Source organism: Variovorax sp. YR634 (genome assembly GCF_900106655.1).
Taxonomy (GTDB): domain Bacteria; phylum Pseudomonadota; class Gammaproteobacteria; order Burkholderiales; family Burkholderiaceae_C; genus Variovorax.
The window spans coordinates 113,179-168,901 of sequence record NZ_FNOL01000004.1 but is presented as its reverse complement, the minus strand read 5'-3'; the positions used below and the strand labels follow the sequence as shown (position 1 = coordinate 168,901).

The 55,723-nt window shown below is 67.3% G+C and carries 52 protein-coding genes and 1 pseudogene (2 of these 53 running past the window's edge); 35 read left to right on the top strand and 18 right to left on the bottom strand.

The window, feature by feature from the left end:
- From BLV60_RS09780 to BLV60_RS09750, 7 genes are all read left to right on the top strand, one after another.
- Positions 1 to 155: the end of a helix-turn-helix domain-containing protein gene (locus BLV60_RS09780; RefSeq protein ID WP_093053726.1), read on the top strand. 736 nt of this gene lie to the left of the window's left edge; the window shows 155 of its 891 coding nt (coding positions 737-891); its start codon lies off the left edge, out of view; the stop codon is at positions 153 to 155.
- 110 nt (positions 156 to 265) lie between these two features.
- Positions 266 to 1,186 carry an ABC transporter substrate-binding protein gene (locus BLV60_RS09775; RefSeq protein ID WP_093053723.1) on the top strand — a complete coding sequence of 307 codons (921 nt, stop codon included), beginning with the start codon at positions 266 to 268 and terminating at the stop codon, positions 1,184 to 1,186.
- Positions 1,187 to 1,211: 25 nt separating this feature from the next.
- The gene (locus BLV60_RS09770; protein WP_093053720.1) at positions 1,212 to 2,723 is read left to right on the top strand and encodes a sugar ABC transporter ATP-binding protein; all 1,512 of its coding nucleotides are present in this window, start codon (positions 1,212 to 1,214) and stop codon (positions 2,721 to 2,723) included.
- 96 nt (positions 2,724 to 2,819) lie between these two features.
- Positions 2,820 to 3,800: an ABC transporter permease gene (locus BLV60_RS09765; protein ID WP_093053717.1), complete on the top strand. Its 981-nt coding sequence runs from the start codon at positions 2,820 to 2,822 to the stop codon at positions 3,798 to 3,800.
- A gap of 37 nt (positions 3,801 to 3,837) precedes the next feature.
- Positions 3,838 to 4,968, top strand: coding sequence for an alcohol dehydrogenase catalytic domain-containing protein (locus BLV60_RS09760; RefSeq protein WP_093053714.1), 1,131 nt, complete (start codon positions 3,838 to 3,840; stop codon positions 4,966 to 4,968).
- A gap of 15 nt (positions 4,969 to 4,983) precedes the next feature.
- Complete coding sequence (locus tag BLV60_RS09755; RefSeq protein ID WP_093053712.1) at positions 4,984 to 6,510, top strand: FGGY-family carbohydrate kinase; 1,527 nt, start codon at positions 4,984 to 4,986, stop codon at positions 6,508 to 6,510.
- Between the two features lie 117 nt (positions 6,511 to 6,627).
- The gene (locus BLV60_RS09750; protein WP_093053710.1) at positions 6,628 to 7,365 is read left to right on the top strand and encodes an SDR family oxidoreductase; all 738 of its coding nucleotides are present in this window, start codon (positions 6,628 to 6,630) and stop codon (positions 7,363 to 7,365) included.
- A 12-nt stretch (positions 7,366 to 7,377) separates the two neighbouring features.
- Here the strand turns inward: BLV60_RS09750 and BLV60_RS09745 are convergent, their stop codons facing one another.
- The 3 genes from BLV60_RS09745 to BLV60_RS09735 are packed head-to-tail and all read right to left on the bottom strand — an operon-like array spanning position 7,378 to position 10,872.
- Positions 7,378 to 7,695, bottom strand: a complete 318-nt coding sequence (locus tag BLV60_RS09745; protein ID WP_093053707.1) for a polyhydroxyalkanoic acid system family protein — start codon at positions 7,693 to 7,695, stop codon at positions 7,378 to 7,380.
- The gene (locus BLV60_RS09740; RefSeq protein WP_093053704.1) at positions 7,688 to 8,812 is read right to left on the bottom strand and encodes an aminopeptidase; all 1,125 of its coding nucleotides are present in this window, start codon (positions 8,810 to 8,812) and stop codon (positions 7,688 to 7,690) included. The genes BLV60_RS09745 and BLV60_RS09740 overlap by 8 nt, the downstream gene beginning before the upstream one ends.
- Positions 8,809 to 10,872, bottom strand: coding sequence for a molybdopterin-containing oxidoreductase family protein (locus BLV60_RS09735; RefSeq protein WP_093053701.1), 2,064 nt, complete (start codon positions 10,870 to 10,872; stop codon positions 8,809 to 8,811). The genes BLV60_RS09740 and BLV60_RS09735 overlap by 4 nt, the downstream gene beginning before the upstream one ends.
- 51 nt (positions 10,873 to 10,923) lie before the next feature.
- Here BLV60_RS09735 and BLV60_RS09730 point away from each other — a divergent pair, with 51 nt between their 5' ends.
- Positions 10,924 to 12,051 carry an ABC transporter substrate-binding protein gene (locus BLV60_RS09730; RefSeq protein WP_093053698.1) on the top strand — a complete coding sequence of 376 codons (1,128 nt, stop codon included), beginning with the start codon at positions 10,924 to 10,926 and terminating at the stop codon, positions 12,049 to 12,051.
- Between the two features lie 22 nt (positions 12,052 to 12,073).
- On the opposite strand, the gene BLV60_RS09725 is transcribed toward BLV60_RS09730, so the two are convergent.
- From BLV60_RS09725 to BLV60_RS09710, 4 genes are all read right to left on the bottom strand, one after another.
- Positions 12,074 to 13,168 (bottom strand): M14 family metallopeptidase, encoded by a 1,095-nt coding sequence (locus BLV60_RS09725; protein WP_093053696.1) that lies wholly within the window; start codon positions 13,166 to 13,168, stop codon positions 12,074 to 12,076.
- Entirely contained in the window at positions 13,165 to 14,367 is a 1,203-nt protein-coding gene (locus BLV60_RS09720) for a M20 aminoacylase family protein (protein WP_093053693.1), read from the bottom strand. The genes BLV60_RS09725 and BLV60_RS09720 overlap by 4 nt, the downstream gene beginning before the upstream one ends.
- An 87-nt stretch (positions 14,368 to 14,454) precedes the next feature.
- On the bottom strand, positions 14,455 to 14,952 hold the full coding sequence (locus BLV60_RS09715; RefSeq protein WP_093053690.1) for a nucleoside deaminase: 498 nt from the start codon (positions 14,950 to 14,952) through the stop codon (positions 14,455 to 14,457).
- A gap of 19 nt (positions 14,953 to 14,971) precedes the next feature.
- Positions 14,972 to 16,162, bottom strand: a complete 1,191-nt coding sequence (locus tag BLV60_RS09710; protein ID WP_093054247.1) for a glycerophosphodiester phosphodiesterase — start codon at positions 16,160 to 16,162, stop codon at positions 14,972 to 14,974.
- Positions 16,163 to 16,267: 105 nt separating this feature from the next.
- Between BLV60_RS09710 and argE the strand changes: the two genes are divergently transcribed.
- From argE to BLV60_RS09655, 11 genes are all read left to right on the top strand, one after another.
- The gene (gene argE, locus BLV60_RS09705; RefSeq protein WP_093053687.1) at positions 16,268 to 17,434 is read left to right on the top strand and encodes an acetylornithine deacetylase; all 1,167 of its coding nucleotides are present in this window, start codon (positions 16,268 to 16,270) and stop codon (positions 17,432 to 17,434) included.
- The gene (locus BLV60_RS09700; protein ID WP_256328933.1) at positions 17,427 to 18,692 is read left to right on the top strand and encodes a DUF445 domain-containing protein; all 1,266 of its coding nucleotides are present in this window, start codon (positions 17,427 to 17,429) and stop codon (positions 18,690 to 18,692) included. Before argE ends, BLV60_RS09700 begins: the two co-directional genes overlap by 8 nt.
- A 117-nt stretch (positions 18,693 to 18,809) precedes the next feature.
- Positions 18,810 to 20,462: a PQQ-binding-like beta-propeller repeat protein gene (locus BLV60_RS09695; protein WP_093053684.1), complete on the top strand. Its 1,653-nt coding sequence runs from the start codon at positions 18,810 to 18,812 to the stop codon at positions 20,460 to 20,462.
- Positions 20,463 to 20,602: 140 nt separating this feature from the next.
- The gene (locus BLV60_RS09690) at positions 20,603 to 21,376 is read left to right on the top strand and encodes an MHYT domain-containing protein (RefSeq protein ID WP_093053681.1); all 774 of its coding nucleotides are present in this window, start codon (positions 20,603 to 20,605) and stop codon (positions 21,374 to 21,376) included.
- A gap of 99 nt (positions 21,377 to 21,475) precedes the next feature.
- Positions 21,476 to 23,086 (top strand): acyl-CoA carboxylase subunit beta, encoded by a 1,611-nt coding sequence (locus BLV60_RS09685; protein WP_093053678.1) that lies wholly within the window; start codon positions 21,476 to 21,478, stop codon positions 23,084 to 23,086.
- The gene (locus BLV60_RS09680; protein WP_093053676.1) at positions 23,083 to 25,032 is read left to right on the top strand and encodes an acetyl/propionyl/methylcrotonyl-CoA carboxylase subunit alpha; all 1,950 of its coding nucleotides are present in this window, start codon (positions 23,083 to 23,085) and stop codon (positions 25,030 to 25,032) included. The genes BLV60_RS09685 and BLV60_RS09680 overlap by 4 nt, the downstream gene beginning before the upstream one ends.
- Before the next feature lie 34 nt (positions 25,033 to 25,066).
- Positions 25,067 to 25,966, top strand: coding sequence for an SDR family oxidoreductase (locus BLV60_RS09675; RefSeq protein WP_093054243.1), 900 nt, complete (start codon positions 25,067 to 25,069; stop codon positions 25,964 to 25,966).
- Positions 25,967 to 25,989: 23 nt separating this feature from the next.
- Positions 25,990 to 27,150, top strand: a complete 1,161-nt coding sequence (locus BLV60_RS09670; RefSeq protein ID WP_093053672.1) for an acyl-CoA dehydrogenase family protein — start codon at positions 25,990 to 25,992, stop codon at positions 27,148 to 27,150.
- A gap of 7 nt (positions 27,151 to 27,157) precedes the next feature.
- Positions 27,158 to 28,333, top strand: a complete 1,176-nt coding sequence (locus tag BLV60_RS09665) for an acyl-CoA dehydrogenase family protein (protein ID WP_093053669.1) — start codon at positions 27,158 to 27,160, stop codon at positions 28,331 to 28,333.
- 89 nt (positions 28,334 to 28,422) lie between these two features.
- Positions 28,423 to 29,184, top strand: coding sequence for a slipin family protein (locus BLV60_RS09660; protein WP_093054241.1), 762 nt, complete (start codon positions 28,423 to 28,425; stop codon positions 29,182 to 29,184).
- 94 nt (positions 29,185 to 29,278) lie between these two features.
- Entirely contained in the window at positions 29,279 to 29,581 is a 303-nt protein-coding gene (locus BLV60_RS09655; protein ID WP_093053666.1) for a Dabb family protein, read from the top strand.
- A gap of 10 nt (positions 29,582 to 29,591) precedes the next feature.
- Here the strand turns inward: BLV60_RS09655 and BLV60_RS09650 are convergent, their stop codons facing one another.
- On the bottom strand, positions 29,592 to 30,872 hold the full coding sequence (locus BLV60_RS09650; protein ID WP_093053664.1) for a DEAD/DEAH box helicase: 1,281 nt from the start codon (positions 30,870 to 30,872) through the stop codon (positions 29,592 to 29,594).
- A 41-nt stretch (positions 30,873 to 30,913) separates the two neighbouring features.
- Here BLV60_RS09650 and BLV60_RS09645 point away from each other — a divergent pair, with 41 nt between their 5' ends.
- The 5 genes from BLV60_RS09645 (at position 30,914) to BLV60_RS09625 (ending at position 34,337) form a co-directional block, all read left to right on the top strand.
- Complete coding sequence (locus BLV60_RS09645) at positions 30,914 to 31,288, top strand: translation initiation factor Sui1 (RefSeq protein WP_371127361.1); 375 nt, start codon at positions 30,914 to 30,916, stop codon at positions 31,286 to 31,288.
- Between the two features lie 7 nt (positions 31,289 to 31,295).
- Entirely contained in the window at positions 31,296 to 31,532 is a 237-nt protein-coding gene (locus tag BLV60_RS09640) for a DUF3820 family protein (RefSeq protein WP_093053658.1), read from the top strand.
- Positions 31,533 to 31,713: 181 nt separating this feature from the next.
- The gene (locus tag BLV60_RS09635; RefSeq protein WP_093053653.1) at positions 31,714 to 32,124 is read left to right on the top strand and encodes an RNA recognition motif domain-containing protein; all 411 of its coding nucleotides are present in this window, start codon (positions 31,714 to 31,716) and stop codon (positions 32,122 to 32,124) included.
- Positions 32,125 to 32,324: 200 nt separating this feature from the next.
- Positions 32,325 to 32,813, top strand: a complete 489-nt coding sequence (locus tag BLV60_RS09630; protein ID WP_093053650.1) for a tripartite tricarboxylate transporter TctB family protein — start codon at positions 32,325 to 32,327, stop codon at positions 32,811 to 32,813.
- 12 nt (positions 32,814 to 32,825) lie between these two features.
- Complete coding sequence (locus BLV60_RS09625; RefSeq protein WP_093053647.1) at positions 32,826 to 34,337, top strand: tripartite tricarboxylate transporter permease; 1,512 nt, start codon at positions 32,826 to 32,828, stop codon at positions 34,335 to 34,337.
- A gap of 64 nt (positions 34,338 to 34,401) precedes the next feature.
- On the opposite strand, the pseudogene BLV60_RS34845 reads toward BLV60_RS09625, so the two are convergent.
- A pseudogene (locus tag BLV60_RS34845) lies at positions 34,402 to 34,506 on the bottom strand (sulfite exporter TauE/SafE family protein); the annotation flags it as partial.
- 375 nt (positions 34,507 to 34,881) lie between these two features.
- Between BLV60_RS34845 and BLV60_RS09620 the strand changes: the two are divergent.
- Both BLV60_RS09620 and BLV60_RS09615 read left to right on the top strand, forming a co-directional pair.
- On the top strand, positions 34,882 to 36,120 hold the full coding sequence (locus tag BLV60_RS09620; RefSeq protein ID WP_093053644.1) for an ammonium transporter: 1,239 nt from the start codon (positions 34,882 to 34,884) through the stop codon (positions 36,118 to 36,120).
- A gap of 18 nt (positions 36,121 to 36,138) precedes the next feature.
- Positions 36,139 to 36,441 carry a hypothetical protein gene (locus tag BLV60_RS09615; RefSeq protein WP_093053641.1) on the top strand — a complete coding sequence of 101 codons (303 nt, stop codon included), beginning with the start codon at positions 36,139 to 36,141 and terminating at the stop codon, positions 36,439 to 36,441.
- Between the two features lie 35 nt (positions 36,442 to 36,476).
- On the opposite strand, the gene BLV60_RS09610 is transcribed toward BLV60_RS09615, so the two are convergent.
- The 5 genes from BLV60_RS09610 to BLV60_RS09590 all read right to left on the bottom strand — a co-directional run bounded on the left by BLV60_RS09610 (position 36,477) and on the right by BLV60_RS09590 (position 42,489).
- Positions 36,477 to 38,150 (bottom strand): thiamine pyrophosphate-binding protein, encoded by a 1,674-nt coding sequence (locus BLV60_RS09610; RefSeq protein WP_093053638.1) that lies wholly within the window; start codon positions 38,148 to 38,150, stop codon positions 36,477 to 36,479.
- A gap of 25 nt (positions 38,151 to 38,175) precedes the next feature.
- Positions 38,176 to 39,405, bottom strand: a complete 1,230-nt coding sequence (locus tag BLV60_RS09605) for a pyridoxal phosphate-dependent aminotransferase (protein ID WP_093053635.1) — start codon at positions 39,403 to 39,405, stop codon at positions 38,176 to 38,178.
- The gene (locus BLV60_RS09600; RefSeq protein WP_093053632.1) at positions 39,402 to 40,301 is read right to left on the bottom strand and encodes an amino acid ABC transporter substrate-binding protein; all 900 of its coding nucleotides are present in this window, start codon (positions 40,299 to 40,301) and stop codon (positions 39,402 to 39,404) included. The genes BLV60_RS09605 and BLV60_RS09600 overlap by 4 nt, the downstream gene beginning before the upstream one ends.
- Before the next feature lie 102 nt (positions 40,302 to 40,403).
- Entirely contained in the window at positions 40,404 to 41,942 is a 1,539-nt protein-coding gene (locus BLV60_RS09595; protein ID WP_093053629.1) for an L-piperidine-6-carboxylate dehydrogenase, read from the bottom strand.
- A 127-nt stretch (positions 41,943 to 42,069) separates the two neighbouring features.
- A complete protein-coding gene (locus BLV60_RS09590; protein WP_093053626.1) occupies positions 42,070 to 42,489 on the bottom strand; it encodes an MAPEG family protein in 420 nt (139 codons plus the stop codon).
- 95 nt (positions 42,490 to 42,584) lie between these two features.
- Here BLV60_RS09590 and BLV60_RS09585 point away from each other — a divergent pair, with 95 nt between their 5' ends.
- Positions 42,585 to 43,244, top strand: a complete 660-nt coding sequence (locus tag BLV60_RS09585; protein ID WP_093053623.1) for a DNA topoisomerase IV subunit B family protein — start codon at positions 42,585 to 42,587, stop codon at positions 43,242 to 43,244.
- A 10-nt stretch (positions 43,245 to 43,254) separates the two neighbouring features.
- Here the strand turns inward: BLV60_RS09585 and BLV60_RS09580 are convergent, their stop codons facing one another.
- The gene (locus BLV60_RS09580) at positions 43,255 to 44,121 is read right to left on the bottom strand and encodes an IclR family transcriptional regulator (RefSeq protein WP_093053620.1); all 867 of its coding nucleotides are present in this window, start codon (positions 44,119 to 44,121) and stop codon (positions 43,255 to 43,257) included.
- A 217-nt stretch (positions 44,122 to 44,338) separates the two neighbouring features.
- Between BLV60_RS09580 and BLV60_RS09575 the strand changes: the two genes are divergently transcribed.
- From BLV60_RS09575 to BLV60_RS09545, 7 genes are read left to right on the top strand one after another with little or no spacing between them, the layout of a single operon-like run.
- Complete coding sequence (locus BLV60_RS09575; protein WP_093053617.1) at positions 44,339 to 45,412, top strand: ABC transporter ATP-binding protein; 1,074 nt, start codon at positions 44,339 to 44,341, stop codon at positions 45,410 to 45,412.
- Entirely contained in the window at positions 45,409 to 46,272 is an 864-nt protein-coding gene (locus BLV60_RS09570; protein WP_093053615.1) for an ABC transporter permease, read from the top strand. Before BLV60_RS09575 ends, BLV60_RS09570 begins: the two co-directional genes overlap by 4 nt.
- 4 nt (positions 46,273 to 46,276) lie before the next feature.
- The gene (locus BLV60_RS09565) at positions 46,277 to 47,071 is read left to right on the top strand and encodes an ABC transporter permease (RefSeq protein ID WP_093053612.1); all 795 of its coding nucleotides are present in this window, start codon (positions 46,277 to 46,279) and stop codon (positions 47,069 to 47,071) included.
- 3 nt (positions 47,072 to 47,074) lie between these two features.
- Entirely contained in the window at positions 47,075 to 47,386 is a 312-nt protein-coding gene (locus BLV60_RS09560; protein ID WP_093053609.1) for a (2Fe-2S)-binding protein, read from the top strand.
- The gene (locus BLV60_RS09555; RefSeq protein ID WP_093053606.1) at positions 47,383 to 48,786 is read left to right on the top strand and encodes an NAD(P)/FAD-dependent oxidoreductase; all 1,404 of its coding nucleotides are present in this window, start codon (positions 47,383 to 47,385) and stop codon (positions 48,784 to 48,786) included. The genes BLV60_RS09560 and BLV60_RS09555 overlap by 4 nt, the downstream gene beginning before the upstream one ends.
- Complete coding sequence (locus tag BLV60_RS09550) at positions 48,783 to 49,925, top strand: NAD(P)/FAD-dependent oxidoreductase (protein ID WP_093053602.1); 1,143 nt, start codon at positions 48,783 to 48,785, stop codon at positions 49,923 to 49,925. The genes BLV60_RS09555 and BLV60_RS09550 overlap by 4 nt, the downstream gene beginning before the upstream one ends.
- Positions 49,926 to 49,946: 21 nt before the next feature.
- Complete coding sequence (locus BLV60_RS09545; RefSeq protein WP_093054239.1) at positions 49,947 to 50,996, top strand: ABC transporter substrate-binding protein; 1,050 nt, start codon at positions 49,947 to 49,949, stop codon at positions 50,994 to 50,996.
- Between the two features lie 4 nt (positions 50,997 to 51,000).
- On the opposite strand, the gene tet is transcribed toward BLV60_RS09545, so the two are convergent.
- Positions 51,001 to 52,233, bottom strand: a complete 1,233-nt coding sequence (tet, locus tag BLV60_RS09540; protein WP_093053599.1) for a Tet(A)/Tet(B)/Tet(C) family tetracycline efflux MFS transporter — start codon at positions 52,231 to 52,233, stop codon at positions 51,001 to 51,003.
- 68 nt (positions 52,234 to 52,301) lie between these two features.
- On the opposite strand from tet, the gene tetR reads away from it, so the two are divergent.
- On the top strand, positions 52,302 to 52,991 hold the full coding sequence (tetR, locus tag BLV60_RS09535) for a tetracycline resistance transcriptional repressor TetR (RefSeq protein ID WP_093053596.1): 690 nt from the start codon (positions 52,302 to 52,304) through the stop codon (positions 52,989 to 52,991).
- Here the strand turns inward: tetR and BLV60_RS09530 are convergent.
- Together BLV60_RS09530 and BLV60_RS09525 are read right to left on the bottom strand one after the other, a co-directional pair.
- On the bottom strand, positions 52,933 to 54,570 hold the full coding sequence (locus BLV60_RS09530; protein ID WP_093053593.1) for a GMC family oxidoreductase: 1,638 nt from the start codon (positions 54,568 to 54,570) through the stop codon (positions 52,933 to 52,935). The two genes, tetR and BLV60_RS09530, sit on opposite strands and share 59 nt — an antisense overlap.
- A gap of 8 nt (positions 54,571 to 54,578) precedes the next feature.
- On the bottom strand, positions 54,579 to 55,723 hold the end of the coding sequence (locus BLV60_RS09525; protein ID WP_093053590.1) for an alpha-2-macroglobulin family protein. Its footprint extends 4,558 nt past the window's final position; 1,145 of the gene's 5,703 nt are visible here — the last part of the coding sequence; its start codon lies beyond the right edge, outside the window; the stop codon is at positions 54,579 to 54,581.

Sequence of the window (55,723 nt, the reverse complement as noted above, 5' to 3'; positions counted from 1 at the left end):
AGAAGCCGGTGCTCGACGTCTGCATGGACGTGGGCTTCAACAACGTGTCGAACTTCAACCGGCAGTTCCTGCTGCACAAGCGCATGCCGCCGACCAAGTTCCGCAATTTCCATCGCATGCAGGCCGCGGCCTCGCGTGCCGCCAGCCCGCCGTAGCCGGGCTTGCGTGTTCCCCGTGTCGTCACCGGCGCGGCCCTTCGGGCACCGCGTGGGGCGAGCCTTTGTCCGCGTTTTTCGACAGTCACAAACCCAAGGAGACAGCCACCATGAAGAACATCCTCAAAGCCACCGCCCTTACTGCCGCACTGGTCTGCGGCGCATCCGCCGCGCAGGCGCAGGCCCCGAAGCAGCCGCTGCGCATCGGCATGACCTTCCAGGAGCTCAACAACCCTTACTTCGTGACGATGAAGCAGGCGCTCGAAGAGGCAGCTGCCAGCATCGGCGCGACCGTGGTCACCACGGACGCGCGGCACGACGTGGCCAAGCAGATCGGCGACGTGGAAGACATGATCCAGAAAAAGGTCGACATCCTGCTGTTGAACCCGACCGACTCCACCGGCGTGCAGTCGGCCGTGCGCTCGGCCAAGAAGGCGGGCCTCGTGGTGGTGGCGGTGGACGCCAACGCGCAGGGCCCGGTCGATTCCTTCGTCGGCTCGAAGAACACCGACGCCGGACGCCTTGCCTGCGAATACCTGGCAAAGAGCATCGGCGAAAAAGGCGACGTGGCCATCCTCGACGGCATTCCCGTGGTGCCGATTCTGGAGCGCGTGAAGGGCTGCCGCGAAGCACTCGCCAAGTACCCCGGCATCAAGGTGGTGAGCACGCAGAACGGCAAGCAGGAACGCGCCACCGCGCTCACCGTGACCGAGAACATCCTGCAGGCCAACAAGGACCTGAAGGGCGTTTTCAGCGTGAACGACGGCGGCTCGATGGGCGCGCTCGCGGCCATCGAAGCCAGCGGCAAGGACGTGAAGCTCACCAGCGTGGACGGCGCACCCGAGGCCATCAAGGCCATGCAGAAGCCGGGCTCGAAGTTCATCGCCACCACCGCGCAGTACCCGCGCGACCAGATCCGCCTGGCCATCGGCATCGCGCTGGCGAAGAAGTGGGGTGCCAACGTGCCCGCCGCGGTGCCGGTCGACGTGAAGCTGATCGACGCCGAAGGCGCGAAGACCTTCACCTGGTAACCGACACCAGAAGCAGCGCACGGCCATGAACGACACCGCCGAAATGCTGAGGCTCGAAGGCGTCTCGAAGAGCTTTCCGGGCGTGAAGGCGCTCGCGGGCATCGACCTCTCGATCCGCAAGGGCGAGGTGCATGCGCTGCTCGGCGAGAACGGCGCGGGCAAGTCGACGCTGATGAAGATCCTCGGCGGCATCTACCAGGCCGACGAGGGGCGCATCTTCATCGAAGGCAGCGAGCGAAAGTTCGCGGGCTACAACGATGCCATCGCAGCGGGCATCGGCATCATCTTCCAGGAGTTCAGCCTCATCCCGTACCTGAACGCGGTGGAGAACATCTTTCTCGGCCGCTACCTGAAGAACCGTTTCGGTCTGATGGACAAGGCGGCGATGAAGCGATCTGCGCAGGCCTTGTTCGACGAGCTGGGTGTGCAGATCGACCTCGGCGTGCCGATCTGCCGGCTCTCGGTGGCGCAGCAGCAGTTCGTGGAAATCGGCAAGGCGCTGTCGCTGAAGGCGCGCCTGCTGGTGCTCGATGAGCCGACCGCCACGCTCACACCGAACGAGGCCGGCCACCTGTTCAAGATCATGCGGGAGCTGCGCGCCAAGGGCGTGGCGATGATCTTCATCTCGCATCACCTCGACGAAATTTTCGAGGTGTGCGACCGCATCAGCGTGCTGCGCGATGGTGCCAATGCGGGGCATGCCGAGGTGGGCGCGACCGATGTGGATGCGCTGGTCGAAATGATGGTGGGCCGCCGCATCGAACACAACTTTCCGCCGAAGCCGGTGCCCGCGCCGCGCGGGCGCAAGGTGCTCGAAGTGCCGCACATCCAGCTAGCGAAGGGCGGCCCCATCAACGCCTTCGATCTGCATGAAGGCGAGATCCTCGGCTTTGCGGGGCTGGTCGGTTCGGGCCGCACCGAGTTGGCACTGGGCATGATGGGCGCCGACCGCGTGCACCGCAAGACAGTGCTGCGCAACGGCAAGCCCGTGCGCCTGGACGACCCGACGCAGGCGCTGGAAAACGGCATCGGCCTGCTGCCCGAAAGCCGCAAGGTCGAAGGGCTGATCACCGACTTCACGATCCGCTTCAACATCTCGCTGAACAACCTCGGCAGGCACCGCAGCGCGGGGCTGGTGAGCCAGGCGTCGGAGAAGCAGGCGGCCGGTGAACTCTCGCGCCGCGTCGGTGTGAAGGCGCCGAACATCGAGACGCGCGTGGCCACGCTGTCAGGCGGCAACCAGCAGAAGGTGGTGATCGCGCGCTGGCTCGGCCACGCCTCTGAAGTGCTGATCTTCGACGAACCCACGCGCGGCATCGACGTAGGTGCCAAGGCCGAGATCTACGGCCTGATGCGCGAGCTCACGCAGCAGGGCAAATCGATCGTGATGATTTCGAGCGAGCTGCCTGAAATCGTCGGCATGTGCGATCGCGTTGCCGTGTTCTCGGGCGGGGCCATCGTGGCCACCTTGGAGGGCGATTCCATCAACTCGGGCGACATCATGCGCTACGCCACTTCGTCGGGAGGCGCTCAATGACTACGACAGAGATTTGTTCGAGGCGCGATCACGCCGACGGCGCCCACTGTGCACAGGGCATCCCGTCTTCGCGCAATACCCAGTGGAGCACATGAAATGAACGCAACCGCAACCCACCCCACACCACCGGCACCTGCAGGCGGCTTCTTCACCCAGCTGCGCCGCTCCACAGCCTTCCTCCCACTGGTAGGCCTGGTCGCGATCTCGGTCTTCATGATCGTCGCGACCGACAACTTTCTCTCCTGGGGCAACCTGCAGAACATCGCGCTGCAGTCGTCGATCAACGCGATCATCGCGGTGGGCATGACGGCCGCGATCCTCACCGGCGGCATCGATCTTTCGGTGGGTGCGGTGGTGGCGCTGTCGGGCACGCTGGCCTCGGGAATGATGGTGCAGTTCGGGCTGCCGCCGATGCTGGCGGTGCCGCTCGGCCTGGCCGTGGGTGTGGTGATCGGCCTGTTCAACGGCTACTGCGTAGCCTACCTGCGCATGCCGCCGATCATCGTGACGCTGGCCACCATGGGCATTGCGCGCGGCATTGCGCTGATCTACACGGGCGGCTATCCCATCGACGGGCTGCCCGATTCTTTCGCCTTTCTCGGCGGCGGTGTGCTGGCCGGCATCAAGGTACCGATCCTCATCATGCTGGCGACCTACCTCGTGGCCTACGTGCTGCTGAACATGGCGCCGTTCGGCCGCTACGTGTATGCCATCGGCGGCAATGAGGAAGCCACTCGACTCTCGGGCGTGCGCGTGTCGCGCTACAAGCTGCTCGTGTATGCGCTGAGCGGGCTGACCGCCGCCATCGCCGGCATCGTGCAGGCAGCGCGCGTGACCAGCGGACAGCCCGGCGTGGGCGTGGGCTTCGAGCTCGACGCCATCGCAGCCGTGGTGATGGGCGGCACATCGATTGCCGGCGGGCGCGGCGCCATCGTCGGCACGCTGGTCGGTGCGCTGCTGCTGGGCGTGCTGAACAACGGCCTCAACATGATCGGCGTGTCGCCGTACCTGCAATTGATCATCAAGGGCGGGATCGTCCTGCTCGCCATCTTCATCAGCCGCGAAGCCAAGCGCTGACTTCGCAACAGACACATTCCCCCACTCCCCCAACCTCATGTCTTATCAAAAGCTCCAGCCCGGTACGTCCGGCGCCATCGCACAACTCGCTTCAATGCAGGCCGTCGTCTGCCATGGCCCGAAGGACTATCGCCTCGAAACCGTCGACATGCCGGCCATCGGCCCGAACGAGTTGCTGATCTCCATCGCCGCCTGCGGCATCTGCGCCTCCGACTGCAAATGCCACTCGGGCGCGAAGATGTTCTGGGGCGGCGACGGCCAGCCCTCATGGGTCAAGGCGCCGGTCATCCCCGGCCATGAATTCTTCGGCTACGTCGAAGCCCTCGGCGAAGGCGCGGGCGAGCACTTCGGCGTGGAAAAAGGCGACCGCGTGATCGCCGAGCAGATCGTGCCCTGCGGCAAGTGCCGCTTCTGCACTTCAGGCAAGTACTGGATGTGCGAAGTGCACAACATCTTCGGCTTCCAGCGCATCGTGGCCGATGGCGGCATGGCCGACTACATGCGCCTGCCGCCGACCTCGCGCGTGCACAAGATCCCCGACGGCATTTCGCTGGAAGACGCGGCCATCATCGAGCCGCTGTCCTGCGCGATCCACACGGTGAACCGCGGCGACATACAGCTCGACGACGTGGTGGTCATCGCCGGCGCCGGCCCGCTGGGGCTGATGATGGTGCAGGTCGCGGCGCTGAAGACGCCGAAGAAACTCATCGTGATCGACCTCGTGCCGGAACGCCTGGCGCTCGCCAAGCAATACGGCGCCGACGTCGTCATCAACCCCAAGACCGAGAACGCAGATGCCATCGTCAAGGGCTTGACCGAAGGCTACGGCTGCGACGTGTACATCGAGACCACCGGCGCCCCCATCGGCGTGACGCAGGGGCTGGACATGATCCGCAAGCTCGGCCGCTTCGTCGAGTTCAGCGTGTTCGGCTCGGAAACGAGCGCCGACTGGTCGATCATCGGCGACCGCAAGGAGCTCGACGTGCGCGGTGCGCACCTGGGGCCCTACTGCTACCCCGTTGCCATCGACCTGCTGGCGCGCGGCTTGGTCACCTCGCAGGGCATCGTCACGCACGGCTTTCCGCTGACCGAATGGGAGCGCGCCTTCGCGCTGGCAAACTCGCTGGATTCCATCAAGGTGCTGCTCACGCCGCAGCCCCGATCCTGAGAGAGACAACACACCATGAAATACGTGATCGGCGTCGACATCGGCACGCAGAGCACCAAGTGCCTGCTGGTCGGCATCGACGGCAAGGTGCATGCGCAGGCGAGCGTGGCCTACCAGCCCGAGACGCCGAAGCCGCTGTGGGCGCAGCAGGACTGCGCCGTGTGGTTCGGCGCGGTGTGCGAGAGCGTGCGCACCTGTGTGGCCGGCAGCGGCGTCGCGCCGTCGGACATCGCAGCGATGTGCGTGAGCAGCCTGTACGGCGGCGCGGGCATTCCGGTCGACGGGCAGATGCAGCCGCTGCACCCTTGCCTGATCTGGATGGACCGCCGCGCCACCGCCGAGGTCGCATGGGTGAACGCGAACGTGGAAGTGCCACGCCTCGAAGCCATCACCGGCAACGGCGTCGACAGCTACTACGGCTTCACCAAGATCCTGTGGGTGCGCGAGCACCTGCCCGATGTGTGGGCGAAGACGCACCATTTCCTGCCACCCAACAGCTATATCAATTGGCGGCTCACGGGCGAGCTGGCCGTCGATCACAGTTCCGCCGGCAACATCGGCGGCGTGTACGACGCGGCGCGCCGGCAGTGGTCCGAAGAGGCGATGCAGATGCTCGGCATTCCGTCGCGCATGATGCCGCCGCGCTTGGTCGAGTCGAGCGAGGTGGTCGGCGGCCTGAGCGCCGAATGGGCCGCGAAGCTCGGCCTTGTCGAAGGCATGCCGCTGATGGCGGGCGGCGTCGATGCAGCGGTGGCCACCTTCTGCGCGGGTGTCACCGGCAGCGGCGACCACGTGGCGATGATCGGCACCAGCATGTGCTGGGGCTTCGTGAGCCCCACGGTCGATGCACGGCACAAACTCATAACGATGCCGCACGTGTACAGCGGTGCGGACCGCAGCTATGTATTCGGCGGCGCGATCACGGCGGGTGCAGCCATCACGTGGTTCCGCGAAGCCTTCTGCCAGGCCGAAGTGGCCGAGGCGGCGCGCACCGGCGAAGATGCGCACGCACTGATCGAGCGCAAGGCCATCGACGTGCCACCCGGTGCGGAAGGCCTCGTGTTCCTGCCCTACCTCATGGGCGAGCGCAGCCCGATCTGGGACGCGCAGGCCAAGGGCGCCTTCATTGGCCTCTCGCTCGCGCACAGCCGGGCGCACCTGTACCGCGCGGTGCTCGAAGGCGTGAGCTTCGCACTGCAGCACAACATCGAGGCGGGACGCCAGAGCGGGCAGCCGCTGGACGACCGGCTGATCGTGGTCGGTGGCGCGGCGCACTCGGACCTGTGGATGCAGATCGTGGCGGACATCACGGGCTACCCGGTGTTCACCATCGAACAAGAGGTCGAGGCCGCGCTCGGTGCGGCAATGCTCGCGGCATTGGGCGCGGGGCTGGTCGATGCGGCGACGGCCGAGCGCGGCTGGGTCACGCTGGTGGAGCGGGCGCGGCCCGAACCCGCGGCACAGGCTGTGTATCGCGAGCGCTTCGAAATCTACAAATCGCTTTATCCAGCGTTGCGTGATGCGATGCATCGGCTGACATGACTGCTCGATGCGATCTGGAGCGAAATAAAGGAGGAAGCCGCAGGCCGGGGGACATTCGCGGAGGGGAGCACCCGGTGTCATTCGCACCCACCCCGAACGAACACTGAAGCAACTGACATGACAACCTCCTTCAACTTCTCCGGCCAACGCGCACTGGTGACCGGCGCGAGCAGCGGCATAGGCCGAGCAGTGGCGATGCGACTCGCGCAGTCCGGCGCAAAGGTCACAGCCGTGGGACGCAACGCCGCGGCGCTGGAGACGCTGCACGCCGAAGCCGGCTGCACGCCACTCGTGCTCGACGTGGCCGAAGCTCCCGCACTCGAACATGCGCTCGCTGCGTTGCAAGCATTCGACCTCGTAGTGAACTGCGCCGGTATCGCACTGCTCGAATCCGCTGTCGAAATGAAGGCCGAAAGCTTCGACACCGTGATGGCCGTCAACGCACGCGCCGCAGCGCTCGTGGCCTCGCGCTGCGGCAAGGCCATGATCGCGGCCGGCATATGCGGCAGCATCGTCAACGTGTCGAGCCAGGCCTCGCTGGTCGCACTCGACGCGCACCTCTGCTACTGCGCCTCGAAGGCCGCGATGGACGCCATCACGCGCTCGCTGTGCCTGGAGTTCGGGCCGCACGGCATCCGCGTGAACAGCGTGAACCCGACCGTCACGCTCACGCCCATGGCCGAACAGGCCTGGGCCGACGCGGACAAGAGCGCTGCCGCCCTCAGGAACATTCCGCTGGGCCGCTTTGCGCAAGTGGAGGAAGTGGTGGCGCCGATCCTCTTTCTGCTGAGCGATGGCGCGTCGATGGTGAGCGGCGTGGCGCTGCCGGTGGACGGCGGCTACACCATCGTCTGAAGCCGAAGTCTCTCAGGCGAGACGGGTGCCGCCACCCCGGGGGGATTCGAGCAACGCGTCGAGGTTGCGCGTGATCTTCTGCTCGATCATTTCGCTGAAGCTGCTGAACAGGAAGCCCAGCGTCGCGTCGAGCGTGAAGGTGCTGGCCGTGACCTCGACGGTGCCGTCGATGCCCGCACGCGTGAAGGTTGCCACGTCGCGGTCTTCGCCCTTGGTGTAGACGCATTCGAGGCCGAACTCCTGCTCGGCCTGCTTGATCCACTGGCGTGCGGCGACGCGCGCCCCGGCGATGCCCAGCGTGTGGTTGCGTTCGATATGGATGTCAGGCACCGTGATCTCCGTTTTTTTGTTCCGGGCTGGAATGGGTTTGCATGATGCCGGTCGCCGCCTGCAAGGCACTGCGGCGTTCTTCCGTGGTCGGCAGCGCGGCGATGCGCCGGACCTCAGTGTAAAAGCGCGGCCAGTCGTGGCCTTCGTGCTCGAAGAGTTTCTCGAAGCTGGGCACGAGATCGTCGTAGGCGCCCTGCGCACCGAAGGCCGCGTTGTTGGCGCGCGCCACCCAGGCGTCGTAGGCGTTGCGGCGGGGGCCGGACCAGCCCTCCTTCAGCTTCGCGTAGCGCTCGCGGAAATCGGCCATGGCCGCCTGCTTCATGACCTCGACCTTGGCCCAGTCTTTGGCCTTGGCTTCGGGCGATTCGTAGACCTGCGTCAGCGCGCGGCGGGTGTTGAGAGCCAGTGCGCGGAAGTCCTGGCGCTGCCCATCGAACTGCGCGTACTCGCGGCGGGCCTGCTCGCCGGCTTCGCGCTGCAGCCACATCGCCCCGCCAATGCGCTCGACGGCCGTGGCGTACGACTCGTTGAACACCGTGTCGCCGGCCACGTAGAGCACCTGGTGCGCCAGTTCGTGGAACACGATGCGCGCTAGCTCGCCCTCGGGGTAGCCGATGAAGGTGGACAGCAGCGGGTCGCCGCCGGCCCAGTTCATCCAGCCCAGCGTGGAGTACGCGGGCACGGGGTACACGGCCACCTCCAGATCCTGCTTCTTCTGCGCCTCGGCTTCGGCCTTGGCCGCGTCCTCGCTGTAGTAGCCGCGGTAGCCCACGCAGCCCGCCACCGGGAAGCACCAGCTCTTGAGCGTGAGCGAGTACGGCGGCGCGGCCACCACGTTCCACACGGCGGCGGGGCGGTGCAGGTCGGCATACGACTTGTAGCTGGCGTTGTCGGGCAGGCCGAGTTCGGCGGAAGCGAAGCGGCGGATGCGCTGCGTGAGTTCGAGCTTGGCCTTCAGCGGCGCGGACACGGCCGGGTCGGCCAGCCACTCGGGCACCGGCTTGGCGGCCCGCATGATGCCGATGTGGCCGCTGGCGGACTGCCAGTAGTAGCCGAGGTCGGCACAGCCGGTGAGCAACAGCGCGCCGGCCAGCGCAAGCGCGGGGAGAGGCCTCACGCCTTCTCGACCTCGACGAGGCAGTCGTAGAACGTGGGGCCGCGGCCGATGTCGGTCAGGCGCTGGCTGGTCAGCTCATTGACGTTGGTGCCGTCCATGCCGAGCTTGCGCCACCAGATGCCCATGCCGTGCACCACGCCCTGCCGCGCGCGGCGCGAGACCTCGGCGCGGCAGCGGTGCTCGCCGCGCTTGTTGAACACGCGCACCATCGCGCCGTCCTCGATGCCGCGTGCGGCGGCGTCGGCCTCGTGGATTTCGAGCAGCGGCTCGACCTCGATGGCGCGCAGGCTCGTCACGTTGACGAAGGTGGAGTTGAGGAAATTGCGCGCCGGCGGCGAGATCATGGCCAGCGGAAATTCGGTCGAACTGCCGGCCGGCTCCCAGTTGGGCACGTGGTCGGGCAGGCCGCCGATGCCCATGGCTTCGAGGCGCGCGCTGAAGAATTCGCAGCGGCCCGAAGGCGTGGGAAAGCTGCCTTCGGCAAACGGCGCCTCGGGCAGCTTCACGCTGGTGAAGCCCTGCGCCAGCAGCTCGGGGAAGTCGATGGCGTTGTCGGCAAAGGCGGTGCGGCACAGCGTCTCGTCGGAATCCGAGAAGCAGGACTCCGTAAAGCCCATGCGGCGCGCCAGCTCGCGAAACACCCAGGCGTTGCTGCGGGCCTCGCCGCGCGGTGCCACGGCCGGGCGGTTCAGCAGCACGTCGGTGTGGCCGTAGCTGCAGTGAATGTCCCAGTGCTCCAGCTGCGTGGTGGCGGGCAGCAGGTAGTCGGCGTAGTCGGCTGTGTCGGTGCGGAACTGCTCCAGCACCACGGTGAACAGGTCTTCGCGCGCGAAGCCCGCCGCCACCTTGGCCGACTCGGGCGCCACCGCCACCGGGTTGCTGTTGTAGACCACGATGGCCTCCACCGGCTTGGCGGTGTCCAGCAGCGCGTCGCCGATGGTGCTCATGTTGATGGTGCGCGGCTTGCGCCCGGCCAGCAGGTCGGGGCGCTGCAGCGCGGCGCGGTCGACCGGGTAGTGGCCAGAGCTGCTCAGCAGCAGGCCGCCCGCGCGGTTGCGCCAGGCGCCCACCAGAGCCGGCAGGCAGGCGATGGCGCGGGCGGCGTTGCCGCCGCCGCGCACGCGCTGCATGCCGTAGTTCAGGCGGATCGCAGCCGGCTTGGTGGTGCCGTAGGCCCTGGCCAGCGACACGATCTGCTCTTCGGGAATGCCGCAGACTTCGGCCGCGCGCGACGGCGGCCATTGCAACGCGCGCTCGCGCAGTTGCTCCCAGCCCAGCGTGTGGCTGGCGATGTAGTCGTGGTCGAGCCAGTCGTGCACGATCAGCTCGTGCATCAGGGCCAGCGCCAGCGCGGCGTCGGTGCCGGGCAGCAACGCGATGTGCTCGTCGCACTTGTCGGCGGTTTCTGTCTTGCGCGGGTCGATGCACACCAGCCGTGCGCCGGCGCGCTTGGCGGCCTGGGCGTGGCGCCAGAAATGCAGGTTGCTTGCGATGGAATTGCTGCCCCAGATCAGGATCAGCCTGGCTTCGGCGAAGAATTCGATGCGCATGCCGACCTTGGCGCCCAGCGTGTAGACCATGGCTTCGCCGCCGGCCATCGAGCAGATGGTGCGGTCCAGCAGGGTGGCGCCCAGCTTGTGAAAAAAGCGCCGGTCCATCGACTCGCCCTGCACCAGCCCCATGGTGCCCGCATAGCTATAGGGGACAATAGCTTCGGGTTTTCCCTGTAATACTCGAAGATGCGCGGCGATGTCGTCCAATGCGGCTTCCCATGACACCGGCTCGAACTGGCCGCTGCCCTTGGGGCCGACACGTTTCAGGGGCTGCACCAGCCGTTCGGCATGGTCGTTGCGTTCGATGTAGCGTGACACCTTGGTGCACAGCACGCCACCGGTGTGCGAATGGGCGGCATTGCCCTGCAGCTTGACGGCCACGCCGTCCTTGACGGTTGTAACGAGCGCGCAGGTGTCCGGACAGTCGTGGGGACAGGCGCCCAGCACGGTGGTCGTTACGGGCTGGGGAGGCGCTTCTTCGAGCAAGGTATCCGGTGCGTGGGCCATCGGGCGAGTCTAATTTGTGCGCGAGTCAGAGCGCGGGAGTGGGTTTTCATCATGTTGAATCGACGTCATTTTTCTTTGGCCGCCGGCGCGGCCGCCACGCTGGGGAGTTTCGGCATTGCGCGGGCACAGGGCGACACGCCGCTGGTGCTGGGCCAGTCGGCAGCGTTCACCGGTCCGGCGGCGCAGCTGGGCATCCAGTTTCACCAGGGCGCCAAGCTGTTCCTGGACCAGTACAACGCCCAGTCGGGGCACCGCGACGTGGTCATCAAGAACCTCGACGACGGCTACGAGCCCGACCGCTGCGCGGCCAACACGCAGAAGCTGATCTCGGAAGACGTGTTCGCGCTCTTCGGCTACATCGGCACGCCGACCAGCCTGGCGGCGCTGCCGCTGGCGGTGAAGGACAAGGTGCCGTTCGTGGCCCCCTTCACCGGCGCGATGTCGCTGCGCGAGCCCTTCCAGAAGAATGTGTTCCACCTGCGCGCCTCGTACAACGACGAGACGGCGCTGATGGTGAAGCAGCTCACCCACCTGGGCCTGAAGAAGATCGCGGTCTTCTATCAGAACGACGCCTACGGCAAGGCCGGGCTCGACGGCGTGACGCTGGCGCTCGGCGAGCAGCAGCTCAAGCCGGTGGCGCTGGCCACGGTGGAGCGCAATTCGTCCGACGTGGCGCAGGCGGTGAAGACCATCGTGGCGGCGCGGCCCGATGCAGTGGTGCAGGTGGGTGCATACAAGGCCTGCGCGGCCTTCATCCGCGAGGCGCGCAAGGCGGGCTACGGCGGCACTTTCTTCAACATGTCCTTCGTCGGCACGCAGGCGCTGGCGGACGAGCTGGGCAAGGACGCGGCCGGCGTGATGGTGACGCAGGTGGTGCCCTCGCCCTACAACCAGGCCAATGCGCTGGCGCGCGAGTTCACCGAGGCGGTACGCAAGGCCGGCGGCGGCGCGAGTGCCAATTTTTCGAGCATGGAGGGCTACCTGGCTGCCAAGGTGCTGACCGAGGGCCTGCGCAAGGCGCCGGGCAAGCCCACGCGCGAGAGCCTGATCGCGGGGCTGGAAAGCATCGACCGCCAGCAGTTTGGCGGGTTCGAGGTGTCGTTCTCTGCCAAGAACCACGTGGCGTCGAAGTTCGTCGAGCTTTCGATGCTGACTGGGGATGGGCGGGTCAGGACTTAGGGGCTTGTGCTGACCGATCAGGTCAGCCGCTGAGCCCGTCAGCAGCCTGGAACATCGCCTGCCGCGCCTGGCTGACGATCTGCCCGCGCCAGGCATCGGTATCCGTATAGAACGCTTCCAGCATCCGTGCCCGGATACCGTCGGCCAGGTCGGCCGGCGCCTGGGGGTGCTTGTACAGCCAGTGGTCGGCACGCAGCGCGCCGGTCACTTCGAGGATCGGCAGCGTGCCGTATTCGAGCGCGATGCCGGTGTATTCCGCCTGCGGGCACTCCTCGTACACAGAGTCCCACATCAGCCCGCGCAGCAGCGCCGAGGTCGAGGAGCCGTCGTAGATCGAGGTGACGGGCGCGGCGGGCGTGCCCCACCACGCATTGGCGCGCGCATAGGCGACCTTGTCGTCGCGGCAGGCAAAGATGCGTTCGCCCAGACCGTTCGGGCCCAGCCCCGTATGCAGGTCGATCCAGGCAATGCGCTTCGCGTTGCCCGCGTGCCGCTTGAGCACGCCGCGGATGGTCTTGTTGCTCCAGGTCGGCGCCTTGCCGCCGAAGAACAGGCCATCGTCGAACTGGTATTGCCCGCTGGTCACGGCCGCCTGGTAGGCAGTGGCGCCGTGCTTTGCGATCCACTTGTCCACTGCCGCCTGGTTCTCGGGCGTGGGCGGCCAGGTGGCGGGCAGCAGCAGGTCGTGCAGCTTGGCATACGGCTCGTTGACCGGCACCGGCTTCGAGAAGTCGATGAAGTTGCGGTTCAGGTCGACGTTCTCGTGCGTCACGCGCCGGCCGTAGGAAAAACCGTGCGGGTTGAGCGCATGCACGTACAGCACCGCCACGCCCTGTGCCTTGGCCTTCTCGCGCCATTCGGCATCGTGCAGCGCGAACACCTGCACGCCGCTGCCGCAGTGGCCCTCGGCGCCATGGCAGGCGCTGCTGACGATCAGCAGGTTCTGCGCATTCGCGTCGCCGTCCAGCGCGACGTCCATCGACAGGTCTTCGCCGTCGCGCCCCTTGAGCGGATGCGCATGCGGCTCGACCGTGAGGCCGGCGCTCACGCAGCCTTGCAGGAACTTCTGGCGCGCCTGGGCGTAGCGCGGCGAAAAGGCCTCTGCGATGCCGATCATGTCGCTGCGCCGCCGGGCTTGAGGAACTGCTCGGCGATCTGCACCCAGCAGGTGGCGCCCAGCGGGATGAGGTCGTCGTTGAAGTCGTAGCTGGCGTTGTGCAGCGTGCACGGGCCTTCGCCGTGGTGCACGTCGCGGTGCGTGCCGTCGCCGTTGCCGATGAAGGCATAGGCGCCGGGCTTGGCCTGCAGCATGAAGGCGAAATCTTCGGAAGTCATGGCGGCCTCCTGCTTCAGCACGTTCTCGGGGCCGACGATGCCGCCCATCACGCGGCGCGCGAAGTCGGCTTCGGCCTCGGTGTTGATGGTGGGCGGGTAGTAGCGCTCGAAGCGGAAGTCGCAGGTGGCATCGTGCGCCGCGCAGATGTGGTCGGCGATCTGCTTCATCTTCGCCTCGATCAGGTCGAGCACCTCCAGCGAGAAAGTGCGCACCGTGCCCGACAGCTCGCAATTGTCGGGAATCACGTTGTTGGTTTCGCCGGCGTGGATGGTGGTGACCGAGATCACGGCCGAATCGGTCGGCTTCATCTTGCGGGTGAGGATGGTCTGGAAGGCCTGCACGATCTCGCAGGCGATAGGCACCGGGTCGATGCCCGTATGCGGCAGCGCGGCATGGCCGCCCTTGCCGATCACGTTGACGTGGAACTTGTTGCCCGAGGCCATCACCGGCCCGGGGCTCACGGCGAACTGGCCCGCTTTCATGCCGGGCCAGTTGTGCATGCCGAACACGGCATCCATGGGGAACTGCTCGAACAGCCCTTCCTTGATCATTTCGCGGGCGCCGCCGCCACCCTCTTCCGCGGGCTGGAAGATCAGGTAGACGGTGCCGTCGAAGTTGCGGTTCTTCGCCAGGTGCTGGGCGGCCGCCAGCAGCATGGCCGTGTGGCCGTCGTGGCCGCAGGCGTGCATCTTGCCGTGGTGCTTGCTGGCGTGGGCGAAGGTGTTGAGCTCGGTGACGGGTAGCGCGTCCATGTCGGCGCGAAGGCCGACTGCGCGGCTGCTGGAGCCATTCTTGACGATGCCGACCACGCCGGTGGTGCCCAGGCCGCGGTGAATGGGAATGCCCCATTCGGTGAGCTTGCCTGCCACCACGTCGGCGGTGCGGACTTCCTGGAAACAGAGTTCGGGGTGGGCGTGGAGGTCACGTCGGACGGCGGCGATGCCAGCCGCCTGCGTGACGAGCGAGTCGATGAGTTTCATGGCGTGGACGTCTCAAAATGCCAGTCTATCCACTCTGGCGTTTCGAGGCACCACCAAAAATGCGCACCCCGCGTGCGCACCCGGGGTTCAGTGCCCGGCGGTCCAGAAGCCGACGTGCGGCGCGGAGGCTTCCTCTTCGAGCAGCGGCCCCACCACCTCGACGCGCCGCTGCCCGCGCGCAAAGACCTCGCGGCAGGGGAGCGAAAAGGTCGGGTTTTCGGGGTGGTCGCCGGTCAGGCCGAGCAGCGCATGCTCTGAAAGCGCGTAGACCACGCGGCCGATGTTCGTCCAGTAGATGGCGCCCGCGCACATGCAGCAGGGCTCGGCGCTGGTGTACAGCGTGCAGCGCGCGAGCTGCTCGGGCGTGAGCAGGCGTGCGGCCTGCGCGGCGGCGGCCAGCTCGGCGTGCTGCGTGGGGTCGCCCTCTGGCGGCATCGAGTTGTTGCCCGCAGTGACGACGACCTCGCCATGCTCGTTCGCCACCAACGCGGCAAAGGGATGGCGCCCGCGCGCCTTCGACTCGTCCGACAGGCGGATGGCCATGCGCAGCAGTTCGAGGTCGCGCGGCGACAGGTCGGTGGTCATGCCTGGACGATGCCTCCGCTCAGCGGCCGATGCTCTTCAGGTAGTCGGCGCGCGCAGCCAGGGCGGTGTCGGTGAAGTCGGTGAACACGCCGTCCACACCGAGCTTGTAGTACACGCCGTATTCGTTCTTGCCGTCCTTGTTGTAGTCGGAGGCCAGGCGGCGCGACTCGTTGCGGAAGGTGAATGGGTGCACAAACAGGCCAGCCTTGTGCGCATCGGCAATCAGCGAGGTGGGCGCTGTGGCGGTGGCATCGGCGTCGTTGATCTTGCCGTCCTTGTTGACATCCACCGGCTTGCCGTCGGCGCCGATGGTGCCCTTGATGCTCACGATGTAGCGCTTCCACGGGCCGATGCCGTCGGCGTAGGTCTTGATCTCGGCCAGGCCTGCGGGCGTGACCATGGCGTCGAAGTTGCGCTTGTCGCCGGCCTTGGTCCAGTCGTAGGGGCGGTCGCTGGGCACGGCGAAGGTCACGGCGCCGGTCTTCAGGTCGACGCTGTCGCCGTCGATCAACTGGATGAGCCGGGTGTTCAGGCCCTTGCTCTTCATGTACTTGAGGCTGCCCGGCTCGAAGGACTGCACGTAGATGGGCGCTGTCTTGCTGTTCCAGCCGGCCGCGTTGATGGCGGCGATGACCTTGTCTTCCAGGGGCAGGCCCAGGTCGCGGAAGTAGGTCGGGTTCTTGGTCTCGGGGTAGATGGCGATGGTGCGGCCGGTTTCCTTCGACTTGGCCTTGGCGAAATCGATGATCTCCTGGAACGTGACGATCTTGAACTTGCCGTTGAATTCCTGCGGACGCTCGGCGTCGGTGGAGATGCCGCCCAGCGTCTTGATCTCGGCCAGCGTGAAGTCGTTGCTGAACCAGCCGGTCTGGGTCTCGCCGTCGATCTTGATCGTCTTCTTGCGCGAGGCGAAGCGGGGATGCTTGGCCACGTCGGTGCTGATGGCGAGGTTGGGGTCGTGGCGGGCGATGAGCACGCCGTCCTTGGTGGAGATCAGGTCCATCTCGATCACGTCGGCGCCGAGCTCGATGGCGCGCGCATAGGCTTCGAGCGTTTCTTCCGGCAGGTAGCCGGATGCACCGCGGTGGGCGATGACCAGCGGCGGGTTGCCGTCGAGCGTCAGCAGCTTGTTGCTGGAAGGTCCGGTGGTGCTGCAGGCGGCCACGCAGAGGGCGGCGGTGGCGGTCAAGGCGATCTGAAGGGTGCGCATGGTGCTGGTTTCTCCGTCCAAAAGAAGAGGGGCAGCGTACCCGCTTCGCGTGACGGCTACGACATCCACGCACGCGCCGCGCCGACTTCCGGGAGAATGTGTTGCATGCTCCACACGCTTTCCCCCCAAAGCCTGCTGCTGGCCCAGACCCTGGTGCGCATGAACACCGTCAGCGCCAACAGCAACCTCGAACTGATCGACTTCGCGCAGAGCCACCTCGCGGCCCTGGGCGTCAAAAGCCGCATCACCTACAACGCCGAACGCACCAAAGCGAACCTGTTCGCCACGCTGGGCGAAGGCAAGCCAGCCGGCGTGATCGTCTCGGGACACACCGATACGGTGCCCTGGGACGGACAGGACTGGAGCGTCGACCCGCTCTCCGCCGTGGTGCAGAACGAGCGCCTCTACGGGCGCGGCTCGGCCGACATGAAGAGCTTCATCGCCATCGCGCTGGCCAATGCCCATCGCTTTCTCGAGAGCGACTCGCCTTTCGCGGTGCACTTCGCCTTCAGCTACGAGGAAGAGATCGGCTGCTTCGGCGTGAAGGAACTGATCGCCGACATGCGCGACGCCAACATCAAGCCTATCGCCTGCATCGTGGGCGAACCCACCAGCATGGTGCCCGCCATCGCGCACAAGGGCGTGTACCGCTACAAGTGCTGCGTGCGCGGCAAGGAAGCGCATTCCTCGCTCACGCCGAAGTCGGTCAACGCCATCGAAATGGCGGCCCGAGTGATCGGCAAGGTGCGCGACATGGCGGAAGACTTCGAGCGCAACGAGCCCCGCTACGAGGGCTTCGACGTGCCTTTCAGCACCGCGAGCGTGGGCCAGTTCCACGGCGGCATCGCCGACAACGTGGTGCCGCGCGACGCCGAGTTCCGCTATGAATTCCGCGACCTGCCGACCGCCGACGCCAAGCGCATGCAGGCCGACGTGGTGGCCTACGCGGGCAGCATCGAACCGGCGATGAAGAAGGTCGCGCCCGACGCGGGCTTCAGCTTCGAGACCATCTGCGAGATTCCGAGCTTCCTTGGCGCGGCCGACAACCCGATCACCAAACTGGCGCAGCGCCTGGCGGGCGAAGAACGCACCACGCTGGTGGCCTTCGGCACCGAAGCGGGTCTGTTCAAGAACGCCGGTATCCCCACCGTGGTGTGCGGACCCGGCAGCATCGAGCAGGCGCACCAGCCCGACGAATTCGTGAGCCTCGAACAACTGGCGCGCTGCGAGCTGTTCATGGAGCGCCTTGCTTCCACGCCCGCCATTGGCTGAACCGGCGGAAAGCAACGGCGATGCGCTGGGGCGCATGAAGCGTGTCGCGCTCGGCCTGCTGTGCGGCGCGGCTTTGCTCTACGCGGTGGCGAGCGCGCTTCATGCGCAGCACCCGGCCTGGGGCTACGTGGCCGCCTTTGCCGAAGCCGCAATGGTCGGCGCCATTGCCGACTGGTTCGCGGTGGTGGCGCTGTTTCGCCATCCGCTGGGCCTGCCGATTCCGCACACCGCGATCATCCCGAGCAACAAGGACCGCATCGGCGCCAAGCTCGCGGGCTTCATCTGCGACAACTTCCTGAGCACCGAACAGGTGCTCGGCAAGCTGCGGCAGTTCGATGCGGCCGGGCGCATCGCCGACTGGCTGGCACGCCCCGCCAGCGGCGAGAAGCTCGGCGAATGGGGCGTGGCCGCCACGCGCTACGGACTTTCGGCCTTCGACGACGAACGGGTGCGCGACTTCATGGGGCGTGCCGCCGCGGCCGGCCTCGAAAGAATTGACCTCTCGCGCCTGACCGGCCAGGCGCTCGATGCGCTCACCGCCGGCGGGCGCCACCAGGCCCTGCTCGACGACGTGCTGCAGCAGGTGGCCGGCCTGCTCGAAGGCGACGAGGTGCAGGCGCACATCACCGAGGCCATTGCGCGCGAGATCAAGACGCTGCGCTACGTGGGCCTCGACCAGGTGGCGGCCAAGCTGGCCACGCGCAAGATCGTCGCGGCCGTGGCGCGCACCATCGGCGAGCTGGCGGCCGAACCCGACCATCCGATGCGCAAGCGCTTCGATCACTTCGTCGACGACTTCGTGGTGCGCCTGAAGCTCGACCCCGAGTTCCAGCAGCGCGGCGAGCAGATCCGCGCCGAGCTCATCGCGCACCCAGCCCTCGGCGACTACCTGCACGGGCTGTGGGGCGAGCTGCTGGCGTGGCTGCACGACGACCTGGGCCGCGACGACTCGGCCATCCGCCAGCGCATCGCCTCGATGGCCGGCGCGCTGGGCACGCGGCTGCAGGGCGACGAAGCCATCCGCCGCTGGATCAACGAGCAGATAGAGGCCGCCGCGCCGCTGGCCATCGAGCGCTACCGCGAGGACATCCGCCGCTACATCGAGGAACGCGTCGGCGAGTGGAACGCGCAAGAGATGACGCTCGAACTGGAACGCCACATCGGGCGCGACCTGCAGTTCATCCGCATCAACGGCACGCTGGTGGGTGGGCTGGTGGGGTTGCTGATTCACACGGTCACTCAGCTGCTGCGCGGCTGAACGAACGGGCTCGGGTAATCCACAGCGGACGAAAGTCCGCATCGTGTCTCCGGAGAGACTTCGCGGCCCCTTTCGCCTCCTAGACTGCTTCGCGCATCAACAAGAGGAGAAAACGCCATGCCCTGTCGAAGCAGCCTTCGCGCGGTCGCACTGACCGCCACCCTCGCCCTGATGGGCGCCTGCAGCACGATCGCGCCGCCATCGCCTGCCACGCGGCCCGCATCGTGGGGTGCTCCTGAGGCGCTGGTCGCCCCTTCATCCTTCTCGGGGGTGCACGGGCTGGCCATCGACGCGAAGGGCCGGCTGCTCGCGGGTTCGGTCGTCGGCAACACGCTGTGGGAGGTCGATCGCAACACCGGCGCGGCCAAGGTGCTCCTCGATGCGCCCGAAGGCCAGGCCGACGACATCGCCGTGGGGCCGAAGGGCGAGCTGGCCTGGACCAACTACCTCATGGGCATGCTGCGCTACCGCGAGAGCGACACCGCCCCGATGCGCGTGCTGGCCAAGGACCTGCCGGGCCTCAACTCGCTCGACTTCGACCGCCGCAACGGCAAGCTCTACGCCTCGCAGGTGTTCCTGGGCGACGCGCTGTGGGAGATCGACCGCGAAGGCCAGAAGCCGCCGCGGCTCATCAAGAAGGACATGGGCGGCTTCAACGGCTTCGAGGCCGGCCCCGACGGCATGCTCTACGGGCCGCTGTGGTTCAAGGGCCAGGTCGTGAAGATCGACCCTGCGAACGGCAACATGACCGTGATCGCCGATGGCTTCAAGATCCCGGCCGCCGCCAATCTCGACGGCAAGGGCAACCTCTGGGTGGTCGACGCGCGCAGCGGCGAGCTGGTGAAAGTAGACCTCGCCACCGGGCGCAAGACGGTCGCGAAGCAGTTGCGGGCCTCGCTCGACAACCTGGCCATCGCGCCGGACGGCACGATCTACGTGTCGAACATGGCCAACAACGAGGTGCAGGCCTTCAACCCCGCCACCGGCGAACTTCGCACGCTCACCAGCGGCAAGGTGGCGGTGCCGGCCGGCATGAAGATCGACGGCAACGACCTGTGGGTGGCCGACGTCTTCGGCTTCCGCCAGGTCGACGTGCGCACGGGCGAGGTGCGCGACGTGTTCCGCATGCAGCGCGAGCCCGATCTCGACTACCCGTTCGCAGTGGGGCTGTCGCCAAAACTCTTTGCGCTGAGTTCGTGGTTCACGGGCACGGTGCAGCTGGTCGACCGGCAGACGCTGAAGACCGTAGAAACCATCCACGGCCTGAAGGCACCGTTCGACGCCATCCCCATGCCCGACGGCAGCGTGATCTACGCCGAAATAGCTACCGGCAGCATCACCCGCGCCAGCGGGCCGAAGTTCACCGAAAAGTCAGTGCTTGCTAGCGGCCTGAACGGCCCGGTGCAGATGATCGTCGGCCAGGACGGCGCGCTCTACGTGACCGAGGCGGCCGGCAAGCTGCTGCGCATTCCACTGGATGCCAGCGCGCCGCTGCGCACCGTGGCCGACGGACTGGCGCTGCCCGAGGGTGTGGCGCAAACGCCGTGGGGCAGCTTCATCGTGGCCGAGAGCGCGGCGCGGCGGCTGGTGGAAATCGCCCCCGACGGCACGCGCCGCACGGTCGCCGAGAACCTGCCGATCGGCCTCGCGCCCGGCCCCGGGCTGCCTCCGCCCTACGTGGTCACGGGCGTTGCCGTGGGACGCGACGGCACGATCTACATGTCGGCCGATCGCAACAATTCGATATATCGAATTCGCCCCGTAAGGTAGAGTAACAATAAGTGTAAATTGGAGTTTACTTTTAAAAACAAATATTACAGACTGCGCGGGACGTCTTGTGGCGTCCCGATTGCATCCGGTAGTCGGGAGGTCTGCGAGGCGCTCTTTTCCTGAACTTGAAAGGACATCGCATGACTCCGCTCGTCGTAGGCCAACTCCTGTCGCCCGAGTACTCCCTGGGCATGGTGGCGCTCTCCTTCCTGATCTCATTCGCGGGCTCGCTGGTGGCCCTCATCTGCGCCGGCCGCATGGTCGGCGCCGACGGCAAGCCCAACCTCGCCGTCGTGGCCTGCGCCGCGGTGGCGCTGGGCGGCATCGGCATCTGGTCGATGCACTTCATCGGTATGCTGGCGTACCGCCTGCCGGTGGCCATCTCGTACAACATGCCGCTCACGGTGGTGTCGCTGGTGGCGGCCATCCTGATCTCCGGCATTGCGCTGTACATGGCCGGTGGACGGCGCAAGTTCAGCAAATCGGGCTGGCTCGCCGGCAGCCTGCTGGCCGGCATCGGCGTCTGCGTGATGCACTACATGGGCATGTTCGCGATGAGCATGCGCGCTTCGATGAACTTCGACCTGGCCGTGGTCGGGCTGTCGGTGCTCATCGCCGTCACCGCCGCCGCGGCCGCCCTGTGGCTGGCGTTCAACCTGCGCAAGTTCTCGCACAAGGTCGCGGCCGCTGCCGTGATGGGCGTGGCGGTCTGCACCATGCACTACGTGGGCATGAGCGCGGCCAGCATGGTCTGCATCGCAGCCGCGCCCGCCGACGCGCTGGCCATCGGCGGCAGCTACATGGGTCTCACGGTGTTCGGCACGGCCGGCGCGGTGCTGATCTTCATCTACTGGGTGGTCACGGGCAGCAGCCTCGATGCCCCCGTTGCCGCGCCACGCGCGCGCGCCAGCTGATGACCGGCTGACGACCAGCTAGTAGGCGCAAGCGGGCGCGGCACCCGCCCCCTAGAGTCTGTGCAGAGCGAAAACAAGCGACCTGCCCAGACTCTTCCCATGCCCGTCATCGAATCCCGGCTGCAAGCGGCCAGCGACACCTTCCAGGCCAACCGCACCGGCATGCTCGCGCTGCTCGACCAGGTGCGCGCGCACGAGGCCCGCGCCGTCGCGGCCTCCGGCGCCTCGGCCGAGCGTTTTGCCAAGCGCGGGCAGCTGCTGCCGCGCGAGCGCATCGCGCTGCTGCTCGACACCGGCGCGCCTTTTCTGCCGCTGGCTTCGCTCGCGGGGCTGGGGCAAGACAACCCCGACCTGGCCAAGAGCGTGCCCGGCGGGGGGTTGATCTCCGGCATCGGCCAGGTGTCGGGCGTGCGCTGCATGGTCAGCGCCTCCGACTCGGGCATCGACGCCGGCGCGCTGCAGCCCATGGGCCTCGACAAGCAGCTGCGCGTGCAGGAGATCGCGCTCGAAAACAAGCTGCCCTACGTGCAGCTGGTGGAAAGCGCCGGCGCCAATCTCATGCACTACCGCGTGCAGGACTTCGTGCGCGGCGGCAACATCTTCCGCAACCTCGCGCGGCTGTCGGCCGCGGGGCTTCCGGTGGTGACGGTGACGCACGGCTCCTCGACCGCGGGCGGCGCCTACCAGACGGGCCTGTCCGACTACATCGTGATGGTGCGCGACCGCACGCGGGCCTTTCTCGCAGGGCCGCCGCTGCTGAAGGCCGCCACTGGCGAGATCGCCACCGAAGAAGAACTGGGCGGCGCGGTGATGCACACGCACATCTCGGGCCTCGGCGACTACCTGGCCGAAGACGACCGCGACGCCATCCGCATCGCGCGCTCGATCCTCGGCGGCATCGACTGGGCACGCAACGAAGCACCGCGCCAGTTCACGCCGCCGCGCTACGACGCCGAGGACCTGCTCGGCATCATGCCCAGCGACGGACGGCGGCCGGTCGACATGCGCGAAGTCATCGCGCGCATCGCCGACGGCTCCGAGTTCCTGGAGTTCAGCGAGCACTACGGCAGCGCCACCGTCTGCGGCCACATCCGGCTCGAAGGCCACGCCGTGGGCATCGTCACCAACAACGGCCCTATCGATTCCGACGGCGCGACCAAGGCCACGCACTTCATCCAGGCCTGCTGCCAGACGCGCACGCCCATCGTCTACCTGCAGAACATCACGGGCTACATGGTGGGCCGGGCGCACGAGGAGGCCGGCATCATCAAGCACGGCGCGAAGATGATCCAGGCCGTGACCAACGCCAACGTGCCGCAGATCACGCTGCACTGCGGCGCTTCGTACGGCGCGGGCAACTACGGCATGTGCGGGCGGGGCTTCGCACCTCGCTTCTGCTTCTCGTGGCCCAACGCGCGCACAGCGGTGATGGGCGGCGAGCAGGCGGCAAAAACCATGGCCATCGTGATGGAGGCCGGCATGGCACGCAAGGGTGCGGTCGACCACGCGAAGATCGATGCGATGCAGCAGCAGATCGTCGAGCGCTTCGATCGGCAGATGAGCGTGTTCACCACCAGCGCGCTGCTGCTCGACGACGGCGTGATCGACCCGCGCGACACGCGTGCGGTGCTGGCGGAAGTTCTTTCCGTGTGCCGCGATGCCGATGCGCGCGTGCCGCAACCCATGCAGTTTTCGGTGGCGCGGCCATGAACAGTGCATTCTGCAAGATCCTGATCGCGAACCGCGGCGAGATCGCGGTGCGCGTGATGCGCACGGCGCGCGCGATGGGCTACCGCACGGTGGCCGTGTATTCGAGCGCCGACGCGGATGCCGAACATGTGCGGCAGGCCGACCAGGCCGTGTGGATCGGCGAATCTCTGCCCGCGCAGAGCTACCTGAACATCGCCGCAGTCATCGAGGCCGCGCGCACCAGCGGTGCGGATGCAGTGCATCCGGGCTATGGCTTTCTCGCGGAGAACGCAGCGTTCGCACAGGCCTGCCGAGACGCGGGGCTGGTCTTCATCGGACCGTCGCCGGAAGCCATTCGCGCGATGGGCGACAAGGCCGGCGCCAAGCGGTTGATGCAGGCGGCGGGCGTGCCGTGCATTCCGGGCTACCAGGGCGAAGACCAGGGCGCGGAGAAGCTGGCCGCAGAGGCGGCGCGCATAGGCTGGCCCGTGATGATCAAGGCAACGGCAGGCGGCGGCGGGCGCGGCATGCGGCTCGTGACATCGGCCGACGACTTCACCGGACAACTGCACAGCGCGCAGTCCGAAGCGCTCAACGCGTTCGGCGATGCCACCGTGATCCTGGAGCGCGCCATCGTCGCGCCGCGCCACGTCGAGGTCCAGGTGTTCGCCGACCGGCATGGCAACGCCATCCACCTTGGCGAGCGCGACTGTTCGGTGCAACGTCGGCACCAGAAGGTCGTCGAGGAAGCGCCCTCGCCGGCAGTGTCCAACGCACTGCGCGATCGCATGGGCGCCACCGCCGTCGCCGCGGCGAAAGCCATCGCCTACGAAGGCGCGGGCACACTCGAATTCCTGCTCGACGCCGAAGGCCAGTACTGGTTCATGGAAATGAACACGCGCCTGCAGGTGGAGCACCCGGTGACCGAAGCGGTGACGGGCCTCGACCTCGTCGAGCTGCAACTGCGCGTCGCAGCCGGCGAGCCCTTGCCGCTGACGCAGCAAGACGTGCGCATCACCGGCCATGCGATCGAAGTGCGCCTGTGCGCCGAAGATCCGCAACAGGGCTTCATGCCGCAGAGCGGCACGCTCGCGGCGTGGCGGCCCTCGGCCGCGTTGCGCACCGAACACGCCTTGCGTGACGGCGCCGCTGTGCCGCCCTTCTACGACTCGATGATCGCCAAGCTCGTGGCGCGTGGCCGCACGCGCGAGGAAGCCCGGCACCGGCTGATCGCGGGCTTGCAGGACACGGTGACGCTCGGCATCTCGACCAACCAGCAGTTGTTGCAGCGTGTGTTGTCGCATGACGTATTCGCAAGCGGTGCGGCTACGACCGCCTTCATCGGCGATCACCTCGACGCCCTGCTCGTCGCCGACGCGGCGAACGACACTCGCGCCGCATTGCTCGCCGCCCTGCTCCTTCAACTGGGTGACCGTGGCTGGCCCTCGCCGCTCGCACACACGCTGCCCAACGCCCTTCGCTTCGCGCTCGACGGCACGGCGCACGCGGCCCGGGTGATGCCGTGCGGCGCCGGCCGGTTCGACATCGCGCTGAACAACGACGCGCCAGTGCAGCTCGCATTGCTCGCACTGCCCGGCGACGGCAGCCTCCGCTTCTCGTGCGGCGGCCTGTCCGAACAGGCCTTCGTCGTGCGCCAGCCCGACCGCGTGGATTTCCACTTTCGCGGCCAGTCGTTCCAGCTGGAGAACCTCACGCACGTAGCGGTGCTCCGCACCGACGGCACCGCCGGCGACGGCCTGCTGCGCGCATCCATGAACGGCCGCGTGATCGCTCTGCTGGTGGCCGAAGGCGATACGGTCGCCGCTGGCCAGCCACTCGTCACGCTCGAAGCGATGAAGATGGAGCATGTGCACTGCGCGCCGCGTGCCGGTCGTGTCGCACTGCATGTCGCGGTGGGTGCGCAGGTGGCTGCGCGCCATGTGGTCGCGCAAGTCGCCGACGCGTGACGCTCTTCAAGACAAGTTTCCGAAAGTCTTCCGCATGAATGCATCCTCCCGCTACCGCTCCGTCTTCGCACCCGGCCTGTTCGGCGGACAGGTCATCGTCGTCACCGGCGGCGGCTCCGGCATCGGCCGCTGCACAGCGCACGAACTCGCGGCGCTCGGCGCGCAGGTGGTGCTGGTCGGCCGCAAGCCAGAGAAGCTCGACAAGGTACGCGCCGAGATCGAAGCCAGCGGCGGCAAGGCAAGCACGCAGGCCTTCGACATCCGCCAGGAAGAAGCGGTGCGCGCAGCCATCGCCGCCATCGTCGCAGCGCACGGCCGCATCGACGGCCTCGTCAACAACGCCGGCGGCCAGTACATCACGCCGCTCGCCGCCATCTCGGCAAAGGGCTGGGAGGCGGTGATCCACACCAACCTCACGGGCGGCTTCCTGGTCGCGCGCGAGTGCTATGTGCAAAGCATGCAGGCCGACGGCGGCGCCATCGTCAACATCGTGGCCGACATCTGGGGCTCCATGCCCAACATGGGCCACAGCGGCGCGGCGCGCGCCGGCATGGTGAGCTTCACCGAAACGGCGGCCGCCGAATGGGCCGTGAGCGGCGTGCGCGTGAACGCGGTGGCGCCGGGCTACATCGCATCGAGCGGCATGGACCACTACCCGCCCGAAGCCGGCGACATGCTGCGCGCCATGCGCAACACGGTGCCCGCGGGCCGCTTCGGCAACGAGGCCGAAACCTCTGCCGCCATCGCCTTCCTGCTGAGTCCTGCGGCCAGCTTTATCAGCGGCAGCGTGCTGCGCGTGGACGGCGCACGGCCGCAGGTACGCATGGGCTGGCCGATGGAGATCCCCGATGCGCAGACGCAGCAGCGCGCGGCGGTGCGGCCTTTCGATGGCTTTCACCTCGCACAGACGCCGCGCGTGTTCCAGGACAAGTAAAGAACGACCGGAGACAAGACACCATGCAGTACACCCACGAACACCTCGAGATCCAGAAGACGCTGCGCCGCTTCATCGACGACGAGATCAACCCGCATGTGGACGAATGGGAGGCGGCCGAGATCTTCCCTGCGCACGAGGTGTTCAAGAAGCTCGGCAATCTCGGCATGCTGGGCCTGAACAAGCCAGAGGCCTTCGGCGGCGCCGGGCTCGACTACTCGTACGCGATGGCGATGGCCGAGGCGCTGGGCCACATCAGCTGCGGCGGCGTGCCGATGGCGATCGGCGTGCAGACCGACATGTGCACGCCCGCGCTTGCACGTTTCGGCAGCGACGAGCTGTGCCGCGAGTTCCTGGCGCCCGCCATCGCCGGCGACATGGTCGGCTGCATCGGCGTGAGCGAGCCAGGCGCGGGCAGCGACGTGGCGGGCCTGAAGAGCCATGCGCGCAAGGACGGCGACGACTACCTCATCAGCGGCCAGAAGATGTGGATCACCAACAGCCTGCAGGCCGACTGGATGTGCATGCTGGTCAACACCAGCGACGGCCCCGTGCACCGCAACAAGTCGCTCGTGATGGTGCCGATGGACAGCCCCGGCATCGAGAAGGCGAAAAAGATCCGCAAGATCGGCATGAATTCGAGCGACACCGGGCTCATCTACTTCGACAAGGTGCGCGTGCCGCAGCGCTACCGCGTCGGCGAAGAGGGCCAGGGCTTCGTCTACCAGATGCAGCAGTTCCAGGAAGAGCGCCTGTGGGCCGCTGCAAGCTCGCTCGAACCGATGGAAGCCTGCATCGCGCAGACCATCGAATGGGCGCAGCAGCGGCAGATGTTCGGCGCCACGCTGGCCGACCAGCAGTGGGTGCAGTTCAAGCTGGCCGAACTCAAGACCGAGGTGGAAGCACTGCGCGCGCTCACCTATCGCGCCTGCGACCTGCATGTGCAGGGCGAGGACGTGCTCGAACTCGCGTCGATGGCCAAGCTCAAGACTGGCCGCCTCACGCGGCAGGTGTCCGATACCTGCCTGCAGTTCTGGGGCGGCATGGGCTTCACGCTGGAAAACCGCGTGTCGCGGCTGTACCGCGACGGCCGGCTGGGTTCCATCGGCGGCGGCGCCGACGAGGTGATGCTCGGCATCCTTGCGAAGACCATGGGCATCGCCAAGCGGCCGCCGCGCGGTTGAACACGGCATGGACGCCGAACTGCAAGCCGACCGAGTCGCGCTCGCCGATACGGTGCGGCGCTTTGCCGAAAGCGAGATCGCGCCGCATGTGCAGGCGTGGGACGACGCGGGTGAGTTTCCGCGCGCGCTCTACGCGCGTGCCGCCGAACTCGGCCTGCTGGGCCTGGGCTATCCGGAAGAACTCGGCGGCACGCCCGCCTCGTATTCGCTGAAGCTGCCGGCGTGGGTCGCGCTCGCGCGCCATGGCAAGAGCGGCGGCGTGCTCGCGAGCCTGTTCTCGCACAACATCGGCCTGCCGCCCGTGGTGCTGCATGCAAGCGACGCGGTGCGCCAAGAGGTCGTGCCGCCGGTGCTGCGCGGCGAGAAGATCGCAGCGCTTGCCATCACCGAGCCCGGTGGCGGCTCCGACGTGGCCTCGTTGCGCACTACTGCAAGGCGAGAAACAGACGGCGACGGCGACCACTACGTAGTCAACGGCGAGAAGACCTTCATCACCTCGGGCATGCGCGCCGACTGGATCACCGTGGCCGTGCGCACTGGCGAAGGGCGCGGCGCGGGCGGCATCTCGATGCTGCTGGTGCCGGGCGACACGCCGGGTCTTTCGCGCACGCGCCTGTCGAAGATGGGCTGGCTGTGCTCCGACACCGCGACGCTGCACTTCGACAACGTGCGCGTGCCTGCGCGCTACCTTCTCGGGAACGAGGGCGAAGGCTTCCGCATGGTCATGGGCAACTTCAACGGCGAACGCATCGGCATCGCGGCGGGCACGCTGGGTTTCTCGCAAGCCTGCCTCGACGAGGCGCTGGCCTGGGCGCGCGAGCGCAAGACCTTCGGCGCTGCGCTCATCCAACACCAGGCGGTGCGCCACAAGCTGGTCGACATGCAGATGCGCATCGCCTCCACCGAGGCCTGGATCGAGGCGGTATCGGCCGAAGGCGACGCGCTCGAAGCGGCGGGGCGCTTCAATGCACCCGAATGGGTCGCGCAGATCTGCATGCTCAAGAACCACGCGACGCAGACCATGCAGTTCTGCGCCGACCAGGCGGTGCAGATCCTCGGCGGCATGGGCTTCATGCGCGGCACGGTGAGCGAGCGAATCTACCGCGAGGTGAAGGTGATGATGATCGGCGGCGGGGCCGAAGAGATCATGAAAGAGCTGGCAGCGAAGCAGATGGGCTGGTAGTCACCTTTCTTTCTTCGTGCCGCGAGGAACGCCGCCGCGCGCCGGGTGTCCAACCATCCAGCGCTTTCGCTGGGTTGCAGGAGACCAACATGCTCTCTCTCACCTCCGGCATCGGCGCCGTCATCATTGTTCTGCTGGCGGTGCTGCTGTTTTCAGCGGTATGGATCTTCCGGGAGTACGAACGCGGCATCGTGTTCACCCTCGGGCGCTTCTCGAAGGTTTCGGGGCCGGGTCTGGTGCTCGTGATACCGGCCATCCAGCAGGTGGTGCGCGTCGACCTGCGCACCGTGGTGCTCGAAGTGCCGACGCAGGACGTGATCTCGCGCGACAACGTGTCGGTGAAGGTCAGCGCGGTCGTCTACTTCCGCATCGTCGATGCCGAGAAGGCCATCATCCAGGTCAAGGACTTCTTCAACGCCACCAGCCAGCTGGCCCAGACCACCCTGCGCTCGGTGCTGGGCAAGCACCAGCTCGACGACATGCTGGCCGAGCGCGAGAAGCTCAACCTCGACGTGCGCGAGTCGCTGGATGTGCAGACGGCTTCATGGGGCATCAAGGTGTCGAACGTGGAGATCAAGCAGATCGACCTGACCGAATCGATGGTGCGCGCCATCGCGCGGCAGGCCGAGGCGGAACGCGAACGCCGTGCCAAGGTGATCCACGCCGAGGGCGAGCTGCAGGCTTCGGAGAAGCTGTTCCAGGCCGCGCGCGTGCTGGCGCAGGAGCCGCAGGCCATTCAGCTGCGCTACCTGGAAACGCTCACGGTGATCGGTGCCGACAAGAACACGACCATCGTGTTTCCGCTGCCGATGGATCTGATCTCGAGCTTCCTCGGCAAGCAGCACGCATAGCGGCACGCAACGCGCGGAAGCGGAAAACTGTTCTTCACGCGCGAAGGCCTGCAACGCATGGCCTTTCGCGAGGCGCCTGCTTACCATCGTGCGCATGTTCAAGCACATCGTGATGTGGGACCTGCGTGGCGACACGCCGGAAGAAAAGACGCAGGCCCGCCAACTGCTCAAGCACAAGTTCGAATCGCTGCGCGGCCAGATCCCGGGCCTGCTGCACATCGAAGTGGGCGTTGATTCGAGCCGCGCAAGTTATGCCTGCGACGTGGTGCTCTACAGCGAGTTCGACAGCCAGGCCTCGCTCGACGGCTACGCCACGCACCCTGCGCACCTGCGCATTCGCGAAGAACTGGGCGACCTTCGCGTCGCGCGGCACCAGGTCGACTACGCGGCGGACTGATCGGCGCTGGTCAGTCGTTCTTCTCGGGAGCATCCCCCCGGGCTGCGGCAAGCGCAGCAGCCGCACGCAGCTTGTCTTTCTTGCTCGGCCGCTTGCCCTTGATGCCCCCGGTGCCCGACGCATCGACCACCGGCACCGCCACTTCCGTCGGCTCGAAGCCTTCGACGCGCTCACGCGGCAGGCTCAGCCCCTGGCGCTTTTCGATCAGCCGGAAGTGCGCCTCGGTCGACGCGCTCACGAAGCTGATCGCCAGGCCGCTCTCTCCCGCGCGGCCGGTTCTGCCGATGCGGTGGATGTAGTCGGTCGGCGAGCGCGGCAGGTCGTAGTTGATGACCACGGGCAGCTGCGCGATGTCGATGCCGCGCGCCGCGAGGTCGGTGGCGATCACCACGTCCCAGCGGCTCTGCTTGAACTGCGAAAGGATGTCGGTGCGCGTGCCCTGCGCGATGTCGCCGTGGAAGGGCACTGCGTAGATGCCGTTCTTGTAGAGCTTCTCGGCCACGATCTGCGCGGCGTGCTGCGTGGCGACGAAGACCAGCACACGGTCCCATTCGTTCTCGTGCTGCTTCAGCAGATGGCGCAGCAGCTGCGTGCGGCGGGCGGCGTCGACCTCGATCACGCGCTGCACGATGTTCGGCTCGGTGCCGGGCTCGCCCTGCACGTCGACGACGGCCGGGTCGTGCAGCATGCCATCTGCCAATGCCTGGATGGCGCTCGGGAAGGTGGCGGAGAACAGCAGGTTCTGGCGCTGCTCGGGCAGCAGCGCGAGGATGCGGCCGAGTTCTTCGGCAAAGCCGAGGTCGAACAGGCGGTCGGCCTCGTCGAGCACGAGCATCGACACGGCATCGAGCTTCAGCGCGTTGTGCTCGACCAGGTCGAGCAGACGGCCGGGAGTGGCAACGACGATGTCGGCACCGCCGCGCAGGCCCATCATCTGCGGGTTGATCGACACGCCGCCGAATGCGACGACGATCTTCAGGCGCTCGGGCAGGTGCTGCGCAAGGCTGCGCATGGTTTCGCCGACCTGGGCCGCGAGTTCGCGGGTGGGCACGAGCACCAGGGCACGCACGCGGCGCGACGAGCCCTGCGCGCGTTCAGCGCCCAGGCGCTGCAGCAGGGGCAGGGAAAATGCGGCGGTCTTGCCGGAGCCGGTCTGCGCCGAGCCCCGCACGTCGCGACCTTGCAGAATCGCGGGGATGGCCGCGGCCTGGATGGCGGTCGGCGCGGCGTAGCCGCTTTGAGCGGCAGCCTGCACGAGCGCGGGGATCAGGCCCAGTGAGTCGAATGGCATGTAAGCAGACAGAGAGAGAAGAGACGAATCGAATGTCGACGATGAAACAGCAGCGCAATCAGTCCGGCAGCGCCCTGGTGTACTCCACCGAGGCGGGCGGGCGCATGTGCCCCGACTGCGGGGAGCCGGTGGCCCAGTGCCGCTGCAAGGAACTCAAGGCGCGCGTACCGGCCACCGACGGCATTGTGCGTGTATCGCACGAGACCAAGGGGCGCAAAGGCAAGGGCGTGACGGTGGTCAAGGGCGTCGCGCTCGATGCGGCGGCGCTCACGGCACTCGGCAAGCAGCTGAAAACGGCCTGCGGCTCGGGCGGCACGGTAAAGGACGGCGTGATCGAAATCCAGGGCGACCACCGCGAAACAGTGATTGCCGCACTCGTGAAGCAGGGCCACACGGTCAAGCGGGCGGGAGGCTGAGCACGCGATGAAACCTGAAGACCTGCAGCGGCTGGTGACGCTCGAAATGCCTTTTGGCAAGCACAAAGGCACGCTGATTGCCGATTTGCCCGGAAATTACCTGACGTGGTTTGCACGTGAGGGTTTTCCCTCGGGAGAAATAGGCCGGCTACTCCATTTGATGCATGAAATAGACCACAACGGGCTCTCGGACCTGCTGAAACCGTTGCGAAACCGCCCGTCGCGCCGGGATGTTTCTCAATAACACACGATTTCGCCACGTTTTTTGCAATTAGGGCTGGATAATCCGGCCTACGTGTCTGTGAGCTTTGTCTCCCGTGCACGTAATTCGGTGATCGGTCAGTTTCGCGCCACAGCGCATTTTGTTTGTTGTGATTCTGGGACTCCATCGCTTTGTCTTGTTGGTTTGAATTAGGAGTCCCTCAATGGGCAAGAAACTCTACGTAGGCAACCTCGCCTACTCCGTGCGTGACAACGACCTGGAACAAGCCTTTGGCGAGTTCGGCGCAATCGTCAGCGCCAAGGTCATGATGGAACGTGACACCGGCCGTTCGAAGGGCTTCGGCTTTGTCGAAATGGGTTCGGATGCTGAAGCACTCGCAGCCATCGAAGCCATGAACGGCCACTCGCTGCAGGGCCGCGCCCTGACGGTGAATGAAGCCCGTCCGATGGAAGCTCGCCCCCCCCGTACCGGTGGTGGCGGCGGCTACGGCGGCGGTGGTGGTGGCGGCTACGGTGGTGGTGGCGGCGGCGGCGGTTACGGCGGCGGCGGCGGTGGCCGCAGCGGTGGTGGCGGCGGTTACGGCGGCGGCGGCGGTGGTCGCGGCGGCTACTAAGCCCTTCCCTCCAGAGCCTTCGGGCTTCTGAATGAAAAGCTCCTTCGGGAGCTTTTTTCGTTTGTGGCCCTCTGTGGCGCAGGGGGCGTCGAGGGAGAACCCTAGCCCTGCGGTAAGCATTTGTCCGTACCGGGCAGGTCAGCCAACGGTCAGGCCCGCAGAACGACCCTCACCCTTCCATACAAGAGGGGCGAGACGACATGCGCATCAAGAGTCAGGCTGACTTCTTTTCAGGAGTCATGTTCACCACCGTGGGGGGCGCCTTTGCGATAGGCGCGACCACCTACACCATCGGCGACGGCGCCCGCATGGGGCCGGGCTACTTCCCGCTCATGCTGGGCATCCTGCTGGCCATCCTCGGGGCCATCATCATGTTCCAGGCGCTGGTGGTCGAAACCACCGACGGCCACCCGATCGGCAAATGGGCCTGGAAGCCGCTGGCCTTCGTGCTCGGCGCCAACCTGGCCTTCGGCGTGCTGCTGGGCGGCCTGCCCAGCATCGGGCTGCCGGCCATGGGGATGATCATCGCGATCTACGCGCTCACGATCATCTCGAGCATGGCGGGCGAGCACTTCAAGCTGCGCGACGTGCTGATCCTCTCGACCATCCTGGCGGCTGGCAGCTACGTGGCCTTCATCTGGGCACTGAAGCTCCAGATCCAGGTCTGGCCCACTTTCATTTCGGGCTGAGGAGCGCACACCATGGACCTGATCCACAACCTTTCCATCGGTTTCGGCGTTGCCTTCACCTTCACCAACCTGCTGTACTGCCTGCTGGGTTGCATCCTGGGCACGCTGATCGGCGTGCTCCCGGGCATCGGCCCGGTCGCAACCATCGCGATGCTGCTGCCCGCCACGTACGCGCTGCCGCCCGTGTCGGCGCTGATCATGCTGGCCGGCATCTACTACGGCGCGCAGTACGGCGGCTCGACCACGGCCATCCTGGTTAACCTGCCGGGGGAGTCGTCCTCGGTGGTCACCTGTATCGACGGCTACCAGATGGCAAGGCAGGGCCGCGCAGGCCCGGCGCTCGCCGCGGCCGGCCTCGGCTCGTTCTTCGCGGGCTGCGTCGGCACGCTGATCCTGGCCGCCTTCGCTCCGCCGCTGACCGAGCTGGCCTTCAAGTTCGGCCCCGCCGAGTACTTCTCGCTGATGACGCTGGGCCTGATCGGCGCGGTGGTGCTGGCTTCGGGCTCGCTGCTGAAGGCAGTGGCGATGATCGTGCTCGGCCTGCTGCTGGGCATCGTGGGCACCGACGTCAACTCGGGTGTCGCGCGCTACAGCTTCGACATTCCCGAACTCACCGACGGCATCGGCTTCGTGGTGATCGCCATGGGCGTGTTCGGTTACGGCGAAATCATCGGCAACCTCTCGCAGCCTGACGACGAGCGCGAAGTGTTCACGCACAAGGTCAAGGGCCTGTGGCCCACCAAGGACGACTTCAAGCGCATGCTGCCCGCGGTGCTGCGCGGCACTGCCCTGGGTTCTGCACTGGGCATCCTGCCCGGGGGCGGCGCGCTGCTGGCCTCGTTCGCCTCGTATGCGCTGGAGAAGAAGATCCGCATGCGCCCCGGCGAAGTGCCCTTCGGCAAGGGCAACATCCGCGGCGTGGCATCGCCCGAGTCGGCCAACAACGCCGGTGCACAGACTTCCTTCATCCCGCTGCTGACGCTGGGCATTCCGCCCAACGCGGTGATGGCGCTGATGGTGGGCGCAATGACGATCCACAACATCCAGCCGGGCCCGCAGGTCATGACCAGCAACCCCGAGCTGTTCTGGGGCCTGATCGCCTCGATGTGGATCGGCAACGCGATGCTGATCATCCTGAACCTGCCGCTGATCGGCATGTGGATCAAGCTGCTGACGGTGCCCTACAAGTTCCTGTTCCCCGCCATCGTGCTGTTCTGCGCGATCGGCGTGTACTCGACCAACAACAACACCTTCGACGTGTGGATGGTGGCGGCCTTCGGCTTCATCGGCTACCTGTTCATCAAGCTGCGCACGGAGCCTGCGCCGCTGCTGCTGGGCTTCATCCTCGGGCCGATGATGGAAGAGAACCTGCGGCGCGCGCTGCTGCTGTCGCGCGGTGCGTGGAGCGTATTCGTCACCCGGCCGCTGTCGGCGGGGCTGTTAGTGGCGGCTGCGCTGCTGCTGGGCATCGTGCTGCTGCCCGCAATCAAGGCCAAGCGCGAGGAAGCCTTCGTCGAGGAGTGAGCGCTCCGGTCCCTGCAAGAAGCCCCCGCTCCGGGGGCTTTTTTCATTTGGGGCCTTTGCTCGGGGTGCCCCAAATAGACGCGCTCTTGTTGGTGCCCGGCAGGGTCGCCGGCGGTGCGCCCGGAAACACGGCGAACAGCGAGGCGCCCGTTACCACCAGCATCTCCATAGGGGGAGGATTGTCTCGCCCGTGACGCTATCAAAAAAGGAGCTGAAGATGCAGGTGCATCAAGTCATGCAGGCATAAAAAAGGCGCCGACCAGCGGCGCCTTTCAAAGTCAAACACGGCATCTCGTACGGAGCCTTTGAAGCATTTTTATTGTTGCTTGGGGATTGTCTCCTCGGACCCTCGGCAGCACGAGCAGGGCCCGTTCGCGAGTGGGCAGACTTTAGGGTGCGCACCGCCTCAGTGCATTGGGAATTACCCGCTTTGCCTTACCGAGAAAGCCCGATTTGCGAACCAAAGTGTTTCTGATGGTTAACGATGTGGCACGACTTGTGCAGGCAGCACCAAGGTCCATCACTTCAAGAAGAAGAAACGGTCATGGCCCTGGCTCCGCACGCCTCCATCAACGCGGCAGACACCGCATGGATGATGACTTCGACCGCGCTGGTGCTGCTGATGACGCTGCCCGGCATCGCACTCTTCTATGCGGGCATGGTGCGCCGTAAGAACGTGCTGGCCACCATGGCGGGGGTGGTGGCGATAGCCGCGGCGGTCTCGCTGACCTGGTTCGCGGTGGGCTATTCGCTGGCCTTTACCGAGGGCTGGCCCTGGCTGGGCGGCACCGGGCGCTTCTGGTTCTCGGGCTTCGAGTACCTGAAGGAGGCCGGGCAGGTGGCGGTGAGCCACGTCGCGCCCAACGTGCCCGAGTCGGTCTACGCGATGTTCCAGCTGACCTTCGCGATCATCACCACCGCGCTGGTGCTTGGCGCCTTTGTCGAGCGCATGCGCTTCTCGGCGATCCTGTGGTTCGCGCTGCTCTGGAGCGTGCTGGTGTACGCACCTGTCGCGCACTGGGTGTGGGAGCCGGGCGGCTGGCTCGCGCAGATGGGCGCGCTCGACTTCGCCGGCGGCTCGGTGGTGCACGTCAACGCGGGCATCGCGGGGCTGGTGTGCGCCTATGCGCTCGGGCCGCGCAAGGGCTACGGGCGCGAGGCCTTCGAGCCCTACAGCCTGGCGATGACGATGACGGGCGCGGGCCTGCTGTGGGTAGGCTGGTTCGGCTTCAATGCGGGCTCGGCGGTGGCGGCCGACGGGCGCGCGGGCCTGGCGATGCTGGTGACGCACATCGCGGCGGCGGCCGGCGCCATGAGCTGGATGCTCGGCGAATGGATCGTGCGGCGCAGGCCTTCGCTGCTGGGCCTGTGCTCGGGCCTGGTGGCGGGGCTGGTGGCCATCACGCCGGCGGCCGGCTTCGTCACGCCGCTGTCCGCGCTGGCCATCGGCGCGATCGCGGGGCTGGCCTGCTACTGGGGCGCCACCGGTCTCAAGCACCTGCTTGGCGCGGACGACTCGCTCGACGTGTTCGGCGTGCACGGCATCGGTGGCATCGTGGGCGCGCTGCTGACGGGCGTGTTCGCCGATGCGCGCATCTCGGGCGCCACGGGCGACGTGCTGACGCAGGCGATCGCCGTCGGCAGCGTGGCTATCTACAGCGCAACGGGGACGGCGGTGGTGCTGTTTCTGGTGCACATCATGGTCGGGTTGCGCGTCGATGCCGACAGCGAGGTGCTGGGCCTCGATCTTGCACAGCACAGAGAACATCTCGGGAGTAGTTGACCCACCGACGGAGGAACCATGCCATCCATGTCCGAAAGCGAACGCATCGCCCTTGCTGCCCGCCTTCACGTGGCGCTGCGGCGAAAGCATGGGCGCGTGACCGACACCGAGTGGATGGCGACCAATGCCGAGTACGCGGCCGAGATCGTGCGCATGACGCGCGCGCACGCTGCTGACACCAAGGACGAGGAGCTTTACCAGTTGGCGACACGGCTGGAGCAGGCGATGGAGCCGCTGGCTCGCGCTGCGCGGCTGGCGGCGCGGCAGCCCGATGGGACGCCGCCTACGCCGCCGCCTCGCTATGTGGGTGGGTTGCGCTGAGTCTTTTCGGGGTGCGTGCGAATGACACCGGGTGCTCAGCTTGCAGCCAGCGCTGCCTTGCGAATCGACTGCAGGGTGCTTCCCGGGGTGATCGCTTCCGGGTCCAGCAGGCAATGCAGGATGGCCGGCTTGCCGCTGGCACGCGCACGAGCCAGCGCGGGGCCGAATTCTTCGGTGCTGGACACGCGTTCGCCGTGGCCGCCGAACACTTCGGCATAGCCGCGAAAGTCCGGGTTCTTCAACTGCGTGGCGCTGATGCGGCCGGGGTAGTGCTTTTCCTGGTGCATGCGGATCGTGCCGTACATGGCGTTGTCGAGCAGCACCACGATGATCGGCAGGCCGTACTGCACGGCCGTCGCGAACTCCTGGCCGTGCATCATGAAGTCGCCGTCGCCCGCGAACACGACCACTTCGCGCTGCGGCCACAGCCGCTTGGCGCCGACGCCGGCCGGCAGGCCGTAGCCCATCGAGCCGCTGGTGGGCGCAAGCTGGCTCGCGTAGGAGCGGAACGGCCAGAAGCGGTGCACCCAGGTGGCGAAGTTGCCCGCACCGTTGCAGAAGATGGTGTCGGCCGGCAGCACTTCGCGCAGGTGCTGTATGACCTCGCCCATCTGCAGCGGGCCGGGAATGCGGATGGGAGCCGGGTCGCTCCAGCGCAGGAAGTCCTCGCGGGCGGTCTTCGTTTCTGCCTGCCATGCCGGCGTCTGTGCGGGGCGCAGCGTGGACACGGCTTCCGCGAAAGCCTGCGGCGTGGCGTGGATGCCCTGCGCCGGACGATAGAGCTTGCCGAGCTCGTCGGCGTCGGCGTGCACATGCACCAGCGCCTGCTTCGGCTGCGGAATCGCCAGCAGCTCGTAGCCCTGCGACGGTACTTCGGACAAGCGCCCGCCGACCAGCAGCACGAGGTCGGCGTTGCGGATGCGCTCCAGCATGCGCGGATTGGCGCCAAGGCCCAGGTCGCCCGCATAGCAGGGGTGCTCGGCCGACATCAGCATCTGGCGACGGAACGAGCAGTACACGGGCAGCGAGAACGCGGCCGCGAAATCCGCGAACTGCTGCGCGGCCTTCTCCGACCAGCGGCTGCCGCCCAGGATGACCACCGGGCGCTGCGCCTGCGACAGTCGCTGCTGCAGCTCTGCGAGTTGCGCTGCACCGGGATGGGTTTCGGTCACCGCGTAAGGCTGCGCGTCGGCCACCGTCGCAGCCTCGGTCAGCATGTCTTCGGGCAGCGCTATCACCACCGGCCCGGGCCGGCCCGAGGTCGCGACATGGAAGGCACGCGACACCAGCTCAGGCACCCGTGCCGGATCGTCGATCTGCACCACCCACTTTGCCATGGTGCCGAACACCGCGCCGTAGTCCAGCTCCTGGAAGGCTTCGCGGCCCAGCGCATCGCGCGCGACCTGGCCGACGAACAGCAGCAGCGGTGTCGAATCCTGGTGCGCGATGTGCACGCCGGCCGCCGCGTTGGTGGCGCCCGGTCCGCGAGTGACGAAGCACACGCCCGGCTTGCCGTTGAGCTTGCCCTGCGCCTCGGCCATCATCGTCGCGCCGCCTTCCTGGCGGCACACGGTCACGTCGATGGATGCGTCATGCAGCGCATCGAGCACGGCGAGAAAGCTTTCGCCGGGCACGCAGAACAGCTGCTTGACGCCGTGGGTGATGAGCTGGTCGACCAGGATCTGGCCGCCGGTGCGGGGTGAGGTCATGCGGTTTCCAATGAAATGAAGGAGGTCATTCGAGCGCGGCGCAGGCAGCGATGATGCGCGCGCACGCCTCTTCCAGCTGCGCCATCGATGTCGCATACGAAATGCGGAAGTACGGCGCCAGCCCGAACACGCTGCCCGGCACCACCGCCACCTCGAAGTCCTGCAGCAGGTAGCGGCAGAAGTCGCTGTCGGTCTGCAACAGCGCACCGCCGCGGGTGCGCTTGCCGAGCACGCCGGCGCAGCTCGCGAAGGTATAGAACGCGCCTTCCGGCACGCGGCAGTGCAGCCCCGGCGCGCGGTTCAGCGCGGCGACCACGAAGTCGCGCCGCGCCTGGAAGTCGGCGCAGCGCTCGGCCACGACGTCCTGCGGCCCGGTCAGCGCCTCGATGGCAGCGGCCTGGCTGATGGACGAGGGGCACGAGGTCGTCTGGCTCTGCACCACGGCCATGGCCGCGATCAGCGCGCGCGGCCCGGCGCCGTAGCCCACGCGCCAGCCGGTCATCGCGTAGGCCTTCGACACGCCGTTGATGGTCAGCGTATGTTCGCGCAGGCGCGGCTCCACGGCCACCGGCGTGGCAAACGCCAGCCCGTCGTAGAGGATGTGTTCGTAGATGTCGTCCGCCAGCACCCAGACTTGCGGATGGCGCAGCAGCACCTCGCACAGCGGTTTCAGCTGCGCTGCGCTGTAGGCCGCGCCGGTCGGGTTCGACGGCGAATTGATGAACAGCCAGCGCGTGCGCGGCGTGATGGCCGCTTCGAGCTGCGCGGCGTCGAGCCGGAAACCGTTCTCCCCGGTACACGCCACCGGCACAGGCACGCCGCCGCAGATCTGCACGATGTCGGCGTACGAGGTCCAGTACGGCGCGGGCAGGATCACCTCGTCGCCGGGGTTCAGGCTGGCCATCAGTGCGTTGAAGATCACCTGCTTGGCGCCTGCGCTCACGCTGATTTCGTCGAGGGCGAAGTCGAGCGCGTTGTCGCGCTTGAACTTGAGCTGCACCGCCGCCTTCATCGCCGGGCTGCCGTCGAGCACCGTGTAGCGCGTGTCGCCGCGCCCTATGGCGCGCACCGCGGCCTCGCGCACGTTCTGCGGCGTATCGAAGTCAGGCTCGCCCGCGCCCAGCACGATCACCGGACGACCCGCGCGCTTGAGCGCGTTCGCGTTGTCGGTGATGCGCAGGATCTCCGAGACGCCGATGGCGCGCACGCGCTGCGCCGGCTGAAAAGCGAGGGAGGCAACGGTATCTGCTGTCACTTGGCGTAGGCCTCCAGTGGCTTGTCGTTGGGCTCGAGCATCAGCTGCTTCAGCGCCGCGCTCATCGGCAGGTTCAGGCTCGTGTTCTTCGGCGGAATGGCGGCCACGAACCACTTGGTGTAGATCTTTTCGAGGTCGCCGCTCTTCATCATGCGGCGCAGCGAATCGTCCACCGCGGTCTTGAAGGCCGGGTCGTCCTTGCGGAACAGCAGCGCGATCGGCTCCGAGCCCAGCGCGTCGCCCACGATGCGATAGGCCGCGGGGTTCTTCGAGTTCGCGATGATCCCGGCCAGCAGGTTGTCGTCGAGCACGAAGGCATCGGCGCGGCCCGACTCCATCAGCAGGAAGCTTTCGAGGTGGTCCTTGCCGAGCATGGTGTTGTACGAGACGTTCTGCGCGCGCTCGCGCTTGCGCAGCAGCTGCACCGCAGTGGTGCCGGTCGACGCCGACACGTTGCGGCCCGCGAGCTGGTCGAGCGTGGTGATGCCCGAATCGACCTTGGTCGCCATGCGCACTTCGCTCACATAGGTGGTGAGCGCGAAGGCCACTTGCTGCTGGCGCGCGGTGTTGTTGGTGGTGGGGCCGCAGCCGATGTCGAGCGTGCCGTTCTGCACCAGCGGGATGGTGTTCTGCGCGGTCACGGCCATGTATTCGAGCTTGGCCGTGGGCGCGATGTCTTTCAGCACGCGCTCGCACAGCTCGACGTGGTAGCCCACGTACTTGTCGCCCGCGCCGAGCATGTAGGCCATGGGCGGCGAGGCTTCGCGCACGCCGAGCACCACCTTGCCGCTGGTCTTGATCTTGTCGAGGGTGCCGGTGGCCGGGGTCTGCGCGCTGGCACCGAATACGAATGCAAGCAGCGTGGCGGCCGCGATTCTCTTGAAGGGAATGCTCATGTTCTCTGTCTCCTGGTTATGGTTTTTGGTGAATGCATGCGGCCGCCCACCTGCCGCCGCAGCAAGGCGCTGCGCGGCAAGCTCGAACGAACCGGGAGGCGATCAGTCGCCGATGTCGAAGGTCACGCCTTGCGCGAGCGGCAAGGCGGTGGAGTAGTTGATGGTGTTGGTGGCACGGCGCATGTACGCCTTCCAGCTGTCGGAGCCGGCTTCGCGCCCGCCGCCTGTTTCCTTCTCGCCGCCGAAGGCGCCGCCGATCTCCGCGCCGCTCGGACCGATATTGACGTTGGCGATGCCGCAGTCCGAACCCGCGCTCGACATGAAGCGCTCGGCCTCGCGCATGTTCAGCGTGAAGATCGACGACGACAGGCCCGCGCCAACGGCGTTGTGCAGCTCGATGGCTTCGTCGAGCGTGCTGTAGCGCACCACGTACAGGATGGGCGCGAAGGTCTCGCGCAACACGGGGCCCTCATGCGACTTCAGCTCGACCAGTGCGGGGCGCACGTAGTACGCGTCCTTCGTGCCGATGCCTTCGACGCGCTGGCCGCCGTGCACCTTGGCGCCGATCTCGCGGCATTCACCGAGCGCCTTTTGCATGCCGTCGAAGGCCGCGCGGTCGATCAGCGGACCGACCAGCGTGCCGGCCTCGCGCGGGTCGCCCACCTGCACGTTGCCGTAGACCTTGGCGAGCTTGGGCACCAGCTGGTCGTACACGCTCTCGTGCACGAACAGGCGACGCAGCGTGGTGCAGCGCTGGCCGGCCGTGCCCATGGCCGCGAAGGCGATGCCGCGCAGTGCGAGGTCGAGGTCGGCCGAGGGCGTGACGATGGCAGCGTTGTTGCCGCCGAGTTCGAGAATGGCGCGGGCAAAGCGTGCGGCCAGCTTCGGCCCCACTTGCCGGCCCATGGCGGTCGAGCCGGTGGCCGAGAGAATCGGCACACGGTGGTCGTCGACCAGCACTTCGCCGACGTCGCGCTGGCCCAGCAGCAGGCCGAGCAGGCCTTCGGGCGCATCGCCGAAACGTTCGATGGCGCGCTGCGCGATGGCGTGCACGGCCAGCGCGGTCAGCGGCGTTTTTTCAGACGGCTTCCAGACCACCGAGTCGCCGCACACCAGCGCCAGCGCCGCGTTCCACGACCACACGGCCACCGGAAAGTTGAAGGCCGAGATCACGCCGCACACACCCAGCGGGTGCCAGGTTTCCATCATGCGGTGCTCGGCGCGCTCGGTGGCCAGCGTGAGGCCGTAGAGCTGGCGCGAGAGGCCGACGGCGAAGTCGCAGATGTCGATCATTTCCTGCACCTCGCCCGCGCCCTCGGACGGGACCTTGCCGGCCTCCAGCGTGACGAGCAGGCCCAGGTCGCGCTTGGCGGCGCGCAGTTCTTCGCCCAGCAGCCGCACCAGCTCGCCGCGGCGCGGCGCCGGCACGTTGCGCCAGGCCTTGAAAGCCTCGTGCGCACGGCCGATGGCAGCGGTGGCCTCTGCCGGCGAGGTCTGCGGCACCTGCGCAATCACCTCGCCGCTGACGGGCGAACGCACCGTCAGCTCGCCGCCGGTGTGGGCCTCGGGGGGCACGCCCAGACGCTGCAGCAGCTGTTCGACTTCGGTGGCGACGGAGGGGGAGGTGTTGGCTTCGGACATGGACGCGCTCCGGGAAGGAGGAGAAAGGAGGACCCGGTCAATATCTGCGAATCCCGCGCGCTTGCCTAGTGAAAATATGGAAGGACCTGATGCGTTTCAGGAATGAACTCGCACGGTTCATGTGCGCCTAGCGCACCAACCGGGTGGCCGCCATCACCCACAGCACCACCAGCACGCCGTTGCTCGCGGCGAACAGCACCAGCCGGTGGATCACGTGGTTGTAGGTCAGGTGCACCACGCTGTGCAACGCGCGCAGGCCGACATACGCCCAGGCCAGCCAGATCGCCGTGGGCGTGGGCAGCACCGCTACATAGAAGAGCAGGCACACCACATAGAACAGCACCGGCAGCTCCAGCAGGTTCATGTAGTTGCGGTTCGGGATGCGCACGGCGTCGGGCACGGCCGCCGATTCGCCCAGCTTGAAATCGATGCCCCGGACCTCGCGGCGCCGCACGGCGCGGATGCGCACGATGGGGATGAGCAGCAGCACCAGGCCGGTGAGGCCGGCGAGGGCGAATACGGGGTAGAGGATCGAGGGGTTGTTCATGGATGGGGCTCCTCGCGCGCATTGTCGTGTCAGGCGGAAGAGTCGAACTGGCCTGTTCGGCGACTGAAGGCGTAGTCGAAATTGCAAGGGCGGACATGGATCCGCCGCTGCCGAATCAGGCAACATCAGGCATGCACTCGGAATTCGAACAAGAAATCGTGATCCTGACGGGGGCCGAAGTGGTGCGCCGCCGCACCGGCATGTACTTCGATGTCCATGATCGCGATGTCGCCGCGACGCTTGCCCTGCAGGCCCTCTGCCATGCCATCGACGATGCGATCGACGGTCGATGCACACAGATTTTTCTGAAGATCGACGGCGCGGAAATCGACGTGCGCTACGACAGCGGCATGCCTCTCGAGCCCGACGCGCAGCATCCGAACTGGACGGTGGCGCAGATATTTCTCACGATCCATGCCGCCTGCCATTCGCGCAAACGTCATCTGGAAGTGGGTTCGGAGTTCTGCCGGATTGGGATCGCGGTACTGAACGCTGTCTGCAGCGAACTCACGGCGGAGATCAGGGACGGTGGAAAGCAATTGCGGCTGCGCTTCGAGCAAGGAGAGTTGCGGGAAGAGGCCCCGATTTCGGCCACCCAGGAAGCCGACGAAACGCGGCTGCATTTCGTGCTCGATCCGTCAATACTTCCGGACAACCGGCCCGGCGAAGACGCATTGCGCCGTGCCCTGCACGATCTGCACTCCCGATTTCCGGGCCTGAAGATCGAGATGGAATACGCATCCGCAAGCGATTGAAGCGAATCGCTCAGCCCGGCCCGGGCGCCTCGGGCAACGAAATCTTCTGGCTCGCCGGCGACCCCGCCAGGCTCTGCGCCGGCCTCCTCAACGTCGCATCGAACGGATTGATCTTCGGCCCGATGGCCGCTGCCTCGCGCTTGAGCAGCTCGACCACCGTCGGCATGCGGTCCGCATTGAGCCGGTCGGCAATCGTGCCCACGCTCAGTGCCGCCACGGCACGCCCCTCGCGGTCGAGGATCGGCACGGCCACGCCCGCCATGCCTTCGAGCAGGCCCGTGTTGCGCCCCGCATAGCCCGCCTGCCGCACGCGCTCGATCTCGGTGCGCAGGTACACCTCGTCGTACACGCCGTACTCGCGCACGCGTGAGAGGTTGAAGCGGATCACCTCTTCACGCTCGGCCTCGGGCAGGAAGGCCAGGATCGCCAGCGCGCCCTGCCCCACGCCCAGCGCGATGCGCCCGCCGATGTCGCCTGTAAACGAGCGAATCGGGAACGGCCCTTCGCTGCGGTCAAGGCACACCGCGTCGAAGCCGCTGCGCGCCAATAGAAAGATGCTGTCGCCCAGGCTCGCGCACAGCCGCAAGAGCACCGGCCGGCAAATGGAGCGCAGGTCGCCCGGGTTGCCAGCGCTCGCTGCCAACGCGAAGAAGTCGATGCTCAGCCGGTAGAGCTTGCTGCGCTCGTCCTGCTCGACCATGCCTTCGGCCATGAGCGATTGCAGCAAACGGTGCGTGGTGGCCTGCGTGAGGCCCACGGAACGTGCGATCTGGGTCACGCGGCCGCCTTCGGCCTGCACCGCGCCGAGCGCGCGGATCACCGAAAAGACGCGCGGCACGCCGCCGCTGGCCGCCGGCGACGCCGAAGAGGTCTCCATACCTTGCTCCTGTGGAATCCGATGTATCAATCGCAGCCATCATATTCCATTGATCGGAATAAATTGAAGAAAGATTCTGATTAATGGAATACCCGAGGCGATCTGGCGCAATCGTTGCAATAGAGTGAATTAAGAGCAGCAAGCTGTCCATGGCCCGCACCAAGGTGAAACAAGGTGCCTGAAGCCATCTTTTCGCCCCCGAAGAAAGGCCCGTTCCATGTCATTCCTCCGGCTTACCGACGTGACCAAGTTCTATGGCGCCACCCGCGCGGTGTCGGCCATGAGCCTCACTGTGGAAAAGGGCGAGTTCGTCTCGCTGCTCGGCCCCTCGGGCTGCGGCAAGACCACCACGCTGCAGATGATTGCGGGCTTCGAGGCCGTGAGCAGCGGCCGCATCGAGCTCGCGGGCAAGGACATCACGCATGCCAAGGCCAACACGCGCGGGCTGGGCATCGTGTTCCAGACCTACGCCCTGTTCCCGCACATGACGGTGGCCGACAACGTGAGCTTCGGCCTCGAGATGCGCAAGATGCCCAAGGCCGAGCGCATCGAGCGCGTGAAGCAGGCGCTGGCGCTGGTGCACCTCGAAGCGCATGCCGGGCGCTACCCGCGCGAGCTTTCGGGCGGCCAGCGGCAGCGCGTGGCGCTGGCGCGCGCGCTGGTGATCGAGCCGCCGGTGCTGCTGCTCGACGAGCCGCTGTCCAACCTCGACGCCAAGCTGCGCGAGGAAATGCAGTTCGAGCTACGCCAGATCCAGCGCAAGGTCGGCACCACCACGGTGATGGTCACGCACGACCAGAGCGAAGCCATGTCGATCAGCGACCGCGTGGTGGTGATGGAAGGCGGCTGCGCCACGCAGATCGACCATCCGCAGCGCGTGTACGAACACCCGAGCACGCGCTTCATTTCCACCTTCGTGGGCAAGGCCAACCTGCTGGACTGCCGCGTGTCGAACAGCGGCGCCACGCGCACCTGCGTCGAGGTCGGCGCGCTCTCGCTCGACGTGGACGACACGGGTTTCAGCGTCGACGCCGCCGCGCTGCTGAGCGTGCGGCCTGAAAAGCTGCAGCTGGTGCCGCCGGGCCAGGGCCGCCTCGACGGCGAAGTGCAGGAGCGCTTCTTCCTCGGCAGCCAGTGGCTCTACCGCGTGGCCACGTCCGTCGGCGATCTCACGGTGCTGAGCCCCAACGACGGGCGCGAAGCGCTCGAAGAAGGCGGCCGCACGGGCCTCGACTGGCCGGCGCACTGCATGCGGCTGCTGCCAGCGGAAGAAAAGGCTGTCGCGGCATGAGCAGCGTATTGAAGAGCAAGGCCACGCCCTGGTGGCTCTCCGGCCCGGCGCTGCTGCTGTTCACAGCGCTGCTGCTGGTGCCGCTCGCGCTCACGGCTGTGCTGTCGTTCAACGTGTACGACCCGGCCACCGGCCCCAAGTCCGGCGAGTTCACGCTCGCGCACTACGCGCTGGTGTTCTCCGACTCGTACTACCTCGGCATCTTCTGGCGCACCTTCTGGGTCTCGGCCCTTGTCACGCTGATCTGCGTGCTGGTCGGCGCGCCCGAGGCCTATGTGCTGAGCCGCATGCGCAACCCATGGCGCTCGGTGCTGCTGCTGGTGGTGCTGGCGCCGCTGCTGGTTTCTGTGGTGGTGCGTGCCTTCGGCTGGAGCATGCTGCTGGGCCCCGAGGGCGCGGTGAACGGGCTGCTGGGCCTGCTCGGCATCGGGCCAGTGAAGATCCTCTACACCAGCACGGCCGTGGTCATCGCGCTGGTGCACGTGATGCTGCCCTTCATGGTGATCCCGGTGTGGACCTCGCTGCAGAAGCTCGACCCGGGTGTCGAGAACGCAGCGCTCTCGCTCAACGCCACGCCCTTCACCACGCTGCGGCGCATCGTGCTGCCGCAGGTGATGCCGGGCATTCTCTCGGGCAGCCTGATCGTGTTCGGTCTTGCTGCGAGTTCGTTCGCCATTCCGGGGCTGCTGGGCGGGCGGCGCCTGAAGATGGTGGCGACCATCGTCTATGACGAATACCTCAGCGAGCTCAACTGGCCGCTGGGTGCAGCCGTGGCGCTGGTTCTGCTGGTGGCCAATCTCGTCGTGATGCTGAGCTACAACCGCCTGGTAGAAGGCCGCTACAAGAAAGCGCTGGGCTGAAGCGATGAACAAGAACGGCCCCATCGCCCTCGCGTTCAACGCGCTCGTCATCGTCTTCATGCTGGCGCCGCTGGTGGTGGTGTGCATCGTGGCGTTCACGCCCGAGAACACGTTGACCATTCCGACCACGCACTTCTCGCTGCGCTGGTTCAAGGCAGTGTTCGCGCACCCCGACTTCATGCAGTCGTTCTGGAACAGCCTGTGGCTCGCGCTGAGCTCGGCCACCATCGCGACGCTGCTCGCGGTGCCAGCCGGCATGGCGATCACGCGCTATGAGTTTCCGGGACGCAACTTTCTCAACGGCCTGTTCCTCTCGCCGCTGATCGTGCCGCACCTGGTGCTGGGCGTGGCGCTGCTGCGGCTGTTCGCGCTGGTCGGCGGCACGGGCAGCTTCGGCTGGCTGGTGATGGCGCATGCGCTCATCGTCACGCCCTACACGCTGCGGCTGGTGGTGGCGGCGCTGGTGGGCTTCGACCGCAGTGCCGAGCAGGCCGCGCTATCGCTGGGCGCGAGCCAGGCCACGGTGTTCCGCCGCATCACGCTGCCGATGATCCTTCCGGGCGTGACGGGCGGCTGGATGCTGTCGTTCATCAACAGTTTTGACGAAGTGACGATGTCGATCTTCGTCACCGCGCCAAGCACGGTGACGCTGCCGGTGCGCATGTACATGTATGCGACCGAGTCGATCGATCCGCTGATGGCGGCGGTGTCAGCGCTGATGGTGGCGATCACGGCCTTCGCGATGGTGCTGCTCGACCGTGTGTACGGGCTGGACCGCGTGCTGGTGGGGCGCAGATAAGCAATGACGACAACGACAACTTCGAACGCCCTGCTGCACCGCGTGGCCGAGACCACCGGGCGCGAGACCGTGCGCTTCACCCTCGACGGCGCACCCGCGAGCGCACTGGCCGGCGACACCGTGCTCACGGCCGTGCTCACGCAATGCGCCCAGCTGCGCCGCAACGAATTCAGCAACCTGCCGCGCGCCGGCTTCTGCATGATGGGCGCCTGCCAGGACTGCTGGATCTCCACCGGCGAAGGCGAACGGCTCCGCGCCTGCTCGACCTTCATCGCGCCCGGCATGGCGCTGGTCACGGGAAGGAATGGCGCATGACGACGGCAAGCGAAATCCGCCCCGCGATCGTCGGCGCCGGCCCGACCGGCGTGCGCGCGGCGCAGACGCTGGTGGCGCACGGCCTGCGGCCTGTGGTGATCGACGAGGCGTCGCGCGCCGGCGGGCAGATCTATCGCCGTCCGCCCGCCAGCCTCTCGCAACGCACCGCGCGAACGCTCTACGGCTTCGAGTCGAAGCGCGCCGATGCCGTGCACTCGGCCTTCGATGCACTACAGGGCCGCATTGACCACCACCCTGACAGCCTCGTGTGGAACGCACAGGACCACAAGCTCGACGTGATGCACAACACCACGTGCAGCACCCGTCGCGTGCCCTACAGCCACCTCATCGTTGCGACCGGCGCCACCGACCGCGTGCTGCCGGTGCCGGGCTGGACGCTGCCCGGCGTCTACACGCTCGGCGGCGCGCAGGTCGCGCTCAAGTTCCAGGGCTGCGCCATCGGGCGCCGCGTTGTGTTCATGGGCACCGGGCCGCTGCTGTATCTGGTGGCGTACCAGTACGCGAAGGCCGGCGTGGAAGTGGCTGCGGTGCTCGACACCGCGCGCCTCGCCGACCAGATCGCCGCCACGCCCGCGATGCTGACGCAGCCCGCCGTGTTCGCGAAGGGCGTGTACTACGTGGGCTGGCTGCGCGCGCACGGCGTGGCGCTGCACAGCGGCGTGCGGCCGCTGCGCGTGCTCGGCGACGAGGAACAGGGCCGCGTCACCGGCGTGACATGGCAAGACGGCAACGAAGAACACACACTGGCCTGCGATGCCATCGGCTTCGGCTACGCGCTGCGCTCCGAAACGCAGCTCGCCGACCTGCTCGGCTGCCGCTTCGACTACGCGCCGATGCACCGCGCCCACCTGCCGGTGCGCGATGCGGCGGGCCGCTCCAGCGTCGAGGGCGTGTATCTCGCGGGCGACGGCGCCGGCATCATGGGCGCGGACGCGGCCGAGTGGGCCGGTGAACGCGCGGCACTGGCGCTGCTGGCCGACAGCGGCGTAGCGGTCGACACAGCACGCGCCGCCGAACTCGAACGCAAGCTCGGCAAGCTCGCCGGGTTCCGCCAGGGCCTCGAACGCGCCTTCCCCGTGCCGCAGGACTGGGCCGCGCACGCGAGCGACGATCTCGTGATCTGCCGCTGCGAGAACATCACGGCCGGCACGCTGCGCCGGACCGTCGCCACCAACGGCGCCGACGAGATGAACCGCCTGAAGGCGCTGTCGCGCGTCGGCATGGGCCGCTGCCAGGGCCGCATGTGCGGCGTGGCGGCGGCGGAGATCCTCGCGCATGCCACGGGCCAGCCGCTGCAGCAGGTCGGCAGGCTGCGCGGGCAGGCGCCGATCAAGCCGATTCCGATCATGCTCGTGCCCGCGGAAGGAACTGGCGCATGAGCACGATCAAGAAGCTGCAGACCGACGTCGCCATCATCGGCGGCGGCATCGTCGGCTCTTCGGCCGCGCTGGCCTTGCGCCGCATGGGCCTGGGCGTGGTGCTGCTGGAGCGCGATCTTTGCGGCTCGCGCTCCAGCGGCGTGAACTTCGGCGGCGTGCGCCGGCAGGGCCGGTCATTGAGCCAGCTGCCGCTGACGCAGCGCGCGCACCGCATCTGGGGCCAGCTGCCCGAGCTGCTGGGCACCGACGGCGAATACATCCGCTCGGGTCATTTCAAGATCGCGCGCAGCGAATCGGACATGGCCTCGCTCGAACGCTACCGCGCGCTGAGCAGCGACTTCGACCTGGGCCTCGAGCTGATCTCCGGCGCGCGCCTGCGCGAGCAGTGCCCCTGGCTCGGCGCGCGCGCCGTGGGCGGCTCGCTGTGCGCGGAAGACGGGCAGGCCAATCCGCGCCTCGTGTCGCCGGCCTTCGCGCTCGCGGCGCAGCGCGCGGGCGCGCAGATCTTCGAGCGCCACAAGGTCGACGAGGTCGCGCATGACGGCGCCATGTTCATCGTGCGCAGCGGCAACACGCTCGAGGTGCAGGCGCCCGTGCTGCTCAACTGCGCGGGCGCCTGGGCCGGCGCCATCGCCAGCCAGTTCGGCGAGACGCCGCCGCTGCGCGCGCGCAGCCCCGTGATGGCGGTGACCGAGCCGGTGCCGCACTTCATGCAATGGAGCCTTGGCGTGGAAGGCGGCGGCATCTACTGCCGGCAGGTGGCGCGCGGCAATCTCGTGCTCGGCGGCGGCACGGGCATCACGCTCGATGCCGAACGCGCGCGCGCCGAGCGCGACGCCATCGCCACGCTCGCGATGCAGGCCGTGGAGCTGTTGCCCGTGCTGCGCCATGCGCACATCATCCGCACCTGGGGCGGCACCGAAGGCTACCTGCCCGACCGCGAACCGGTGCTCGGGCCCAGCCGTACCACGCCCGGCCTGTTCCACGGCTTCGGCTTCTCGGGCGCTGGCTTCCAGATCGGCCCGGCCGCCGGCGAAGTGCTGGCCGAACTGGCGCGCGACGGGCGCACCGAGACGCCCATCGACGCCTTCGCCATCGAGCGCTTCGACGAACAACCCCTTACCGTTTTCCCCACCTGAACCTGATTGGAGAGCATCGCCATGTACCGCATCGCCAAGTCCCCCCGCTTTCTCCTCCTTGCCGCGCTGCTCGCAGCCGCCGGCAGCGCCAGCGCGCAGACCAAGACCATCTACATCGGCATGAACGGCGGCACCATGGAGAAGGCGTACACGCAGTACGTCTTCCCGGCCTTCGAGAAGGCCTACGGTGCCAAGGTGGTGGTGGTGCCCGGCACCTCGTCCGACATCCTCGCGAAGGCGCAGGCCAACAAGGACAAGCCGCAGATGCACGTGATGTTCCTGGACGACGGCGTGATGGTGCGCGCCATCGGCATGGGCCTGTGCCAGAAGCAGAAGCCCAGCCAGTCGCTCAGCGAGATCTACCCGGCCGCGCGCTTCAAGGACGACATGGCCAGCGGCGTGAGCCTGGGCATGACGGGCCTTGCCTACAACGCCAAGATGTTCAAGGAGAAGGGCTGGGCGCCGCCCACCTCGTGGATGGATCTGGCCGACCCCAAGTTCAAGGGCAAGGTGGTGTTCCAGTCGATGTCGTCATCGTCCTTCGGGCTGCACGGCTTCCTGATGTTCAACCGCATCCAGGGCGGCAACGACAAGAACGTTGAGCCGGGCTTCAAGGCCTGGCCCACCACCATCGGGCCGAACGTGCTGGAGTACATCCCGAGTTCGGCCAAGCTCTCGGAGATGGTCCAGACCGGCGAGGCGGCGATCTTCCCGCTGACGCCCACGGCCGTGGCCGCACTCAAGACCAAGGGCATTCCGGTCGAGTACGCGCCGCCTAAGGAAGGCGCGGTGGTGCTCATGGTCGGCCAGTGCGTGATCGCCAACAACAGCGAGCCCGAGCTGTCGCAGAAGCTCGCCGAGTTCCTGCTGAGCCCGGTGGCGCAGGCCAACGTGCTGCAGTACGGCGCGCAGATCCCGACCAACCCCAAGGCCCCGGCCGTGGGTGAAGGCGCGGCGCAGGTGGCGGACATCAACAAGTGGATGAAGACGGCAGTCACCATCGACTGGGAAAGCATCAACGCCAATCGCCCCGCGTGGAACGCGCGCTGGAACAAGACGATCGAGAAGTGATTCGTCAGCCCTGCGCGGCGGCTTGCTTGGTCTTGCGCAGCAGCACCGGCAGGCACAGCAGGTAGAGCGACGCCCCCGCCAGCCACACGATGCCCGGAAAGCGCGTGCGGAACGCGAAGTAGAGCGGGCTGATGAGCAGCGGGCCGAACACCGCGGCCAGGCTGGTGATGCTCGCGAGCACGCCCTGCAGCCGCCCCTGCTGCGCCTCGCCCACGCGCGCCGAGAGCGTCGCCTGCAGCGCGGGCGCGCAGACGCCGCCCATGCACAGCAGCGGCAGCAGTGCGATCACCATCCAGCCCTGCGTGGCGAAGGCAATCAGCGCATAGCCCGTGCCGTCGGCGATGGTGCCGATGGCGATGGCTGCGCGTTCGCCCCAGCGCTCGACCAGCGGGCCCGCCACGAAGCCCTGCACCAGCGCATGGAGCAGGCCGAAGACCGCGAGCGAGAGGCCGACCATGGTGCCGTTCCACGCGTAGCGGTCCTGGCCGTAGAGCACCCAGGTCGTGCCGGCGACTTCGCCCACGAGCACGAGCAGCAGGAACACGCCGAGCAAGGGCAGCAGCGCGGGAAAGCTCCCGGCCCAGCGCAGCGGCGCGAGCGGATGCAGCACGCCGCGGTCGAAGGGCTGCGACGCGAGTGCCGGCGGGCGCGACTCGCGCAACACCAGCAGCCCCACGAGAAAGGTCACGCCATTGAGCAGTGCGGCCGCGATGAACGGCAGCCGCACGCCGTGGTCGCCGAGCACGCCGCCGATCGCCGGCCCGGCGATGAAGCCCAGGCCGAAGCAGGCGCCCATGCGGCCGAACCAGCGCGCGCGCTGGTGCTCGGGCGTGAGGTCGGCGATGGCGGCGGAGGCCACGGCGGTGCTCGCGCCCGTCATGCCCGCGATCGCGCGGCCCACGAACAGCATCCACAGCGAGGGAGCGAAGGCCATGAAGAGCGCGTCGACAGCCGCGCCCAGCACAGAAGCCAGCAGCACCGGGCGGCGGCCGAAGCGGTCGCTCAGTGCACCGAGCACGGGCGCACAGAGGAACTGCATCAGCGCATAGAGCGAGAGAAAGGCGCCGAAGTGCCAGCCGAGGTCGCCGGTGTGGCCGACCTCGCGCAGCAGGCTCGGCACGATCGGCATGACCAGGCTGATGCCGATGGCGTCGAGCGTGACGATCGCGAGGATCACGAACTGCGCGTGGCGGCCGTTCGTCGCGAAAGAAGCTGAAGAACTGTTGGAATTTATCATTGATAAGGAATTATCAGCGATAAATTCCAGGCTGTGAAGTACCCGCACGAACTGGCATCGACATCGACATGAAACTGGACCGCGAAGTGATCCTCGAGGCAGCGCTTGCGCTGCTCGACGAGGTCGGCATGGACAAGCTCAGCACCCGGCTGCTGGCCGAGCGGCTCGGCGTGCAGCAGCCCGCGCTGTACTGGCATTTCAAGAACAAGCGGGCTCTGCTCGACGCGATGAACAGCGAGATCCTGCACCGCGCCCACGAGCGCAAGCTGCCGCTGCCTGGCGAGACCTGGGACGGGTTCCTGCGCGAGAACGCGCACAGCTTCCGCCGCGCGCTGCTGGCGCGGCGAGACGGCGCGCGGCTGCATGCCGGCTCCGAGCCCGATCCGGGCGACCTCGACATGGTCGAGGCCCAGCTCGCGGCCGTGGTCAACCTGGGCGTGCCGGCGACGCAGGCGATGACGCTGCTGATCGCGCTGGGACGCTACACCGTGGGCTGCGTGCTGGAAGAACAGGCGGCGCCGCCCGACGCGGAGATGCGCCAGCAGGCGCTCGATGCCGCCGCAGCCTCGCGCCCGCTGCTGGCAGAGGCGTTCGCCCACTACCGCCGGGCCGGGCCCGACGCGCTGTTCGAGATCGGCGTCGACCTGATGCTCGAAGGCGCGAAGGCGCGCCTCGCGGGCAAAGGCCAGGCCGCCGAGGCTAGCCCCCGGCCCCGCCGAGAATCCAGCCGGCGGCCTTCTCCGCCATCATCAGCGTAGGGCTGTTGGTGTTGCCGCTGGTGATGGTCGGCATCGCGCCCGCATCCACCACGCGCAGGCCCTGAATCCCACGCACCCGCAGTTGCGAATCGAGCACGGCCATCGGGTCGCTCCCGGCACCCATCTTCGTGGTGCCGACCGGATGGAAGATGGTCGTGGCGATGTCGCCGGCCAGGCGCGCCAGGTCCTCGTCGGTCTGGTACTGCACGCCGGGCTTCCACTCCTGCGGCTTGTACTTGGCAAGCGCAGGCTGCTCGGCGATGCGGCGCGTGACGCGCAGCGAATCGGCCGCCACCTTGCGGTCTTCGTCGGTGCTCAGGTAGTTGGGCGCGATGGCCGGCGCATCTTCGAATCGCTTGCTCTTGATGCGCACCGAGCCCCGGCTCGTGGGGTTGAGGTTGCACACGCTCGCGGTGAAGGCCGGAAAGCTGTGCAGCGGATCGCCGAAGGCGTCGAGCGACAGCGGCTGCACGTGGTACTGCAGATTGGGCCATTCGCGATCAGGCGAGCTGCGCGTGAAGGCGCCGAGCTGCGACGGTGCCATGCTCATCGGGCCACTGCGCTTGAGCAGATATTCGAGGCCGATCTTCGCCTTGCCGACCATCGACGAGGCCATCACGTTGAGCGTGGGCGCGCCCTCGATCTTGTAGACCGCGCGAATCTGCAGATGGTCTTGCAGGTTGGCGCCGACACCTGGCGCGTCGAGCACCACGTCGATGCCGTGCTGGCGCAGCAGATCGGCCGGGCCGATGCCCGAGAGCTGCAGGATCTGCGGCGAGCCGATGGCACCCGCGCTCAGGATCACTTCGCGCGTGGCGTGCGCAGTGGTCATCTCGCTGCCGTTCCACACCTCGGCGCCGGTGCAGCGGCGCGTGCCGTCGGGCAGCGTCTCGAACAGCAGGCGCGACACCTGCGCGCCGGTCCAGAGCTCGAAGTTGGGCCTGCCATAGCAGGTCGGGCGCAGGAAGGCTTTGGCGGTGTTCCAGCGCCAGCCGTTCTTCTGGTTGACCTGGAAGTAGCCCACGCCTTCGTTGTTGCCGCGGTTGAAGTCGGCGGTGTGCGGCACGCCGGCCTGCGAAGCGGCTTCGGCAAAGGCGTCGAGGATGTCCCAGCGCAGGCGTTGTTTCTCGATGCGCCACTCGCCGCCGGCGCCATGCATTTCGTCGGCGCCGAGGTAGAAGTCCTCGTGCTTCTTGAAGGCCGGCAGCACGTTCTGCCAACGCCAGCCTTCGTCGCCGGTGAGATCGGCCCAGTGCTCATAGTCGCGCGACTGGCCGCGCATGTAGATCATGCCGTTGATGCTGGAGCAGCCACCCAGCGTCTTGCCGCGCGGGTAGCGCAGCACGCGGCCGTTGAGGCCGGCGTCGGGCTCGGTGCTGTAGAGCCAGTCGGTACGCGGATTGCCGATGCAGTACAGGTAGCCCACCGGAATGTGGATCCAGTGGTAGTCGTCCTTGCGGCCCGCTTCGATGAGCAGCACGCGCTTGCTCTTGTCGGCACTGAGCCGGTTCGCCATGAGCGAGCCGGCGGTGCCCGCGCCGATGATGATGTAGTCGAAGGTGTTGTCGTTGTCTCTCATCTTTTTTCTCAGGGTTTCACGGTCATGGTCTGGGCGGTGCCCTCGCCGAAAACTTCGGGTGCGTACATGGCCTCCACGCGCACCGGGGGCAGCTTGAAGTCGCCCGCGTTGTTCAGCCGCACGGTGTATTCCACGCGCCAGTTGCCGCGCGGCACGTAGCGGAAGTACGCACGGTAGCTGTCGGTGGCGCGTTCGATGTAGCTGGGCCAGGCCCAGCCCTCGCTGGTCTCGCCGCGCTGCGCGAGATTGCTCTCGCGGCCCAGGCCGCGGCCGAGCTGGCTCGCGCCCGAGGGCACGGCGTCGCGCACCACCACCCAGGTCTGCTCGGCGGTCGATTCGAGGTCCAGCCGCACCCGGTAGACGTCGCCCACCGACCACTGGCCCTTGCGCTTCTGCTCGACCGGCGTGACGCTGCGGCGCACCACGAGGCCGTTGGCGACGGGCTGCGTGTTGCGCACTGCTGCCAGCGTGCTGATGGTGGCCCATGGCTTGCCGCTGCCTTCGTGGCGCAGCTGCAGCGTGCCTTGCGCGCCTTGGGCTGGCCAGGGCAGCAGCATGCTTGGGGCCTTGGCATCGGTCCATGCCGCATCGCGCGTGGCGCGGCCCAGCGTAGCGCGCGTCGTGCCATCGACCGGGCCGGCTTCGAACTGCTGCTGGAAGCGGCGCAGCGCGACCGTGCTCCAGGCATTGCCGGTGGTGGTGCTCCAGCGGCCAGCGCTCTGGCGGCCGACCAGCCCTTGCGTGATGAGCGGCGCATCGGCCTTCCAGCTTGCGTCGGTCTCGGCCCATTGCTGCGCGAGCAGGGCCATGCGCGCGGCGGTGCTGTCGCCGCTCCACATGAACCACCACCAGTGCAGCGACGATTCATCGCGCCAGCGCAGGCGCGTGCCCTGCACGTCGAAGCGGCTGCGCAGCTGCGCGCCGGCTTCCTTCAGCGCAGCATCGCGCTCGGCATCGGCGGGCATCGCCATGAGCGCGCGCGACCAGTCGACCAGCGACTGGGCCGAGAGCGCGTCGAGCGCCTTGGGCTTGACCACGATCTTCGCGCGGCCATGCTCCACCAGCGTGGCCTGCGCGGCGAGTTGCTGCGGCTCCAGGTAATTGCGCGGCGCCCAGTCTTGCGCGGCCAGGCGGCCTTGAAGCAGGGCATCGA

Bases quoted from the DNA above. Each gene is read 5' to 3' on its own strand.
- BLV60_RS09555 (WP_093053606.1), top strand. From the start codon at position 47,383: ATGACGACGGCAAGCGAAATCCGCCCCGCGATCGTCGGCGCCGGCCCG.
- argE (WP_093053687.1), top strand. From the start codon at position 16,268: ATGCTCCACACGCTTTCCCCCCAAAGCCTGCTGCTGGCCCAGACCCTG.
- BLV60_RS09760 (WP_093053714.1), top strand. From the start codon at position 3,838: ATGTCTTATCAAAAGCTCCAGCCCGGTACGTCCGGCGCCATCGCACAA.
- BLV60_RS09565 (WP_093053612.1), top strand. From the start codon at position 46,277: ATGAACAAGAACGGCCCCATCGCCCTCGCGTTCAACGCGCTCGTCATC.
- BLV60_RS09550 (WP_093053602.1), top strand. From the start codon at position 48,783: ATGAGCACGATCAAGAAGCTGCAGACCGACGTCGCCATCATCGGCGGC.
- tetR (WP_093053596.1), top strand. From the start codon at position 52,302: ATGAAACTGGACCGCGAAGTGATCCTCGAGGCAGCGCTTGCGCTGCTC.
- BLV60_RS09570 (WP_093053615.1), top strand. From the start codon at position 45,409: ATGAGCAGCGTATTGAAGAGCAAGGCCACGCCCTGGTGGCTCTCCGGC.
- tet (WP_093053599.1), bottom strand. From the start codon at position 52,233: ATGATAAATTCCAACAGTTCTTCAGCTTCTTTCGCGACGAACGGCCGC.
- BLV60_RS09595 (WP_093053629.1), bottom strand. From the start codon at position 41,942: ATGTCCGAAGCCAACACCTCCCCCTCCGTCGCCACCGAAGTCGAACAG.
- BLV60_RS09635 (WP_093053653.1), top strand. From the start codon at position 31,714: ATGGGCAAGAAACTCTACGTAGGCAACCTCGCCTACTCCGTGCGTGAC.
- BLV60_RS09755 (WP_093053712.1), top strand. From the start codon at position 4,984: ATGAAATACGTGATCGGCGTCGACATCGGCACGCAGAGCACCAAGTGC.
- BLV60_RS09560 (WP_093053609.1), top strand. From the start codon at position 47,075: ATGACGACAACGACAACTTCGAACGCCCTGCTGCACCGCGTGGCCGAG.
- BLV60_RS09710 (WP_093054247.1), bottom strand. From the start codon at position 16,162: ATGCGCACCCTTCAGATCGCCTTGACCGCCACCGCCGCCCTCTGCGTG.
- BLV60_RS09530 (WP_093053593.1), bottom strand. From the start codon at position 54,570: ATGAGAGACAACGACAACACCTTCGACTACATCATCATCGGCGCGGGC.
- BLV60_RS09545 (WP_093054239.1), top strand. From the start codon at position 49,947: ATGTACCGCATCGCCAAGTCCCCCCGCTTTCTCCTCCTTGCCGCGCTG.
- BLV60_RS09765 (WP_093053717.1), top strand. From the start codon at position 2,820: ATGAACGCAACCGCAACCCACCCCACACCACCGGCACCTGCAGGCGGC.
- BLV60_RS09660 (WP_093054241.1), top strand. From the start codon at position 28,423: ATGCTCTCTCTCACCTCCGGCATCGGCGCCGTCATCATTGTTCTGCTG.
- BLV60_RS09670 (WP_093053672.1), top strand. From the start codon at position 25,990: ATGCAGTACACCCACGAACACCTCGAGATCCAGAAGACGCTGCGCCGC.
- BLV60_RS09620 (WP_093053644.1), top strand. From the start codon at position 34,882: ATGGCCCTGGCTCCGCACGCCTCCATCAACGCGGCAGACACCGCATGG.
- BLV60_RS09645 (WP_371127361.1), top strand. From the start codon at position 30,914: ATGAAACAGCAGCGCAATCAGTCCGGCAGCGCCCTGGTGTACTCCACC.
- BLV60_RS09770 (WP_093053720.1), top strand. From the start codon at position 1,212: ATGAACGACACCGCCGAAATGCTGAGGCTCGAAGGCGTCTCGAAGAGC.
- BLV60_RS09680 (WP_093053676.1), top strand. From the start codon at position 23,083: ATGAACAGTGCATTCTGCAAGATCCTGATCGCGAACCGCGGCGAGATC.
- BLV60_RS09640 (WP_093053658.1), top strand. From the start codon at position 31,296: ATGAAACCTGAAGACCTGCAGCGGCTGGTGACGCTCGAAATGCCTTTT.
- BLV60_RS09610 (WP_093053638.1), bottom strand. From the start codon at position 38,150: ATGACCTCACCCCGCACCGGCGGCCAGATCCTGGTCGACCAGCTCATC.
- BLV60_RS09625 (WP_093053647.1), top strand. From the start codon at position 32,826: ATGGACCTGATCCACAACCTTTCCATCGGTTTCGGCGTTGCCTTCACC.
- BLV60_RS09615 (WP_093053641.1), top strand. From the start codon at position 36,139: ATGCCATCCATGTCCGAAAGCGAACGCATCGCCCTTGCTGCCCGCCTT.
- BLV60_RS09685 (WP_093053678.1), top strand. From the start codon at position 21,476: ATGCCCGTCATCGAATCCCGGCTGCAAGCGGCCAGCGACACCTTCCAG.
- BLV60_RS09650 (WP_093053664.1), bottom strand. From the start codon at position 30,872: ATGCCATTCGACTCACTGGGCCTGATCCCCGCGCTCGTGCAGGCTGCC.
- BLV60_RS09580 (WP_093053620.1), bottom strand. From the start codon at position 44,121: ATGGAGACCTCTTCGGCGTCGCCGGCGGCCAGCGGCGGCGTGCCGCGC.
- BLV60_RS09630 (WP_093053650.1), top strand. From the start codon at position 32,325: ATGCGCATCAAGAGTCAGGCTGACTTCTTTTCAGGAGTCATGTTCACC.
- BLV60_RS09715 (WP_093053690.1), bottom strand. From the start codon at position 14,952: ATGACCACCGACCTGTCGCCGCGCGACCTCGAACTGCTGCGCATGGCC.
- BLV60_RS09750 (WP_093053710.1), top strand. From the start codon at position 6,628: ATGACAACCTCCTTCAACTTCTCCGGCCAACGCGCACTGGTGACCGGC.
- BLV60_RS09720 (WP_093053693.1), bottom strand. From the start codon at position 14,367: ATGAAACTCATCGACTCGCTCGTCACGCAGGCGGCTGGCATCGCCGCC.
- BLV60_RS09665 (WP_093053669.1), top strand. From the start codon at position 27,158: ATGGACGCCGAACTGCAAGCCGACCGAGTCGCGCTCGCCGATACGGTG.
- BLV60_RS09590 (WP_093053626.1), bottom strand. From the start codon at position 42,489: ATGAACAACCCCTCGATCCTCTACCCCGTATTCGCCCTCGCCGGCCTC.
- BLV60_RS09585 (WP_093053623.1), top strand. From the start codon at position 42,585: ATGGATCCGCCGCTGCCGAATCAGGCAACATCAGGCATGCACTCGGAA.
- BLV60_RS09775 (WP_093053723.1), top strand. From the start codon at position 266: ATGAAGAACATCCTCAAAGCCACCGCCCTTACTGCCGCACTGGTCTGC.
- BLV60_RS09725 (WP_093053696.1), bottom strand. From the start codon at position 13,168: ATGATCGGCATCGCAGAGGCCTTTTCGCCGCGCTACGCCCAGGCGCGC.
- BLV60_RS09575 (WP_093053617.1), top strand. From the start codon at position 44,339: ATGTCATTCCTCCGGCTTACCGACGTGACCAAGTTCTATGGCGCCACC.
- BLV60_RS09655 (WP_093053666.1), top strand. From the start codon at position 29,279: ATGTTCAAGCACATCGTGATGTGGGACCTGCGTGGCGACACGCCGGAA.
- BLV60_RS09735 (WP_093053701.1), bottom strand. From the start codon at position 10,872: ATGGCCCACGCACCGGATACCTTGCTCGAAGAAGCGCCTCCCCAGCCC.
- BLV60_RS09690 (WP_093053681.1), top strand. From the start codon at position 20,603: ATGACTCCGCTCGTCGTAGGCCAACTCCTGTCGCCCGAGTACTCCCTG.
- BLV60_RS09600 (WP_093053632.1), bottom strand. From the start codon at position 40,301: ATGAGCATTCCCTTCAAGAGAATCGCGGCCGCCACGCTGCTTGCATTC.
- BLV60_RS09695 (WP_093053684.1), top strand. From the start codon at position 18,810: ATGCCCTGTCGAAGCAGCCTTCGCGCGGTCGCACTGACCGCCACCCTC.
- BLV60_RS09675 (WP_093054243.1), top strand. From the start codon at position 25,067: ATGAATGCATCCTCCCGCTACCGCTCCGTCTTCGCACCCGGCCTGTTC.
- BLV60_RS09730 (WP_093053698.1), top strand. From the start codon at position 10,924: ATGTTGAATCGACGTCATTTTTCTTTGGCCGCCGGCGCGGCCGCCACG.